This window comes from Oscillibacter hominis (assembly GCF_014334055.1).
GTDB classification, from domain to species: domain Bacteria; phylum Bacillota; class Clostridia; order Oscillospirales; family Oscillospiraceae; genus Oscillibacter; species Oscillibacter hominis.
Genome location: NZ_CP060490.1, coordinates 1,473,080 through 1,530,750, shown reverse-complemented (window position 1 = coordinate 1,530,750; position 57,671 = coordinate 1,473,080). Strand labels below are relative to the sequence as shown.

The following is a 57,671-nucleotide window of genomic DNA, read 5'->3' as shown; positions in this document are numbered from 1 at the left end:
GACCTACTCCGGGCTGATGACGCTGAGCGCCGCCGTGGCCGGCTCCGTCAACGCCGTGGCGGTCCGGGTCAACCAGATGTTGGGCGTTTCCAACTCCTACTCCTTCCTGGAGAACAACCTGGGCATCACCACGCTGGTGGACGACGACCTGAATCTGTCGGCCCTTGGCCTTGGCGGACTGACCTACGGCGTCACCACGGAGCAGATGGCCGCTGCCTTTGCCTCCTTTGCAAATGACGGCGTTTACAACAAGCCCAGGCTGTATGTGGAGGTCCGGGATTCCTCGGACGAGCTGGTCCTGGAAAATCCCCAGGAGTCCCAGGTGGCCATGAAGGAGACCACGGCCTACTTCATGAACAAGCTGCTCAAGGGCGTCATCTCCGGCGGAACCGGCGGAGGCGCCTACTTCCCCGGGATGACCATTGCCGGTAAGACCGGTACCACCTCCGACAACTACGACCGGTATTTCGTGGGCTACACGCCCTATTACAGCGCCGCCGTCTGGTGCGGCTACAAGGAGAATGAGAAGATCATCTCCAGCGTCAACCCCTCGGCGGCCCTGTGGCGCAAGGTCATGAGCAAGGTCCATGAGGGCCTTTCCAACAAGGACTTCTCCAAGCCCAGCAGCGGTCTGGTGACGGTACAGGTCTGCAGGGACAGCGGTCTTTTGGCCACGGACGCCTGTGCCCACGACATCCGGGGCGAGAGCCGGATCCAGTCGGTGGAGGTGGCAAAGGGAACCGAGCCGACGGAGACCTGCAACCTCCACACGGAAATCCAGTACTGCACGGAGGGGAAATGCATTGCCGGCGAGTACTGCCCGGAGGATACGGTGACCACCGTGTCGGTCCTGGACTACACCCGGGACAGCTTCGGCGCTTCCGTGGCGGACACCCCCTACCTGCTGGGCACGCTGGAAGCTGCCGCGGAGGCGGCCAAGACTGCCTCGGGCACCCCCTGCACCGTCCACACCACGGCTCCGGAGCCGCCGCCCCCGGAAGAGGGCGGTGAAGGCGGCGGAGATCCAAGCGGAAGCGGCGGCGAGGGGGAGGACCCCAACGGCGGAAGCAGCTCCGGCGGGAATACGGATGAACCGGGGGGCGGAGGAGACAACTGGTTTGACGAGTTCTGGGGACCCTCAGAACCCTCCGAACCCACTCAGTGACAGTCTAATTCCATTGTTATCAAAAAAGAGGAGGCTCAAGGCCTCCTCTTTTTCATCGCCTGAATCATTTTGTGACGCACGCCGGTTCAGCGCGGCAGCCGGATGCGCGTCACAAGAGACGTTTTTTATTTCCACAAATGCAGCCAGCCGGAATCCTGAAGCTGCTTGAGCAGCAGCAGCAAAAACGGGAAGAAGATCATCCCCGCAAGGCCCAGGGAGCGGTAGCCCAAATACATGGCCGCCAGGGCGGCGATAGGGGGCAGCCCGGCCTGGGAGGCCATGAGCTTTGGCTCCATAAAGCTGTGGACCAGAAGGATTACCGCGTAGAGTGCCAGCAGCCCAATGCCCCGGGGAACGGCGCCGCTTAAAAAGCAGAATATCCCCCACGGCAGCAGCACCGTGCCCACGCCCAAGATGGGCAGGGCGTCGATCACCGCCGTCAGCACGGCCATCAGCAGCGCATAGTCCACGCCCAACAGCAAAAAGCCGGCCAGCAGCTGTACGAAGGTCAGGAGGATCAGCGTGCACTCTGCCCGCAGCCAGCGGCTCAGCGTGACCAGCACGCTCTTTTTCACGCCCCGGGCCGAAGGCCGCCACCGGTCGGGCAGCTGGCGTACGATGAAGGCGCGGATTTGCGGGTAGCGGCTGGTGGTGTAGAAGACGGCCAATACGGTGGTCACCAGGAACAGGATCAGGTCAGGCAGCTTTTCCGCGCAGGCGGAGAGAAGGTCCAGCAGCTCCTGAGATAATTGGGTGGCAGCCTGCGGCGCCTGGCTTGCCACCGCATCCGGCAGGGTGCGCAGCCAGTTCTGCATCGCCTCCGGGCAGGCCGCGCAAAACCGCTCCAATTTTTGTTCCCATCCGGCCAGCACATTTGGGAGCGGCGCCATCAGGGTGGGAAGCTGCTGCAAAAAGCCATAGGCTTCTTCCGCCAGAGTGGTGAACCCCCGGATCAACAGGAAAAGCGCCAGCCCCAGCAGAAGGAGCGTCAAGCTGGCGGAGGAAAACCCCCGCTGAAAGCCAAAGCGCCGGCGCAGCCACTCCACCGCCGGCTCCAGGCAGGCGGCAATGGCCAGTGCCAGCACAAACGGCAGCATCCAGGGGATAAAATAGCGGAAGCCCAGGTAAAAGAGGGCGATCCCGGCAGACGCGCATCCGACCCACATCAAAAAAGAAATCTGACGGTTCATAAAGGCCCCCTCTCCGGTTTATAGATTTCCTGGGAAAGAAACTGTCGAAATTTGGATAAAATTTTGCTTGCCCATTGCGGACAGATGTGTTATGATGATGAACATTCAAAGACAAATGCCTATAGGAGGTGGACATCGTGAGCATCCAGATCAAGTACTACCTGGTGGCGGCGGACGCGCTGCCTGAAATTTTCATCAAGGTGGCCGAGGCCAAGCGCATGATGCAGACAGGGGAGGCGGACACGGTGGGCGCTGCTACCCGACAGGTGGGTATCAGCCGCAGCGCGTTTTACAAGTACAAGGACGCGGTGCAGCCCTTCAATGACATGAAGGCAGGGCGGATCATCACCTTTTATGCCATGCTGAAGGACAACACGGGCGTGCTGTCCAGCGTCCTGTCTATTTTTGCCAACTCGGGAGCAAATATACTGACCATCAATCAGAGCATTCCCACCAACGGATGCGCCGCCGTGACCATCTCCGCGGAGACCTCGGACATGGAGGAGACGCTGGAGGCGCTGATCGCGGAGGTCTCCTCCGCGCCCGGAGTGGTGAAATTTGAAATTCTGGCCGGATAACCGGATAAGGAGAGAGCGGAAATGATTCAGATCGCGATTATGGGATTTGGCACGGTGGGCGGCGGTGTGGCCGAGGTGCTTTCCCGCAACGGCATGCAGATTGCCCAAAAGTTAGGGGAGGAGGTGTCCCTCAAGACCATATTGGTGCGCCACTTTAAGGATGGCCCCTACCGTCCGCGGATGACCGACGACTTTGCAAGGATTGAAAATGACCCGGACCTCTCTGTGGTGGTGGAGACCATCGGCGGCGTGGACGCGGCCTATGAGTATACCCGCCGGGCCCTGGAGGCGGGAAAGCACGTGGTCACCGCCAACAAGCAGCTGGTGGCCGAACGGGGTGCGGAGCTTTTGAAACTGGCCAAAGAGAAAAATGTGAACTATCTCTTTGAGGCCAGCGTGGGCGGCGGCATTCCCATTCTGCGCCCTCTGTGCCAGTGCATGGCCGCCAACCAGATCGAGGAGGTCTACGGCATCCTCAACGGGACCACCAACTACATCCTTACCCGCATGGTCCGCACCGGCGCCTTTTTCACCGACGCGCTGCGGGAGGCCCAGGCCAAGGGCTACGCAGAGGCGGACCCCACCGCCGACATCGAGGGCATCGACGCCGGGCGGAAGACCTGCATCCTGGCGGATTTGGCCTTTGGCCAGCAGGTCCTGCCGGAGAGCGTGCCCATGGAGGGCATCTCCCGGCTTTCGCTGCGGGATGTGAAGGTGGCGGAGCGGGCCGGGTACCGGATCAAGCTCCTTGGCCGCGCCATGCGATTGCCCGACGGCAGCCGAACCGCCTATGTGGCGCCTCATCTGATTCCTGAGGACGCGCCCATCGCCACGGTGGAGGACGTGTTCAACGCCATCGTGGTCAAGGGCAACGCCACTGGCGAGGTAATGTTCTACGGCCGGGGCGCGGGCGCCCTGCCCACGGCCTCCGCCGTGGTGGCCGATGTGATCGACGCGCTGCAGCATCGGGAGAAGCGGAAGGAGATCGGCTGGTCTGACAACAGCGCCGGCTTTGTGGGGCCGGAGACGCTGCCCATGCGCTTTTACTTCCGCATCGACGGCAGCCTGACCGACGCCGCCCTGGCCTTCGGCCAGGTGGAGGTGCTGTCGGAGGACGGCGAAACCGCGTTTCTGACCGAGCCCATCCCCGGCAACGAAGCGGCCAACCGGGCAAGGAATCTGAACGTTCTGTCCAAATTCCGGGTGCTTGACACCTGAGCTGCCGGATACAACTATAATGGTATGAAACCGACCCAGCGGTGAGTACTTGTAAAGAGGGGAAAACAATGAGTTTAATTGTCCAGAAATTCGGGGGCAGTTCCGTCCGGGACACCCAACGGATTTTTCATGTTGCCGAAATCATCGCGGAGACCTACAAGGCCGGCAATGATGTGATCGTTGTGCTGTCTGCCCAGGGCGACACCACCGACGAGCTGATCGGCAAGGCCAATGAGATCAATCCTCACGCCTCCAAGCGGGAGATGGATATGCTGCTGTCCACCGGAGAGCAGATTTCCGTTGCCCTGTGCGCCATGGCCCTGGAGAAAATCGGCGTGCCGGCGGTCTCTTTGGCCGCGTGGCAGGTGGGGATTCAGAGCAACAGCGTCCACAGCGACGCACGGATCAAACGGATTGACGAAGAGCGCGTCCGGGGCGAGCTGAACCAGCGCAAGGTGGTTTTGGTGGCCGGGTTCCAGGCAGTGAACAAAAACGGCGACGTCACCACTTTAGGCCGGGGCGGCAGCGACACCAGCGCCGTGGCTCTGGCGGCGTCGTTCCAGGCAGACCTGTGCCAGATCTACACCGACGTGGATGGGATCTACACCTGTGATCCCAGGATTGTGCCCAATGCCCGGAAATTGGAGGCCATTACTTACGACGAGATGCTGGAGTTGGCGTCCCAGGGGGCCCAGGTGCTGCACAACCGCAGCGTGGAACTGGCCAAGAAGTACCATGTGAATCTGGAGGTCCTCTCCAGCTTGGAAAAGAAGCCGGGCACAAAAGTCAAGGAGGTCGTCAAAATGGAAAAAACCAATATCGCCGGTGTGGCGAAGGATACAAGCGTGGCCCGGGTGGCGCTGGTGGGCCTGCAGCACAACCCCGGCGTGGCCTTCCAGGTCTTCTCCCTTTTGGGCAAGGCCAACATCAATGTGGACGTCATCATCCAGTCCATCGGCCGGGGTGACACCAAGGACATCAGCTTCACGGTTCACAAAAAGGACCTGGAGGACGCCCAGCAGGTGCTGGAGGACAACAAGGATGTGCTGAAGTTTGACCACGTGGCGGTGGATGACAAGATCGGCAAGGTGTCCATTGTGGGAGCGGGCATGATGTCCAATGCCGGCGTGGCCGCCAAAATGTTCGAGGCGCTCTACGAGGCGGGCATCAACATCCAGATGATCAACACCTCGGAAATCCGGGTCTCCGTGCTGATCGACGAGAACGATGTGGACCGCGCCGTCCGCGCTGTCCATGCCAAGTTCTTCGACGAGCCCTGAGCGGCTGGCACACTGATCATAAAAAATGCTTCACAGCCGGTTTTATCCGGTTGTGAAGCATTTTATTTTGTAGGAAAAGCCGTGGATTTGTACTCCGATTCGGCGACAGCCGTTACTCCACTTAGCGGCGGGACATGACTTGGCCGCTGCTCCTATGAATTATATTCGTCTATTTCCGCTTGCTGGAGCTGGTCATACTCCCTGCATACATCGTCTATGGCAGCGCCTTGGCAGAGCTCGACGCACAGCTCTTTGATGGTATTCCATGTATTAAAGGAGAGATGGAAGTCCTGATTTGGGATTTGTCCGCCCTGTGCCACACAGCCAACCAATGGGTCGGCCTGCGGCAGCGTAGCGGCCACATTGCCCCGGGCAGAGGAGATTTTACCCAAATTGGAGGCAATCCCATTCAGCGTTTCGACGGTGCACAGGGATTCCACCACACTCAATGCCTCTTTCAGGTGCTCGGAATTGGGGTTTACCGCCAGACGCTGATCCGCGCCTACTACGCAGATTGCACCGTCATCCAGTACGGGCAGCGCCGTCATCTCCATTTCGAAGTGGTAACTGTCTAAAAACGCCTTGGATCGGCAGAGGGAACTGATAAAGGCGCAATTTCCATCTGCAAAGAGGCTGGACTCCTCTTCGCTGCCCGGCAGGGTGTTGAGAGCCTGATCTACATCCAGATATCCTTTATCAATCATTGTCTGCAGAAATGCAAACCCCGCCCGCATGTAGCTGCTGACAGCTGTCTCACCCGAGGAGAGGGCCGACAGGCGTTCTTTTACATCCGGGGACTGATACAAGGGCGCAAACCCGGCGCACATGGCCGGCACGCTGAGGCCATAATCCATATTGGCCCCATAGGGAAGGATCCCATTTTGCTTGAGTGACTCGCATACGGCCCAAAATTCCTCCAGGTTTGTGGGAATTTCCAAATGATACTGATGCAGCAGATCCACATTCCAGATGAGCCCGAAGCAGGAGTAAGAAAGAGGGACGGAGAACACCTTTCCCCGGTAAATGCTCTGCTGAAGCGCATCCTCCGACAGGTTGCTGACATTCGGGAGTTGGGACAGATCGTAAATATAGCCACGCTGGTCAAACTCCAGCACATCTTCCGCCGGAATGATGTATAGGTCGTCCGCCTGGCCGCTTTCCAGCCGCTTCAGCAGCAGTTCACGATAAGAAAGCCCGTCCTCGGCATAAAAGCTGGCATCGTCACTATACAAAATGATATTACTGACGTCGTTCTCCATTTTATCACAGCAATTCTGGATGGCATCCGAGGTGTTGGTCCCCTGGCAGAATAGCGTGATTACAACGTCCGGAACTTGTTTGTCTATGTAGATATCAGGTTCGCTGGGGGTTCCCGCGCAGCCGGTGCAGACCAGCAGGCCCATAAGCCCTGCGGACAGTTTACGCAGGCAGTTCATTGTTCGTGTCATTATGAATGACCTCCATCCTCATTTTTCCAAAACCGCCGGATCGTATCAAACAGGATGGAAAAATCGATGGGTTTTGCAATGTGCGCATCCATCCCGGCGGCCTTGCATCGCTGGATATCCTCGTCAAAAGTGTCGGCAGTCATGGCGATGATGGGAACTTGTCCCTTTTCTGGAAGCTCCCGGATTTCCCGGGCAGCGGTGTATCCATCGACAAGCGGCATATGGATATCCAAAAAAATCATTCCATAATATCCAGCATCATGACGCTCCACCTGCTGGACTGCCATCAGGCCATTTTCGACACTTTCCACCTCGATCCCACTGCCGCGCAGGATCTCCTCGGCGATCTCCCGGTTCAGCGCGTTGTCCTCTGCAAGAAGGACCCGCAGCCCCGTTATGTGATGTGACCGAACCGCGCTGCGCATTTCACGCCGCGGCGCATCCGGTGAGTCCGGCATGTGGCACCGTAGCATCCGGAGCAGTTCCGTACGGAAGATCGGCTTGGTGAGGAAGCCGTCGATTCCCGCCTCAATCGCTTCCTGCTCCGCCTCCTCCCAGTCATAAGCGGACAACAGGATGATAGGTGACTGGGAAGGATTGTTCATACGGATTTGCCGGGCTGCTTCAATCCCGTCCATCCCCGGCATTTTCCAGTCTATAACAACTGCATAGTATATGCGGCCGCTTAAACGAGCCTGTTCCGCGGCATCTACAGCCTCTTGCCCGCTGTACACACAGTCAACCTGCATCCCCAGCTCTTCCATCATTGTGCGCATGCCTGAGCAGATGGCCGGGTCGTCGTCCGCTACCAGAACGGTGCGGCCCTTCAGATCCGGTGCGATGTATCCCTGCTTTTCCGACAATTGGAACGGCAGAGTGACCGTGAAGCAAGAACCATGCCCCACCTCACTGTCCACCTGAATGGTGCCGCCCATCATATCCACAATATTTTTTGTGATGGCCATTCCCAGGCCAGTGCCTATAATTTTGCTGACGCGGCCGTCTTCCGCCCGCTCAAAAGGGGTAAAAATCCGGCTTAGGAACTCAGGGTTTATGCCGATCCCATTGTCCGCTACCTGGAAGACAACCTCAATCCGCCCGTCGTCCACAGGCTGCTCCTGGATATTCAATTGGATCTCCCCATCGTCCGGAGTGTACTTTACCGCGTTGGAGAGGAGATTCAACAGGATCTTTTGGAGGTGCAGCGTATCGCCTATGACGGTGTCATGCTCGAGAACAGCAGAACTGATCTGAAGGGTATGGCCTTTTTTGGTCAGCTCCGGTTTGATCAGCAGCAGTACTCCGGAGATCAGCTCCGGCAAGTTGACAGCCTCCCGCTTCAAATTGATTTTCCCGCTCTCAATACGGGACATGTCCAGGATTTGATTAATGAGTGAGAGCAGATGGTCGGAAGCCACCTTTATTTTTGCAAGACAATTCTCTACCTTGGCTGTATTTTGCAAATTGGACTGGGCAATGGCAACCATACCCACGATCCCGTTCATGGGCGTGCGCAGGTCGTGTGACACGGAGGAGAAGAAAGCGGTCTTGGCCTGATTGCTCTCCTGAGACTGCCGCAGGGCCTCGGCCAGATCGTCCCGCATATGGTGCTCGCTGGTGGTCTCATGCAGGACTGCCAGATATTGCCCTGTCTCTACCGGAATCAGATGGACTTCAATCCAGCGCTGTAAATTGTTGTCCGCGCCGACCTGGTATTCCTTTCGGATATTACCATGCAGTTCCCCGTGGAAAAACGCGTTCCAGCCCTCATCGCTGACGGGAATCCCACACCGTTCGGCCAGCAGCTCGGGATGCTCTGCCACCTGGATTGAATCCAGGTCAAAAAGGACACGGACATTGTCGGAGACCAGCTCCACCCGCTGTTTGTCCGGAGAAAACAGAAGAAAGGCAAAATCCACATTGGCGGAAATGGTCTGAAAAAGCTGTTCCCGGTATATGCGGCTTTTCTCCTGGTTCTTCATGGACTGGCGGCCCAGTACCAGTATGGTGATCAAAATCAACGCCACAAGCAAAACGATCAGCGTGATTTCAATCATCTGCATGATTGTGGAGCTCTCCTGCTGGAGCAGGCTCTGGGATACAATTGAGATGAGATACCAGCCGTATGTGTTGTCCATCGGAAGGAAGCAGAGGCGGCTTGGCTCACCGTTGAATGCTATTCCGATGGTTCCGGCTTTTCCCTCCTGCATCAGTTTCTCCAATGCCTGCTGAACGTCCGGATGGTTTCCGTGTTTCTCCAGAAGCTGATACACGTCGTCAGCATCCGTACCTGCCCCCTCGATCATCCAGCTGCCGTTGTCGCTGCGCACCATGTAAGCATGCCCGGAACTGCCGTTGAAGGTAAACAGGGCGGATTCATTGTATCGGGTAAGCGTCTTATCCGCGTAAAGAGCACCGATCTGCCGGTTATCCAGATAAATTGGGATTTGGAATGTGATTTGAAGCCGCCCGCTGCTGCCCATATAGGCGTCGGAGTAACCGTATGCTCCAGCGGACAGCGCGGTTTCTTCAAACGGGAGCTCCGAGGCATCCACGCTCGCTCCAGTGCTGTCAAACCCGCTCCCCGTCATATCCACATAAGAGAAGCGGTAAAATTGAGTAGACGCGGCAAAATCGGCCAAAACCTCCGCTGGGTTTTGAAACTCACGGCTTTTTGAATACAGCCCGGCAAAGGTCTCTAAAAGCTGTTCGTCGGTTTGCAGCTCATGGTTCAAACTGCTTTCGATCATCCGGGTGGAATTGAGCAGCGTCTCGTTTGCGCTCTGGTTCATTTTTTGGCTGATTTCATTGAGCAGGGCCGTCATAAATGCTCCGGCAACCAGCAGAAGACCCACCACTCCCGCAATAAAAATGATTGACTGTCTTTTATATTTCATCTTTTTCACCTGAACGTTTCGCAATTGCGGATTCTCTCTCTGCCCGCACTGCAGTATTTACAGGACTGGCTGTTCCCATGACCTGCAATTAAAATGACATCTTGGAGAAGAAAACGGTGTAATCCCAGTGAACCTGGATATAAACCACATATTTTTATACCAAATGCTTGCAAACAAAACATTTTTACATTGCTGTATTCCCATAGATTACCATAGATTGTGAGACAAATCCACTTTTTTTAAGAATAAGTCTCACTGCGGCGGCCTGGAAGAAAAATATACGGACTCCATATCAGCCTGATTGAAGAACAAGGCCGTACTTGAACCGGTTTGGTTTTCCCCTGTTCTCTTTTTCCCAAATGCGCATAAGGATAGGACGAGGTGATCCGAATTGAAACAGGTTTCGTTCTACCGGTTCTGCATCGGCTTTCTGGCCGCAATTTTTTTGGGCGTGATCTTTGCCTGCCTGCAGTCCAACTGGCCCTGCTGGCTGACCAACCTGTTCGCGCCTGTTTGCGGCAGCCCTTGGGAACAGAGTAAGCTGGCGTTCTGGCCTATTTTGGGCGGAATCGCCATTGCCAAAGTGTCCACGAAGGAACAGGGCGGAGGAGAGCTGCCCATGCTGGTGCTGACGCCGATTGCACTGAGCCTTGCGCTGTGGATGACCCAGTCCCGCGGCAATTATTTCCTGCTTCTTTGGGTGGCGGCCCTGGCGGCGGGATGGGCCCTGTCCGGCCGCGGCTGCAAGGGGAGGCATGTGTGGCTGCTCCTTGCAGTGGCAATGGCGGCCGCCTATGTGCTCTTCACGTTCCTGCCGCCCATGATGGGCCCGTTTTTGGACCCAAGCGATGTGGCGGCCATGGCCACAATCCCCTGCTAAAAAAGGAGGCTTCCGGTCGGAAGCCTCCTTTTTTATTCTGCGGCGCCGCCAAACCGGGCCTGGTCCCGCTGGATCTGCTTTTGATAGCGGTCCTCCTCAGAGAAGATGCAGCCGCAGTATTTCTGCATATAGAGACCCAGTTCCCGGGCCTTGGACTGGCCCTGGCGAAAGCCGGGCCGGAAATCCCGGTAGAGAAAGCGAACGCCATATCGCTCCGCCAGTTCTCCGGCCGCGGCGGCGATGCGCTCGTGCTGCTGATAGGGGGAGATGAGCAGCGTGGTGGTGAAGGCGGAAAAGCCGTGCTCCGATGCGTAACGGGCCGTTTCCTCCATGCGGCAGGTGTAGCACCAGGCACAGCGGTGGGGGATGTCCTCCGCCACATGGGCCACAAAGTCCCGCAGGCCGTACTCCTCCCGGACGATCAGGTCCATGCCGACGGAGGAGGCGTAGTCCGTCAGGGTGTCCCGCCGGGCCTTATATTCCTGCCAGGGATGGATGTTGGGGTTGTACCAAAACCCAGTGGGTTCCATGCCCTCCTGCCGCAGAGAGTCGATGCAGAAGACGGAGCACGGAGCACAGCAGCAGTGCAATAGGATGGTTTCCATATCAGTGCCTCGATTCGTGAAGAGATAATCGGTTAGTCCGGGCAGCCCATGACGGGCGAAAGCAATCGCTTCCGGCGGCGCCGCAGCAACCCAGACCCGTGGACGGGGAGTGTCCGCATACGTATATAAATTATTATAGCACGGTTCGTCCGGCTGGACAAGGCGGGGGCAGGGGGAAGAATCCTCAGTAAAGAATCCGTTAAGAAATCGCGCAGGAGGGTCCTGCAAAGCATTTCCGGCAGTTTGCCCATTGAATCTTGGGGGGAACTCCGCTAAAATAGGGTCGTAATGCGAATCCTTCGCATTTTCATCAAAGGAGGCTGTTCCTTGAAAGTTGGATTAGACGTCGGATCCACCACCATCAAATGTGTGGTTCTGGATGATTCCGACCGAATCATATATCATACATACGAGCGGCATTTTTCCCACATTCTGGAAAAGTCAGAAGCACTTTTACAGCACATTGCAAAGCAGTATCTCCATGGGCAGAGCGCGCTGTTTGCCATCTCCGGCTCCGCCGGGATGGGGCTTGCGGATTCCTGCGGAGTTTCGTTCGTGCAGGAGGTCTTCGCCACCCGCGTGGCGGCGAACCGATTGGCGCCCGGCACTGATGTGGTGATCGAGCTGGGCGGCGAGGACGCCAAAATCCTGTTTTTGACCGGTGGCATGGAAGTGCGTATGAACGGCAGCTGCGCCGGAGGCACCGGTGCCTTCATCGACCAGATGGCCACGCTGCTGAAGATGAGCGCCGAGGATATGAACCGGGCCGCCGCCCGGGCGGAGAAAACCTATACCATCGCCAGCCGCTGCGGCGTATTTGCCAAAAGCGACATTCAGCCCCTGATCAACCAGGGTGCCCGGTCGGAGGACATTGCCGCCAGCATCTACCAGGCGGTGGTGAATCAGACCATCGCCGGGCTGGCCCAGGGCCGGCCTATCCAGGGAAACGTGCTGTATTTAGGCGGCCCGCTGACCTTCAGCGAGGTGCTGCGCAAGGATTTTGACGCCACCTTAGGAGTGGAGGGAAGCTGCCCGGATAACAGCCTGCTGTATGTGGCTCTGGGCGCCGCCTTCTACGCGGACGCGGCCTATGACCTGGAGCTGCTGGCCCGGAAACTGAGCGGAGCCAATGCCACGGCCCACTATGTGAGCCAGCCGCCGCTTTTTCAAAACCAAGCTGAATACGACGAGTTTGCGGCCCGGCACGCCAGGGCCACAGTGCCTCACGCACCCTTTGACGAAACGTGCGGGCCGGTGCATATCGGCATCGATTCCGGCTCCACCACGGTGAAACTGGTGGTGATCGATGAGGAGGACCGTATCCTTTTCAGTGACTACCGCCCCAATTTGGGCAATCCCATCCCCCTGATCCGCACTGTTTTGCAGCAGATTTTTAAGGAGCACCCCAATTTACAGGTGGCCAGCGTTACCACCACCGGATACGGCGAGGAACTGGCCAAAAATGCCTTTCACGCCGATTGCGGCGTGGTGGAAACGGTGGCTCATTTTACTGCCGCCCGCCACTTTATGCCGGATGTGGACTTCATCATCGACATCGGCGGCCAGGACATGAAGTGCTTCCAGATCGAGGATGGGGCCATCAGCAACATTTTCCTCAACGAGGCCTGCTCTTCCGGCTGCGGCAGCTTTCTCCAGACCTTTGCCCAGACGCTGGGGTACGACGTGAAGGAGTTTGCAAAGCTGGGCCTTTTTGCCGACCGGCCTGTGGACTTGGGCAGCCGCTGCACCGTGTTTATGAATTCCAGCGTGAAGCAGGCGCAAAAGGACGGCGCCACGGTGGAGAACATCTCGGCGGGCCTCTCCATCAGCGTGGTGAAAAACGCGCTCTACAAGGTGATCCGGGCCTCCTCGCCCGAGGAACTGGGCCGGAATATTGTGGTCCAGGGCGGCACCTTTTATAACGAGGCCGTGCTCCGGGCCTTTGAAAAGGAGATGGGGGTGGAGGTGATCCGCCCGGACATCGCCGGACTGATGGGCGCCTTCGGCGCGGCCCTATATGGAAAGAAGCGGTCCGTGCCGGGAAAGCGGAGCACGCTGCTCTCTGCCCAGGAGCTGGAGCACTTCATCCAGGAGACCCGCTCCGTCCAGTGCGGGGGCTGCGGCAACCACTGCCAACTGACGGTAAACCTCTTTTCCGACGGGAAGAAGCTGGTCAGCGGCAACCGGTGCGACCGGCCCGTCACCGGAAAGGCGGACTCCGGGGAGTGGAACCTCTATGCGTATAAGCGGCAGCTGCTGGATCAGTACCAGCCTGTCCCCGGCTTCCGGGGCAGGATCGGGCTTCCGCTGGTGCTGAACTTCTATGAGCTGCTGCCGTTCTGGCACACGTTTTTTACAAAGCTGGGCTTTGAGGTCCACGTGAGCCCCATCTCCTCCCGGAAGCTGTACCTGGAGGGGCAGGCCACCATCCCAAGTGACACCGCCTGTTTTCCCGCCAAGCTGGCCCACGGGCACATCAAGGCACTGTCCCGGATGGGACTGGACGCCATCTTCTATCCCTGCATGACCTACAACGTGGACGAGGGGCTGGGAGACAACCACTACAACTGCCCGGTGGTGGCCTACTATCCGGAGGTGATCGCCGGCAACTGCCCGGAGCTGTCCGGCACCCAGTTCATCTATGACTATGTGGGCATCCACCGGCCCAAGGATTTCCCCGGACACATGACGGCGATTCTGGCGAAATACTTTGACGGCATCTCCCTTCAGGAGGTGCGGCGCGCGGCCGACGCCGCCTATGAGGAATATCACCGCCACATGGAGCAGGTCCGCCGGCGGGGCGGCGAGCTCATTACAAGGGCCCGGGAGGAGCGCCGTCCCATCATTGTACTGGCCGGGCGGCCTTACCACGTGGACCCGGAGGTCAACCACGGCATCGACACGCTGCTCACCCGCTACGGGGCGGCGGTGGTGACGGAGGATTCCGTCTCCTGCCTGGTGGAGAAATTCCCCACCTCGGTGCTGAATCAGTGGACCTACCACTCCAGGCTCTACGCGGCCGCCAGGTACTGCTGCACCCAGAAAGACATGAACCTGGTGCAGCTGGTGAGCTTCGGCTGCGGCGTGGACGCCATCACCACCGATGAGACCCGGGAGATTCTCCAAGCAGGCGGCAAGCTCTACACCCAGCTGAAGATTGACGAAATCACAAACTTAGGGGCTGTGAACATCCGGCTGCGGAGCTTGTTCGCAGCTCTGGACGAGCAAGAAGAAAGGGAAGGATGAGATGGATTATCCCAAGTTCACCCCGGAGATGAAGAAGACACACACCATCCTCATCCCCAACATGGCGGTGACGCAGTTCACTATTTTAAAGGCCGCGTTGGATCACGAGGGGTACAAAAGCGAAATCTTAGGCAACTGCGGCAGCGAGGTGGCCCAGTTGGGGCTGAAGTATGTGCACAACGACACCTGCTACCCGGCGTTGCTTGTGATCGGACAGTTTTTGGATGCGCTGAACTCCGGAAAGTATGACCTGGACCACACGGCGCTGCTGATCACCCAGACCGGCGGCGGCTGCCGGGCCTCCAACTATATCCACCTGCTGCGCAAGGCGCTGGACCGGGCGGGCTACGGCCAGATCCCCGTGGCCAGCCTGAACTTCTCCGGGCTGGAGAAAGACAGCGGCTTCCAGATGACGCTGCCGCTGGTCCGCCAGCTCATCGCCGCCGTGTTCTACGGCGACATGCTGGTGTCCCTGCGCTCCCAGACCGCGCCCTACGAAACGGAGAAGGGCGCGGCGGAGGCCCTGACCCAAAGGTGGCTGGAGCGCATCTGCGGCGAGATCCGCCGGGGAAGGGGCTATTCCTTCCGGGCCATGAAGCGCACCATGCCTCAGATCGCCGCCGAGTTTGCCTCCATCCCCGTGGATCGCTCCGTTCCCAAGGTCAAAGTTGGCGTGGTGGGGGAGATCTACGTGAAGTATTCCCCCCTTGGCAACAACGACCTGGAGCAGTTTTTGGCCTCGCAGGACTGTGAGGTCAACCTGCCGGGGCTGATGGGATTTTTGCAGTACTGTATCTACAACCTGTCCGAGACGGCTAAGCTTTACGGCGGGAAGTGGGTGGAACGGAACCTGTCCGGCTGGCTGCTGGGCCTCCTTGCCGGACCGGAGAAGGCCATGGCTGAAGCGCTGCGGAACAACGGCTATCACGCGCCGCTGCCCTTTGAGGAGTTGGTGAAACAGGCCGACGGCGTCGTCGGCACCGGCGATAAGATGGGCGAGGGCTGGCTGCTCACCGCGGAGATGGTGGAGCTGGTCCGCTCGGGCTATGAGAACATCGTCTGCGCCCAGCCCTTTGGGTGCCTCCCCAACCACATCTGCGGCAAAGGCATGGTCAGCAAAATCCGCGCCCTGTACCCTGAGGCCAACATCACGCCCATCGACTACGACCCCAGCGCCACACGAGTCAACCAGGAGAACCGGATCAAGCTGATGCTGGCTGTGGCCCGGGAGCGGCTTCCCCAGAAGGAGGCTGCGCAGAGCGGCAGCTCACCGGTCCCGGAGATAAGAGGGCACAAATCCAAAGTGCTGCTGACCTCCAAAGGCGCGGCCTGCATTTGAACCATCGCTCCACCGGGGCGGAATCTTCCAGAAAAAGGATGATTCCGCCCCGGTCCTTTTTTGTGAACAGGGCGTAAATAAAGTGAAAGCGGTTGACGGAGCAAACGGAACAGAGGTATAATAAAATGATTTGTTATATGAACCGGCCTACTGTGCCTATGCGCGGCCGGAAGCAGGAGGAAGCGAACATGTGGATTGCGGATAAATGGCAGGACTATGAGCTGCTGGACTGCGGCGGCGGCGAAAAGCTGGAGCGCTGGGGCAGGCAGATTCTGGTGCGGCCGGACCCGCAGGCCATTTGGGAGACGCCTCATAAAAACCCTAACTGGCGCAGGGCCAATGCCCGGTACCTGCGCTCCGCCACCGGCGGCGGACACTGGGAGAAACGAAACCTGCCGGAACAGTGGAGCGCCCGGTACGGGGAGCTGACCTTCCAAATCAAGCCTATGAATTTCAAGCACACGGGGCTCTTTCCCGAACAGGCGGTGAACTGGGACTTTGCCATGGGAAAAATCCGCTCCGCCGGCCGCCCCATCCGTGTGCTGAACCTCTTTGCCTACACCGGCGGGGCCACCGTGGCCTGCGCGGCTGCGGGCGCCTCGGTGTGCCATGTGGACGCGGCCAAGGGCATGGTTTCCTGGGCCAGGGAAAACGCCCGTGCTTCCGGGTTGGAGGGAGCCCCCATCCGGTGGATTGTGGACGACTGCGCCAAATTTGTGGAGCGGGAAATCCGCCGGGGAAAGACTTACGACGCCATCATCATGGACCCGCCCTCCTATGGCCGGGGCCCTTCGGGCGAGGTCTGGAAGCTGGAGGACAACCTCTACGAGTTTGTGAAGCTGTGCGTCGGGGCGTTGTCGGACAAGCCCCTTTTTGTGCTGATCAACTCCTACACCACCGGGCTCGCCCCTTCGGTGCTGGGGTATCTGCTCAGCCTGCTGGTGGGGCAGAAGTACGGCGGCCGCTGCGAATGGGACGAGCTGGGCCTGCCCGTCACCGAGACGGGGCTGTGGCTGCCCTGCGGCGCCACCGGCCGCTGGATGAGCGAATAGCAATTCTTTCATAGGGAAAGTGGAATAAGTTATGTCAACTATGATCCAAACGGAACAGCTTGCATATTCCTACCCGGCGGAGGAAGGGCACAGGCGCGCCGCTGCCCTCCACGGGATTGACCTGAGCATTGAAAAGGGGAGCTTTGTGGCGATCCTGGGCCACAACGGCTCCGGAAAGTCCACCCTGGCCAAGCACTTCAACGCCATTTTGCTGCCCTCCGGCGGCAGGGTGTGGGTGGCGGGGCACGACACCATGGATGAGTCCGCCCTGCTGGAGATCCGGCGCCGGGTGGGGATGGTGTTTCAAAACCCGGACAATCAGATCGTGGCCAACGTGGTGGAAGAGGACGTGGCCTTTGCACCGGAGAATATGGGCGTGCCCACGGAGGAAATCCGCCGCCGGGTGGACAGCGCCCTGAGCGCGGTGGGAATGAGTGGATTTGCCCGCCACGCGCCCCATCTGCTCTCCGGCGGTCAGAAGCAGCGCATCGCCATTGCCGGGGTCATCGCCATGGAGCCGGAGTGCATCGTGCTGGACGAGTCCACGGCCATGCTGGATCCCATCGGCCGGCAGGAGGTGCTCTCCACCGTCCACCGTCTGAACCGGGAGAAGGGAATCACCATTGTGCTCATCACCCACCACATGAACGAGGCTGCGGAGGCCGACCGGGTGGTGGTCATGTCCGACGGGAAAGTGGAGATGGACGGTGCGCCCGGGGAGGTCTTTGTCCAGGTGGAGCGGCTCCATGAGCTGGGGCTGACCGTGCCGGACACGGTAGAGCTTTTATATGAACTGAAACAGGACGGGGTGGAGGTGGCGCTGGACGCCCTCTCCGTGGAAGAATGCGCGGACGCTGTCATCCAGGCGCTGCCGGCGGGAAAGGGAAGATGACAGTGGAGCCGATACTGCAAGTGGAACACCTGGTGCACACCTACAGCGAAGGGACACCCTTTTGCCGCAGCGCGGTGCAGGACATGACCTTTTCGGTGCGCCGGGGTGAATTTTTGGGCATCATCGGGCACACCGGTTCCGGGAAGTCCACGCTGATCCAGCATTTGAACGGGCTGCTGCAGCCCACCTCCGGCCGGATTCTCCTGGACGGGAAGGATATCTGGGCGGAGCCAAAGAAAATCCGGGACGTGCGGTTCCGGGTGGGGCTGGTGTTTCAGTATCCGGAGTACCAGCTTTTTGAGGAGACGGTTTATAAGGACATTGCCTTTGGCCCCACCAACATGGGGAAAACCCCGGAGGAGGTGGACCGGTGCGTCCGGGAGGCTGCTGCCTTTGCCGGCGTCTCCGAGGAGCAGCTCACTCAGTCGCCCTTTGACCTCTCAGGCGGACAAAAGCGGCGGGTGGCCATTGCCGGGGTCATCGCAATGGACCCGGAGGTGCTGATTTTGGACGAGCCCTCCGCCGGCCTTGATCCGGAGGGGCGGGAGCGCCTGCTCTCCAATATCCGGACCTATCACGCCGCCAAGGGCAATACGGTGATCCTGGTCAGCCACAGCATGGACGAGATTGCCCGGAACGTGGACCGCATCCTGGTGCTGAAGGATGCGAAGGTCCTGATGCAGGGCACGCCAAGAGAGGTGTTCGCACGGGCGGAGGAATTGGAGTCCGCGGGGCTCAACGTACCCCAGGTGACAAAAATTGCCCGGGCCCTCCACCAGCGGGGCCTGCCCATTGACCCGGCGGTCTACACGGTGGAGGAGCTGCGCCGGGCGATTCTGGCTCTGAGGGGAGGCGGGTCTCCATGCTGAAAGACATCACCCTGGGCCAGTACTTTCCGGGAGACACCATCGCCCACCGGCTGGACCCGCGCACCAAGCTGATTTTGGTGGTGCTCTATATCGTGGGGCTGTTCTGCGCCAAAAATGTGTTGACCTATGCCATGATGATGGCCGCCCTGTTCCTGTGCGTCAAAGTGTCCAAAGTGGGCGCCAGGGCCCTTTTACGGGGCTTAAAGCCGGTGCTGCTGATCATCGCCTTCACGGCGGTGCTGAACCTGTTTTTCACCTCCGGAGACACCCTGGTGCAGTGGTGGATATTCCGCATCACAAAGCAGGGGCTTCAGATGGCGGTGTTCATGGTGCTGCGCATCACCATGCTCATCATGGGCACCTTTCTCCTGACCTACACCACCAGCCCCATCACCCTGACGGACGGGCTGGAGAGCCTGATGAACCCCCTAAAGAAGCTCCGGGTGCCGGTGCATGAGCTCTCCATGATGATGTCCATCGCCCTGCGCTTCATCCCCACCCTCATTGAGGAGACGGACAAGATCATGTCTGCCCAGAAGGCCCGGGGCGCGGACTTTGAAAGCGGCAACCTGCTCCAGCGGGCCAAGGCCATGATTCCGCTGCTGGTGCCCCTGTTCATCAGCGCCTTCCGTCGGGCGGACGAGCTGGCGGTGGCCATGGAGTGCCGCTGCTACCACGGCGGAGAGGGCCGCACCAAGCTCCATGTGCTGCACTACAAAGCGGCGGATTACCTGGTGATCATGGGAGGACTGGTTTTGACCACCGCGGTGATTATGCTGGGAAGAATGGGTTATTGAGCATGAGAAACATTGCCTTAAAGCTGATGTACAACGGCACGGCCTATCACGGCTGGCAGGTGCAGAAAAACGACGTCACCGTCTGCGGCACCCTGGAGCGGGCCATCGCCATGGTCTGCGGGGGGGAGGCCATCCACCTCACCGGCTGCGGCCGCACCGACGCAGGCGTGCATGCAGAGTGCTATGTGGCCAATTTCCGCACCAGGTCCCGCATCCCGGTGGACCGCCTGCCCTTTGCCATCAACACCCATACCCCGGAGGACATTGTGGTGAGGGAAGCCCTGGAGGTGCCGGAGGAGTTCAACGCCATCGGCTCGTGCCTGAAAAAGGAGTACACTTACCGGATCTACAACTCCCGGATCAAAAATCCGTTTTATGTGAACCGGGCTTACTTTTATCCCAAGCATCTGGACGAGGAGTTCCTGAACCGGGCGGCCCGGGCATTTGAGGGGACTCACGACTTTGCGGCGGTGCGCTCCGTGGGCACGGATGTGAAGAGCACGGTGCGGACGGTTTACTATTGTTATGTCACCCGGCAGTCGGACCTTTTGGAACTGAAGGTCTGCGCCAACGGTTTTTTGTATAATATGGTACGAGCCATCACGGGCACGGTGCTCTATGCGGCGGAGGGCAAGCTGACGCCGGAGGACATCCCGCTGATTCTGGAGCGGGGCGACCGGACGGCGGCCGGCCCCACTGTCCCGCCGGGAGGGCTGTACCTGACAAAACTTTGGTATGAGGATGAACGGCTCAATGGATGAGAAGAAAAAGACGCCAGGGCGGCTGCGCCGCTTTTTAATTTTCCTCCTGACGCTGATTGTGGTTTTGGCCGTGGTTTTGGTGGCGGCTTATCGGGACGGCACCGGCTTTGACGTGCTGCGCCGCTATTTCTCCTATGGGACCTCCGAGGGGTCCGGGGCGGTTCCCTTTACTTATGATGCCAGCACCTCCAACCGGTTTGCCCCCATGGGCAGCGGCCTGGCCATGGCGTCCGCCACCACCGCACAGGTGATGACCGCCAAGGAGAACTACACCCAGGAGGTCAAGATGACCCATCCCGCGCTGGACGTGGGCAAGGACCACATGGTGGCCTACGACATCGGCGGGACCAGCCTCTATGTGCTCAGTGCATCTGAGACGGTGCTGGAGCTGAAGGCGGAGGCGGAGGAGCCCTTCCTCAGCGCAAACCTCAACGGCTCCGACTATCTGGCGGTCACATCGGAGAAGAAGGGGTACAAGGGGAGCGTCAGCGTCTATGACCCCGGCGGCGAGCTGCTGTTTTCCTTCCACTCCTCCGACCGCTTTGTGACGGACGGCTATGTGCTGGAAAACTGCAAGACCCTGGCTGTGGTGACACTGGGCCAGAAGGACAGCACCTTCCTCAGCAATGTGGTGCTCTATCCCCTGGACTCGGAGGAGCCCTCCGGCAGCTACACTATCTCCGACGGAATGGTGCTTGCCATGGGCAGCGTCAACGGGCGGCTGGCCACAGTGTCCGATACCCAGCTGACCTTTGCCGACGAGAGCGGCGGCGTGAAGGGGACGTATTCCTATGGCGGCAGCTTTTTGAGGGAATACGACCTGGGCGGCAGCGACTTTGTGCCGCTGCTGCTGAACCGCTACAAGGCGGGAAGCGTTGGGCGGCTGGTGACGGTGTCGAACTCAGGCGAGGAGATCGCGTCGCTGGATGTGAACGACGAAGTGTTCAACCTCTCCGCCGCAGGCAGGTACGTGGCCGTGCTCTATGCCGACCGGCTTGTGATTTACACCGAAGAGCTTCAGGAGTACGCCATTTTGATGGACACCTCCAGCGCCAGGGATGTGCTGGTGCGCCCGGACGGCTCCGCGCTGCTGCTGGAGTCGGAGCGGGCCACGCTGTTCCTTCCCTGATATTCCCCGTCCTGCCGGAAAGAGGCAGGCTTTGAAAGGTAGGCAAGAATGAATCAAGCTGTTATAATAGACCTGTGTCTGCTGGCGGTGCTGCTGTGCGCCTTCTTCCTGGGTGCCCGCAGGGGGCTGTTCCGCTCCCTGGCGGGGCTGGTGGTGATTGTGGTGTCGCTGGTGTGTGCCACGCTGCTGGCCAACGTGCTGACGGAGCCGGTGATGGAGATTTTCCACCCCATGCTGGAGGAAAAGCTGGAGCAGAAGGTGGACCGTGTGATGGATGGGGAGGCGCTCGCCTCCGCCGGCGGTGTCACCATGCCGGAGAGCACAGCCGCCGACCCCGTTTGGGAACAGGCCCGGCAGCTGCTCCAGGCCCTGGGGATGGGAGACCATCAGGCGGGGTCCCTTGCGGACCGGGTCCAGGAAAAGGTGCGGGACACCGGCATGGAGATCGCCTCCGCTGTGGCGGAGAGCCTGCTGTATTCCATCGTACATGGGATTTTGTTTGTGTTGTCCTTTGTGGTGGTGCTGTTTGCGCTGCGGCTTGTGGTCGCGGCCACGGACCTGGCGCTGAAGCTGCCGGGGCTCCATTTCCTCAACAGCGCCGGCGGAGGGCTTCTGGGCATGGGAGAGGGATTTTTGCTCCTGTTTTTAGCGGTTTGGGCGCTGGAACAGTTTGGAGTAAGTTTTTCCAAGGAGTTGGTGGAGTCCACCTATCTGCTGGAGCTGTTTGTGACAAAGAGTCCTCTGGACCTGCTGTCATCTCTATAGGGCGGACTGTGGCCGTCAATGTAAATCTGGAGGTCAATTATGCAACCTACACTTTGTTCAAGATGTAAAAAAAACGTGGCCGTGGTGTTTATTTCCAAGCTGGAAGAGGGCAAGACGGTAAATGAGGGGCTGTGCCTCAAGTGCGCCAAGGAGCTGGGGCTGCCCCAGGTGGACGACATGATGAAGCGCATGGGCATCTCCGACGAGGATCTGGAGAACATCAACTCCGAGATGCTCCAGGCCTTTGGCGGCGCTGAAAACGCGGAGGACCTGCCCGATGGGGACGACGAGGAGGAAGAGGAGGGCAAGACCGCCACGTTCCCCTTCCTGAACCGTCTCTTTTCCAACGAGTCCGGCGCCTCCTCCAACTCCGCGCCCGCCGGCGGTGAAGGCGAGGAGACCGGCCGCCGGGAAAAGGAGCGCAAGGGGGATAAAAAGCGCAAGTATCTGGAGAGCTACTGCATCAGCCTGAGCCAGAAAGCACTGGACGGGAAATTGGACAACATCGTGGGCCGGGAGCAGGAGATCGAACGGGTGATCCAGATCCTGAACCGCCGCCAGAAAAACAACCCCTGCCTCATCGGTGAGCCCGGCGTAGGCAAGACCGCCATCGCCGAGGGGCTGGCCCAGCGGATTGCCGGCGGCAGCGTGCCTTTCAAGCTCCGGGGGAAGGAGGTCTATCTCCTGGACCTCACCGCCCTGGTGGCGGGCACCCAGTTCCGGGGCCAGTTTGAAAGCCGGATGAAGGGCCTGATCGACGAGGTCAAGCGGCTGGGCAATATCATCCTGGTCATCGACGAGGTGCACAACATTGTGGGGGCCGGCGACGCGGAGGGCAGCATGAACGCCGCCAATATCCTTAAGCCCGCCCTCAGCCGCGGCGAAATCCAGGTTATCGGCGCTACCACCTTCACCGAGTACCGCAAGAGCATCGAGAAGGACACCGCCCTGGAGCGGCGCTTCCAGCCGGTGACGGTAAACGAGCCCAACCTGGAGGATACGCTGAAAATCCTCAGGGGCATTGCCCACTATTATGAGTCCTACCACGGCGTGAAAATCCCGGATGGGATTTTGCGCCAGGCGGTGGTGCTCAGCGAGCGCTATATCACCGACCGCTTCCTGCCGGACAAGGCCATCGACCTCATCGACGAGGCCTGTTCGGACCTGAATTTGAAGGACCCGTCCATTTCCCGCAGGATGATGGCCCAGCGTGAAATGGACGACTACGAAAAAGAGCGGGCCATGATCGAGGAAAAAGAGGAGAAGGCCAACAGCGACTACGAGCGCCTGGCCTACCTCAAGAGCAAGGAGCTGAAGCTGAAGACTGAACTGGATGAGCTGTGCGCCAAGGGCGATCCTCAGCTCTCCATGGAGAACCTGGCCCACGTCATCGAGCTGTGGACCAAGATTCCGGCCTCCCGCATCCGGGAGGAGGAGTTCCGGCGCCTGGCGGAGCTGGAGGATCGGCTGAAGGCCCATATCGTCGGCCAGGACGAGGCCATCGCCGCCGTGGCCGCGGCGGTCCGCCGCAACCGGGTGGGCATCTCCCCCAAGCACAAGCCGGTCTCCTTTATCTTCGTAGGCTCCACCGGTGTGGGCAAGACGGAGCTGGTCAAACAGTTGGCCGACGACCTGTTCAACACCCCGGACGCCCTCATCCGGCTGGATATGTCTGAGTTCATGGAGAAGTACTCCGTCTCCCGTATCGTGGGATCGCCGCCCGGCTATGTGGGTTATGACGAGGCAGGCCAGCTGACGGAAAAAATCCGCCGCAAGCCCTATGCTGTGGTCCTTTTTGACGAGATTGAAAAGGCCCATCCCGACGTGCTGAACATCCTCTTACAGATTTTGGACGACGGCGAGATCACCGACGCCCACGGCAGGAAGGTCAACTTCGAGAACACAGTGATCGTCATGACCTCCAATGCCGGAAGCGACAAAAAGGAGGGGACCGTCGGATTTGACCGCACCCGCAACGAGCAGGGCAGGGACAGGGCGATGAAGGCGCTGGGGCAGTTCCTGCGGCCGGAATTCATCAACCGGGTGGACGAAATCGTCTACTTCAACCAGCTGACGGAGGAGAACTTCCGCGCCATTGCACGCATCATGCTGGGCGAGCTCACGGATTCCCTGAAGGAAAAGGGAATTGTTCTCAGCTGCGACGATGCGCTGGTGGATTGGCTGACCCACAAGTCCTACTCCCTGGCCTACGGCGCCAGAAACCTGCGCCGCACCATCCAGAAGGAACTGGAGGACCCCATGGCCATGGCCATTATCCAGAGTTACGAGTCTCCGGTGACGCAGATCAGGGCCACGGTGGAGAACAATGCCGTCAAGCTGTACACGCTTTAAAGGGGGAGTGCTGCGTGCTGTTCCGCAAGGATATCGAGCCCTGCTGCATCTACTGCAAAAAGGGCAGCCCCATCAGTGAAAAAGAGGTGGCATGCCTGAAAAAGGGCATCGTACCGGCAGAGGGCCGCTGCCGGGCCTTCCGGTACGACCCCCTCAAGCGGGTGCCGCCCCGCCCTGCGGCCCTGGACACCGGAAAACTGAAGCAGGAGGATTTTTCGCTGTAAGGGCGTGTCTACTGCCGCGCTCCGCTCTGGGCGCGAACTGAGAGAAAAGGGGAAATCAAGATGAAGATGGAAAAAGTCTGGGCTGTTTATTGGAGCGCCACGGGTACCACGGAGAAAGTGGTATCTACCATGGCGGAGGAGGCGTCAAAGCGCTTAAGGCTGCCGCTGGAGAAGATCGACTTCACGCTTCCGTGTATGCGGGAGAAGGTGTTTTCCTTCCAGGGGACGGACTTGGTGTTTTTCGGGACGCCCACCTATGCGGGCAGGGTGCCCAACAAGGTGCTGCCCTTTGTCCAGAGCCAGTTCGCGGGAAACGGCGCTTTGGCTGTGAGCGTGGTGCTCTTCGGCAACCGCAGCTTTGATAACTCCCTGGCGGAGCTGGCCTCGGAGCTGGAAAGCCACGGCTTCCACACAGTGGCGGCCTCCGCCTTTGTGGGCCAGCACGCCTTTTCCGACGTCCTGGCCGCCGGCCGGCCGGCGGAAGCGGATTTGCGCCAGGCGGCGGACTTCGCCTCGCAGGTCGCCGACAAGGTGAGCAGCCTCACCGCCCTTCCCGGGCCGATAGCGGTGCCCGGCGACCCGGAGGCGCCCTACTATGTGCCCAAGGGCGTGGATGGGCAGAGCGCCAAATTCCTGAAGGCCAAACCCAAGACCGATCCGGAAAAGTGCGTTTCCTGCGGGCTCTGCGCCAGCATCTGCCCCATGGGCGCCATTGATCCGGCAGACGTGTCCAGCGTGCCGGGCCTTTGCATCAAGTGCCACGCCTGCATCAAGCGCTGCCCCACCCACGCAAAGTACTTAGATGACCCGGCCTTCCTCTCCCACAAGGCTATGCTGGAGCAGACCTTCTCAGAGCCGAAGGTGAATGTGGTGATCCTTTGAACGCAGCAAGAAAGGCGCTGAACACGCTGTTCCTTCTCGCTGCGTGCAACGCTGTCTGGATTTTTCTCCTTGTGGGAGGCGGAACCCTGGGCGCGGCAGCGACCGTGCTTCTCGCGGCAGGATTCCTGATTATCAATGTGCGGCCCGCTGCCAGGACGGCGCCCACGGGGCGTATCCGCCAATTGGAGGCAGGCGCCGAATTGCTGAAGCTCTTTTTGATCACCGCCACAATCAATACGGTGTGGATGGCGCTTTTGCTGCCCTTTGCAATTCAGGATGCCGGCAGCGGTGGGCTTTTGTCCGGGATGTTTTGGACGGTCTGGATCATCAGCGCCGTCATCATGGTGCTTGCGGAGGCGGTCCTCTTCTGGAACGGCATGATCCGGGTGTACCTCACTTCCGTCCAGCTGGGGATCAGGCACCGGGTGCTGGCGGCGCTCTGCGGCTGGATACCGGGCCTGAACATCTGGTATCTCTGCAAGGTCATCCGCATCGCCGCCCGGGAGGTGGAGTTTGAAACCCAGAAGTGGGAATTGGACCAGGTCCGGGCGGAGAGTGAGGTGTGCAAAACCAAATATCCGCTGCTGCTGGTTCACGGCGTATTTTTCCGGGATTTCCGCTATTTGAGCTACTGGGGCCGCATCCCCCGCGCACTGTTGAAAAACGGCGCTGTGATTTACTACGGCCAGCAGCAGTCCGCCGCCTCTGTGGAGGAGTGCGGCGCCGAGTTGGCGGAGCGCATCCAAGAGATCGTGGAGGAGACGGGCTGCGAAAAGGTGAATATCATCGCCCACTCCAAGGGCGGCCTGGACAGCCGCGCGGCCATCAGCCACTTTGGCTGCGACCGGTATGTGGCGTCGCTGACCACCATCAATACGCCCCACCGGGGCTGCATCTTTGCCGAGTACCTGCTCAACAAGGCGCCGGAGGGATTCCGGCGGAAGGTGTCCTCGGCGTACAACGCCGCATTGAAAAAGCTTGGGGATCGGGAGCCGGACTTTCTGGCGGCCGTGACGGACCTGACCGAGACGGAGTGCCTCCGGCGCAACGAGGTGACGCCGGATATGCCCGGAGTGTTCTACCAAAGCGTGATGTCGTACTGCGAAAAGGCCGGAAGCGGGAAGTTCCCGCTGAATGTGTCCTATCCGGTGGTGAAGCATTTTGACGGGCAGAACGACGGCTTGGTCTCCGTGGATTCCGCCAGGTGGGGGGAGCGCTTTACCCTGCTGGAGCCCTCCGGGGGACGGGGAATCTCCCACGGCGATGTGATCGACTTGAACCGTGAGAACATCCAAAGTTTTGACGTACGGGAATTTTATGTGCAGCTGGCCGCTGGCCTGAAGGAGCGGGGGCTGTAAGGCAAAAAGGAGGAGAGAGCATGGAAACCAGCATTCGGATGGCTGCTGCTGAGGACGCCCGGGCGCTCCTCGCCATCTATGCCCCCTATGTGGAGCAGACGGCCATCAGCTTTGAGTACGAGGTGCCCACAGTGGCGGAGTTTGCCGGCCGGATTCAAAAGACCCTGGAGCGCTACCCCTATTTGGTGGCGGAGCGGGACGGGACGCCGGTGGGATATGCCTACGCATCCGCCTTCCACGGCCGGGCTGCCTACAGCTGGTCGGTGGAATGCTCCGTCTATGTGGAGCAGGGCTGCCGCCAGGGCGGTGTGGGACGGAGGCTCTACCAGTCCCTGGAGGGGCTGCTGGTGCGCCAGAATATCCTCAACGCCTATGCCTGCATCGCCTACCCCAACCCCGCCAGCATTGCCTTTCATGAGCGCATGGGCTATCGGACCATCGGCCACTTCACCCAGTGCGGCTATAAGCTGGGCCGCTGGTGGGACATGGTTTGGATGGAGAAGATGCTGGCCGGCCACCCGGAGCGCCCGGAACCCCTGCTGCCCATCGGAACACTGTGAGATTCAAAAAAGAAGCGGGGAGTCCCGCTTCTTTTTTATGGATTGCGGATGCCATTTCCACCGCTTTTGCATAGCTTGGAGAGAGAGGAGGAGTGATGCATGTCAATTCGTTTTTTCCTCGGCGCCAACAGCGGCGAGGGATTCCAGAGCTTATACCCGCAGATTCTGGATCTGCACGAAACCCATGATTTCCTGATTTTAAAGGGCGGCCCCGGGGCGGGCAAATCCACGTTCATGAAGCGGATCGCCCAGGCGGCCGAACAGGCCGACTCCCCGGTGGAGTACATCTACTGTTCCGGAGACCCGGATTCCCTGGATGCCGTTTTGCTGCCGGAGTGCCATACCGCCGTTGCAGATGGCACATCCCCCCACGGGAGAGCAACGGAAGGACACTTTTATACGCTGGCGTATCATATAAAGGTGAGACTCCAGCAGCAGTTCAGCCATGCAGTAAACGCTCCAAATACAGCAGCCGGGGGGGTCACGTTGGTGACGCCCCCCTTTTTACCCCAATGGATCGCCATGGAAGAGTGGGAAAGCGAAAACCAACGCTTGTTTGCCACCCTTAGAAGGTGTATCCTAACAGACAAGGGCAATCTTGCCGCAAAAGCTGCAACCGGGTGACTGATTTTTCCATGACGCCGGGACTCTGCGTATTTGGCGACAGGAGCAGACCAGATCATATTTTTGAGGAGGAAACATGCGATGGGAAGGAACTATACGCTTACTGGGATTGAGCCTGCGGATGTTTGGAACTATTTTTATCAAATTTCCCAGATTCCAAGAAATTCCGGCAACAGAGAGCCGATCACCGCATACCTGATGGACTTCTGCCAAAAACACGGGATCAAAGCGCGCCGAGACGAAGCGTACAACGTGATTGCACAGGTCCCGGCCTCTCCGGGGTATGAAGATGCGCCCTCCGTTATCCTGCATTCCCACGTGGACATGGTCTGCATAAAGGATGAGGGCGTGGAGCATGACTTTTCCAAAGACCCGATCCGCGCATATGCGGAAAATGGTATCGTCACCGCCGAAGGGACCACCCTTGGCGGGGACGACGGCATCGGGATGGCGTTTATGCTGGCCTGTATGGCTGATGCGGAGGCGGAACACCCGGCCCTGGAGTGCGTGTTTACGGCCGACGAGGAAACCGACATGGACGGCGGCAGGCGGCTGGACTATACGCAGCTGAAAAGCAGGTACTACATCAACATCGACGGCATGGGTGTCGCGGTCGGCAGTGCGGGCGAGATCGACGTCCGCCTTTTGATGCCACGCAGCCATACGCCCGTCAAAGAGCACAATCTGGTGCACAGGGTGTCTGTCAGCGGGCTCAAGGGCGGGCACAGCGGTGCGGAAGCGCTTTATGAGCGGGCCAATGCGATCACCCTGCTCAACCGCGTATTGCTGGAGCTGACCAACCACGCGGACATACAGATCCTTTCCCTCCAGGGCGGGCGGGCAGGCGGCTGTATGGCCACCGCGATCCCCACCTCAGCATCCGCGGTCATCGCCGTTCCGGAATCCCATATGAACGGCGCCCGGGATGCGGTGGCAAAATGCACGGCCGTACTGAAGAAGGAATACGCCAGACGGGACCCTGGTATTTCCATTGTGCTGGAATCCTGTGACAGCGGATTGGACGCGCTTTCCGATGAGGATGCGGATAAGGTGCTTGACCTTCTCACCCTGCTGCCGGATGGGCTGCGCTCCACCCATCAGGACTTTGCGCAGACCTTGGGCAGCACGTCCAACGTGGGCGTGCTGGAGAGCCGGGACGATGTGGTGGAATTTGCGGTGACCATCCGCAGCACCGACACCAAGCGGTTTTACCTCTATGAGCAGGTCTGCCGCCTCGCCGGGAGATTGGGGGTGGACGTGGAGCTGCTCTGTGATTTCCCCGCCTGGGAATACAGCGTCAATGACCAATGGATGGATATGATCCGCAGGCTTTACCCGGAGTACCCGCCCTTCCTCCTGGGCGGCACGGGGGAGATCGGATACTTTACCGAACACATCCCCGGGCTGAACGCGGTGTCCCTGACGCCTTCCGCCTACAACTGCCACTCCACAGGAGAATATTTGGACATTCAGGAGTGCGCTTACTTTTACAACAATCTGAAAACCCTTTTAAAGCAGATGAAGGAGCTTGAGAAATAACTGCTGTCAACAGCTGCTGGCTTCATGGAACGATCAAAGGGGAGAGGGAAACCTCTCCTCTTTTTTATTTGAATTCAAGAGACAACAAAACGCTTGACAAACGGAACTGTATCTGATAATGTTACAATATAAACTGTTTATAAAATGGTTACAGTTTTTGGGATTATATTTGTACAGGAGCAGGAACGTATGAACAGTTCATTTTGTGTTGCAGTGCATGCCCTGGTCTATCTCAACCACAAAGCGTGTATGCTCTCCAGTGAAGACCTGGCGGAAAACATCTGCACCAATCCGGCCCGGGTGCGCAAGGTGATGTCCGCGCTGAAGAAGGCGGGGCTGGTGTATACAAAAGAGGGCAGCGTGGGAGGCTATCAGTTTACAGGCGACCCGGAGCATCTTACGCTGGATCGGGTTGCGGATGCGCTCAGCGTGCGGTTTGTGGAGTCCTCGTGGCGCAGCGGTGACTCCGACATGGAGTGTCTTGTGGCCTCCGGCATGGCGGACTTGATGGATGAACTTTACCTTGACCTGGACGCGCGCTGCAAAGAGCGGCTGGCGCAGATCAGCATTGCCGATCTGGACCACCGGATTTTCAGCACCCGCCGGCAAAAGGAATCGGAAAGGAGCATGGTATGAACTTATCGCTTGGAACCAGCATACCCGCGATTACGGTGTTTTTCCAGGGGCTGCTGAGCTTTTTCTCCCCCTGCGTGCTACCTCTGGTGCCTCTTTATGTGAGCTATCTGGCGGGAGGCGCCAAAACAGTGGACGGGCAGGGGAACATCCGCTACCCCAGGGGGAAGGTGATGGTCAACACAGCGTTTTTTGTGGTGGGCGTCAGTTTTGCCTTTTTCCTGTTGGGATTCGGCTTCACCGCCCTGGGGCGCTTTTTCAGCTCCAACCAGCGGATTTTCACCACAGTCAGCGGTTTGATCATGTTCCTCTTCGGAGTTTACCAGCTTGGCGCGCTGGGTACGTCCAGCGTGCTGGAGCAGGAGCACCGGCTGCCCTTCCGGCTTGATCAATGGGCCATGAACCCGGTTGTGGCGCTGATCCTTGGGTTTACCTTCAGCTTTGCCTGGACTCCCTGCGTGGGCCCCACGCTGGGCAGCGTGCTGCTGATGGCCTCCTCTGCCTCCAGCGCCGGCATGGGGTTTTTCCTCATTGGCGTATATACCCTGGGCTTTGTGATCCCGTTTTTGGCGGTGGGGCTCTTTACCGGCGCCGTGCTGGGATTTTTCAAGCACCACCAGCAGGTGGTGCGCTACACGGTCAAAATCGGGGCGGTGCTCCTGATCCTCATGGGCATCATGACCATGACCGGCTTTATGAACGGCATCTCCGGCTACCTCTCCACCACCGGCGGAGCCCAGCAGAGCGAAAGCCAGTCCGGTTCCCAGCCGGAGCCTGGCCAGGAGGACACGGCGGCCGCGCCGGATTTCACGCTGGTGGATCAAAACGGGGACACCCACACCCTTTCGGACTATCAGGGGAAGACTGTGTTTTTGAATTTCTGGGCCACCTGGTGCGGGCCCTGCCAGCGCGAGATGCCGGAGATTCAAGCGCTCTATGAGGACTACGGCAGCAACGAAGAGGACATCGTGGTGCTGGGCGTGGCCAATCCCAAGTCCAAGGAGTACCCCTACAATCAGGATAAAACCCAGGAGGAAGTGGAGCAGTTCCTTGAGGACGGAGGCTATACCTTCCCGGTGGTGATGGACACCACGGGCCAGGTTTTTGCCGATTACGGCATTCAAGCCTTTCCCACCACCTTCCTCATCGACTCCGACGGCAATGTATTCGGGTATGTCTCCGGCCAGATGTCCCGGGAAATGATGGAGAGCGCCATCGAACAGGCTGTGAGCGGCCAGCGGGTGGAATAAGAACCTCAGCAGATGTGCGGAGCCTCCGCACATCTGCTGTTTCATATCTTGGGGAAGCGGACGCATATGCTCTGGTGGAGGCGATTTGCATGAAGGAAACCACCATCATATGGAGTGAGCAGTTCCAATCGGAAGAGGAGGGCCCCCAGCGGGAGCGCATTCAGCAGGAGGTGGAGAGTTGGCTCATGGATGAGCTGAGCAGATGAACCGCGCAGGTGGGGAGGAGGAACAGCTGCTCTGTGCGGTCTATGCCCGGCTGAGCAAGGAGGACGAGGAAAAAAGGATCGAGTCCGAAAGCATCCAAAACCAAAAATCCATCTTGGTCCGCTATGCGCTGGAGCGGGGGTGGGCGGTGTACCAGATCTACTGCGACGAGGACTATTCCGGAGCGGACAGCCTGCGGCCGGATTTCAACCGAATGCTGGAGGACGCGCGGCAGGGGCGGTTTCAGGTAATTCTCTGCAAGAGCCAGTCCCGGTTCACCCGGGACATGGAGCTGGTGGAAAAATATATCCACGGCCTCTTTCCCCTCTGGGGCATCCGGTTCATCGCGGTGGCCGACAACGCCGACACACAGGACCGGGGCAACAAAAAGGCACGCCAGATCAATGGGCTCATCAATGAGTGGTACCTGGAGGACCTGTCGGAAAACGTCCGCATGGTCCTGGATCTGAAACGGCGGGAAGGGCAGTACATCGGCGCTGTTCCGCTCTACGGCTACCGGAAGGACCCAACCGACCGGAACCGGCTCCTTGTGGACCCGCCGGCGGCCGCGGTGGTGCGTCGGATTTTCCTCTGGTCCATGGAGGGCCGGGGCAGCCAGGAGATTGCCCGGCTGCTGAACCGGGAGGGGACGCCAAGCCCGGCCTGCTATCGGTCGGGGGAGAAACTGGACGGCCTGTGGAACAAAACCACGGTGTGGCGCATCCTCCGCAATGAGATGTATACAGGCGTTATGATCCAGGGACGGCGGAAGAAAGTTAGCTATAAGTCCCGGGAACTTCTTGACGTGCCCAGGGATCGGTGGTACCGGGTGGAGGGTACTCACGAGGCCATCATCGGCCGGGAGGCGTTCGACGAGGTCCAGCGCAGCATGGGACTGCGGGCAAGATCGGACGGGACGGGGGAGGCCCATCTGCTGTCCGCCCTGGTAAAGTGCCTGGACTGCGGCAGCACCATGAGTAAGGCCGCCAACGGGCGGAAGGGCCAGAACAAAGTGTACTATCTCCGGTGCAGCCGTTATGCCGCCGGAGAGGGGCTGTGCACCCGGCATTCCATCCGGCTCCAGCCGCTCATCGAAGGAGTCTCGGAGCGAATCCGCCAGTATGTCCGGAGGTACTTCACCCTGGAGCGGCTGGAGATTCAGCCTTCCCATTGCCGGGAGGCCTTGGAGCAGGAGAGGAAGGCCCTCACCCTTCAATTGGAGCGGCGCAGCCAGGCGCTGAAAAGCCTGTATCTGGATAAGGTGTCCGGCACGCTCAGCGAGGCACAGTTTTTGGAGCTGAATGAGGCGTTCCAGAGGGAAAGAAGCCGCCTGGAGCAGCGTCTCACCCAACTGGAAGAGGAAGCGCCCTCCGGCGGCGGGGACCTGATGGAGCGGGCCCGGGGGTTGTTGAAACTGAGGTCTGTTCCCCGTGAACTGGTTGTGCGGCTGATTGAACAGATTGAAATTGGAGAGCGGGACCCGGAAAGCGGGTGCCAGGAGGTTAAGATCACTTGGAGATTCTGAGCCGGTGGCAGTTGCCCGGTCGGAAATGTCTCAAGGTTGCGCTCTCCCACGTGATCGAGGCACAGTATCCGGCGGCGGTCGACCGTTATGTCAACTTGGGGCAGTTCTACGACGTGGAGGCCGCCAAGGCCTGCCGCAGTGAGGTGGTCGCCCACAGCGACGCGTGCCACGCGGCCTACGCCCGGGCGTTCCGGCGGTTGAAGGCGGCGCACCAGGTGGAGTGCGACGCAATGGAGCAGGTTCGGCTGAACAAGGTGAAGGCGGAGCGCCGTACCAGGGGGATCATCGCCCGGGAGCTGCGCAAAAAGAAAAACGGCCGGATCGGGAAGACAACCCTGCGCTTTTTGGGGAGCGTCACCTACAAGGGGCATATCTGTTTCTTTGATACCGTGGAGGAGCTTTGCTCCAAGGTCTATGTGCTGACAGATCACTACCACCTGGCCGGCGGGATGATAGAGCGGTTCCATCAGGCGGCCGTCGCATCAGGGCATGATGTGATTGCCTGCCCCTGCCCGGAGGACACAAAGACCCTGCGCCACCTGCTGATTCCTGATTTGGGGTTGGCCTTTGTCACCTCGGACGATCAGGAGACCTACACTGGCCAGGCCTACCGGCGTATCCGGGTGGACTCCATGGCGGAAATCGCAAGCCGCAGTCAGCTGCGTTTTTCCCTCCGTATGGCCGCAATGCTGCGGGAGGAGGCGATCCAGGCGCTGCAGGAGGCTAAGAAGTTCCACGATGCCTTGGAGGCAGTCTACAACCCCTATGTGGATTTCGACGGCGTGCATGCCCTGGCAGAGCAGGAGACGGCCAGAATCCTGTCCTACCTGAAGCAGGAGTGACAAACCGCAAAGAAGAAGCCCCTGGAATGATTCCAGGGGCTTTTGCCGTTATATGAAGCTGCCTGCACAACATGGTTTTGTATACGGCGGCGACTTGGGCCGTCTTTGGCTCTGGGAAATGGCTGCCCACGCGCACTGTGATATGCGCTATTTGTCCTGCTCTGCCCGTTCCAGTGCGGCCTGGATGGCTTTTGACTTTTCCCGGCGGTTGTTCCGCTCCAAAATCGCGGCAATCTGTCCCTCCACCTGCTCGACCTCTGCGTGGAAGGCGCTGGCCGGGATCCGTAGCGCGCCATGGCCCAGGATGATGAGCTGTTCAGGCCCGTCTGAGGTGGCCACACGGACCCGGTGCTCCCGCCCGATCTCATAGGTGGCCCGCTCGATGTAGGCGTCCGCCGTCTCCGCCTCTTTGGTATACACCACGTGGATGTTGTGGTAGCGGCTGACGGAGCCGGGGTTGCCCGGCACCTTGTATGCGTCAAAGACCAAAATGACCACGCAGTTCCGGTAGCCCTGGTAGTTGCTGAGCAGGTCCATCAGCAGCTTCCGTGCGGCGTCCAAATTGTCCTGGGCCACGGCCTTCAACTCGTCCCAGGCAAAGATGATGTTGTACCCATCCACCAACAGGTATTCCGGCCGGTTGTCCGCCGGGCGGATGGAGCGCTTTTCCGGGGAGGCGGGCTGGTCCGGTTCCTTCCGGAAAGGGTCCCTGCGCTTCACAGGGCCATAGGTCCGCTCAAAAATCTCGGCCAGCTCCTTGTCCTGCTGGGCGGAGCCGGTGTAGGAGGCGGACACACCTCTGCGCTGGGGAGGCGTGTCCGCCTGCTGAGGCCGCAGTGAACTGGGCAGGTGCATCCGGGCGGGCACCTCGTCCCATTTGACCACCACCCCGGCGCCGTGGGAACAGAACACGGAGTCGGCCGGATTGTCCACATCCCGCTGGGAGTCGTAACCGATGGAGGCCACCACTTCCTCCTGGTTGTGGCAGGGCTGATAGCCCCTTAGGTCGCACAGCAACCGGCCCTGGCCCCGGGTATAGGCGGTGACCTGGGCGGCGTAGCCCTGAAGCTCGCTGACCGGCGCGGAACCGGTGAGAAGGGCGGCCTCACCCTGGGTCTGGGGCGGCTCCACTTGGCCGGACATGCGCTGAAGGTCCGACATGGCACGGCCCACATACTGGGAGGGAAGCTCCAGCTGGAAGTCGTACCAGGGCTCCAGCAAAATGCTCCGCGCCCCCATCAGTCCCTGGCGGACGGCCCGGTAGGTGGCCTGGCGGAAATCGCCGCCCTCGGTGTGTTTGACGTGGGCGCGCCCGGCGGTAAGGGTAATTTTCATGTCCGTGATGGGAGAGCCGGTCAGAACGCCCAAGTGGGTCTTCTCCTCCAGATGGGTGAGGACCAGATGCTGCCAGCTCTTGTCCAGCACATCCTCGCTGCACACGGAGGCGAACCGGAGGCCGCTGCCCGGTTCACCGGGCTCCAGGAGGAGATGGACTTCCGCATAGTGGCGCAGCGGCTCAAAATGCCCGATTCCCTCCACCGGCGCGGCGATGGTCTCCCGGTAGACGATGCTGCCCGGGCCGAACTCTACCGATAGGCCGAAGCGCTCTGATATCAGGCGCTTCAAAATCTCCAGCTGGATTTCGCCCATCAGCTGGAGGTGGATTTCCCGCAGCTGGTCGTTCCAGACGATGTGGAGCTGGGGGTCCTCCTCTTCCAATTGGACCAGCTTGGACCAGGCGCTGTGGGGATCGCACCCCTCGGGGAGCAGCAGACGGTAGGCCAGCACCGCCGAGAGCACCGGTGCCGGAGAGGGCGGCTCCATCCCAAGGCCGTCGCCGGGGTGGGTGCGGCTCAGTCCGGTCACGGCGCAGACTGTACCTGCCCCCGCCTCCTCTGTGGGGGTAAACCTGGCTCCGGAATAGATGCGGATCTGATCCACCTTCTCTGACCAAGCCTCCGGGGCCTGCCCCCCTGAGAGGAGGGTCTTGACCTTCAATCTGCCGCCGGTGATCTTCAGATAGGTCAGCCGGTTCCCCTGGGGGTCACGGGCGATCTTAAAAACCTTTGCGCCAAACTCTGCGCCGTAGTCAGGGCAGCGGGCAAACCGCTGGATTCCGTCTAAAAGCGCGTCGATGCCCTCTAATTTCAGCGCCGAGCCAAAGTAGCAGGGGAAGAGCTGGCGGCTGCGGATCAAGGAGGCCACCTCCTCCTCTTCCACATCACCACGCTCCAGGTACTGGCTCAGCGCCGCTTCCCCGCACATGGCCACGTTTTCCCAGAGGGAGTCGCCGCTTTCGGAAAAGTCCACACAGCTGTCGCTCAGCCGCCCCTTGAGGGCTTCCATCACAGCGGAGCGGTCCGTTCCGGCCAGGTCCATCTTGTTGATGAACAAAAATGTTGGGATGCAATAGCGCGTCAGAAGGCGCCAGAGGGTTTGGGTATGGCCCTGGACCGGATCGGTGCCGCTGATGACCAGAATGGCATAGTCCAGCACCTGGAGCGTACGCTCCATTTCGCTGGAAAAGTCGGCGTGGCCCGGGGTGTCCAACAGCGTCAGCTCCAACCGGTCCAAAGGGAGGATGGCCTGCTTGGAAAAGATGGTGATGCCCCGCTCCCGCTCTATATGGTCTGTATCCAAAAAGGCATTCTGATGATCCACACGGCCCAGAGCACGCAGCGCTCCGCTCCGATAGAGCAGCGCCTCCGACAGCGTGGTCTTTCCCGCGTCCACGTGGGCCAGTATGCCGACAGCTAATTTGTTCATAGAACATTCCCCGCAGTAAAAATTTAGATGCGCCCGATGAAGGCAGGGAGAAGGCGCCGTTTCTTGGAAACGGCGCCTTTTACTCAGTTCAGGAAGTCCTTCAGCTTTTTGCTGCGGCTGGGATGGCGCAGCTTGCGCAGGGCCTTCGCCTCAATCTGGCGGATGCGCTCACGGGTCACGTTGAACTCCTTGCCCACTTCTTCCAGGGTGCGGGTGCGGCCGTCCTCGATGCCGAAGCGCAGTTTGAGCACCTTTTCCTCCCGGGGCGTCAGCGTGGACAGCACATCCACCAGCTGCTCCTTCAACAGTGTGAAAGAGGCGGCCTCAGAGGGCTCCGAGGCGCCCTCGTCGGGGATGAAATCCCCCAGGTGGGAATCCTCCTCCTCGCCGATGGGGGTCTCCAGGGACACGGGCTCCTGGGCAATCTTCAGGATTTCCCGGACCTTTTCCACCGGCATGTTCATCTCGGCCGCCACCTCCATGGGGGAGGGGTCGTGGCCCAATTCCTGGAGCAGCTGCCGGGAGACGCGGATCACCTTGTTGATGGTCTCCACCATGTGTACGGGAATGCGGATGGTGCGGGCCTGGTCTGCGATGGCGCGGGTGATGGCCTGGCGAATCCACCAGGTGGCGTAGGTGGAGAACTTATAGCCCTTGGTGTAGTCAAACTTCTCCACCGCCTTGATGAGGCCAAGGTTGCCCTCCTGGATCAGGTCCAGGAACAGCATGCCGCGGCCCACGTAGCGCTTGGCAATGGAGACCACCAGACGGAGGTTGGCCTCCGCCAATTTCTGTTTGGCCTTTTCCCCGGTGCGCAGGACCTTCTTCAGCCGGGCCTCTTCCTCGGGATCAACGGCTTCTCCGGCCCTGCGGGCCTTATCCATCTCCTGGAGCTTCCGCTCGGCCTCGTTGCCGTCGGACATCTGCTGGGCCAGCTCCACCTCCTCGTCCGGGGAGAGCAGGGGCACCTTGCCGATCTCCTTGAGATACATGCGGACCGGGTCGTCAATGGAGAAGCTGTCCACCAGGGTGTTGGGGTCAACCAACTCTTCTTCCTCGATCTCGGCAATCTCCTCGATGGGAGGCTCCGCGTCGTCGGGCAGGTCGGGGAGCAGGTCCTCGTCGTTGCCCACCTCGATGTTCAAAGTCTCCAGGGAATCGTAGATGTGGTCCATCTGGTCGCTGTCCAGGTCCATGTCATCCAGGACCTCCAACAGCTCCGCGGATTCCAACTTCCCCTTCTTTCTGCCTTTGGCCAGCAAATCCCGGAGCTTTTCGCTGCTCTGGATGATGGCGGCGGCAGGCAGGGAGGCGATCAACTTATCATCCAGCGGGCCCGGGGCGGCCTTGGCCTCGGGGGCAGGGGAGTCGGCTTGATTCTTTTTTGTGTCCTCGGCCTCGGCGGCGGCCAAAATGGCGTCCGCCTGCTCGGTCAGAAGATCAGATTCTTTTTTCTTTGTCATTTATGCTTTCCTTCCCTTTTTCTCTTTGTATTTTTCCTGCGCCGCCAGAAGCGGGTCTAAACCAGCCTGGCGGGTTCGCTTGGTATATTCATCATTGACCACCCGTATGTAGTCCTGCAGTGCCTGGGCGCTGTTGGCCAAAACCTCCGGCTTTTGCAGCACTCCGGTCAGATGGCTCATCTCCTCCGCCGTAAGGCCGCTGGCCATTGCGGCGATGCTCAGTGGCCTGCCCTGGGCCCTGGCGTCTTTGAGCGCCGCATAGACCCGGCGCAGCAGCGGCGAGGAGAACCGCTCCTCCGGCAGGGGGAACTCCTCCGGCCTCAGGGCGTCGTCGAGCACCAGCAGCCTTATGATCCCCTCCTCCGCAAGGGCGGAGCGGACATTTTCATAGCGCAGTGAGCGCTGGCGGGGCTGGAGCTCCGCTGCCGGATTGAGCTCCTTTTTGAGCTGTGCCTTTTTCTCCTGGCCCAAGCGCCGTTTCAGGGCGCGCTGCACCTCCGAGCGCATGGCCTCCGGGGAAATCCGGGCAGTCTCCGCGGCGCGGACGGCGTAGACCTCCCTCTCCACCGCGTTGGAGAGAGTGGAGAGCAGGGCACTGATCTCCTCGCTGTAGGCCACCCGGGCTGTGTCGTCATTTAAATCATATTTCGCAGCGACCTGGGCCATGCGGAATTCCATGCCATTTTCGCTGCCGGACAACAGGCGCTCGAATGCATCCTTCCCCTGGAACTTGATGAAATCGTCGGCGTCCTGCTTGACATACTCCCCGTTATCCAGACGGCGTGGGAGCTGGAGCACCCGGACAGAGAACTCGGAGTTGTTCAAAATCTGAAGGGCACGCTCCGTGGCAACCTTGCCCGCCCCGTCGTTGTCGTAACAGAGGACCAGCTCCTTGGTATAGCGGGAGAGAAGGCGGGTCTGCTCCACGGTGAGGGCGGTGCCCATGGAGGCCACGGCGTTGTCAAAGCCAGCCTGATGCAGCATCACCACATCGATATTGCCCTCGCAGAGAATGATGTTGGGCCGCTTGGTTTTTTTGGCCAGATTCAGCCCGTAAAGGACCCGCCGCTTGCTGTAGACGGCGGTCTCCGAGGTGTTCATATACTTAGGCTCAGAATGGTCCAGCACCCGGCCGCCGAAGGCCACCACGTCGCCCCGCACATCGATGACCGGGAACATGAGCCGGTTGCGGAACTTGTCATAGATGCCGCCGTTTTTCCCCTGGACCGCCAGTCCGGCAGCCAAAAGCTCCGTCTTGGTGTAGCCCTTTTTCCCCATGGCGCGGGTCAGGGCGTCCCATTCGTCCAAAGAGGCCCCCAGGCCGAACCGCACCGCAGTGGCGCGGGTGATCCTGCGGCGGCTGAGATAGTCGGCCACCGCCTCCCCCTCCTTTTGCTGGAGCATTTGGTAGTAAAACCGGGCGGCCTCACGGTTCAGCTCCAGCAGCCGGGCCCGGCGGCGGCCGGCTTCCCGGTCCCCATCCTCCTCCGGCACCTCCATGCCCGCGCGCTTTGCAAGGAAACGGACGGCGTCCGGAAAGGAGAGGTTTTCCTCTTCCATGATGAAGTTGACCACCCCGCCGCCCTTTTTGCAGCCAAAGCAGTAGTAAATCTGCTTGTCCGGTGAGACGGAAAAGGAGCCGGTCTTCTCACTGTGGAACGGACACAGTCCGAACAGGTTGTTGCCTTTACGGGACAGCTGTACATAGCTCCCCACCACATCCACGATATCGCTCCTGGCGATCAGCTCGTCCAAAAAGCTCTGCGGAAAAGGCATTTTGCCGCCTCCTTTCCTTGAGTTTCGCCCAATTCAGCCTGAATTATACGGCAAAAAGTCCCGCTTGCCGAAGGATTCACATATGATATACCCCATAAAATGAAAAAATCCTCTTTTTTTCTGAAAAATTTCAAAAAAACACATGGGAGTTCCAGTTGAATGGCTGTTTACAGTAAGTTTACTTTACAGAGCAGCCCGGCGGTTGTAAAATAAAGCCGAAAAAGGGGGAGAAGCTGTGGACATGGAACTGTGGGCCGTTGAACTGACGCGGCCGCTGACCGACCAGGAGGAGACGGACCTTATGTCGCTGATGCCGCCGGAGCGGCGGGAGCGGGCGCTGCGCATCCGGGAGCGGGAGCGGCGGCGTGAGCCGCTGTGCGCCTATATGCTGCTGCGCTACGCCCTCTATGAGAAGATGGGCTGGAAGGAGCTGCCTGAGATCGGCCTGGAGTCCATGGGGAAACCTTTTTTCCCCCAGTTTCCCACCGTCCAGTTCAACCTCAGCCATACCCGGGGAGCCGTGCTGCTGGGACTCCACGACCGCCCTTTGGGCGTGGACATCGAACGGATCCGTCCGGTAAGCCAGCGGACTGTGCAGCGCCTTGCGGGCGTGGCCACGGAAAAGGCGTTCTTTGAGAGCTGGGTCCGGCGGGAAGCCAGGGCCAAGCGCTCCGGCAGCGGCGTTGGGATGCTGTTGGGCGCGGAGACAGAGCTGATGCCGGGCGAGCATTTTTACTTTGTAGAGACCTTCCCCGGCTATGTGGCGGGCGTGGCCACAAAGAGCCTGGACCCGCCCGGCAAGGTCCGGCGGCTTTCGCTGGATGACCTGGTGAAATAGAACCTGACTGCCAAAGCGGCTTTCCGCGCCGGATCCGGCAGAAAGAGAAAAGCCCCGCAGCTCACCAGCTGCGGGGCTTTTTATATGCGCAATGCTCAGGCTATGCCTTTGGTAACAGGCGCCATCAGGACTTTGCCCGTGCCGCGGTAGACATTGACCAAGCCCTCGCCGGAGGCGGCGGAGCCGATGAGCGACTTCCCGGACCGCTCCACCGTAAAGTCCAGGCTGCCGCTCCAGGCGATGGCCATGTTCCCATCCACCTTCAAAACGTCATTCTGGAGGGTGATCTCGATCAACTCCTCCTTGGGGCAGTCGGATTCGATGCAGAAAATCCCGTTTCCGTTCAGACTCAGGTTGAACAGCCCCTCTCCACCGGCCACGGCGGAGGAGAGGTTGGAGCGCATGACGGCCTTGTGCTTGAGGTTGGAGTCACAGGCCAGGAACAGGCCGTCGTCCAGCACAATGGAGCCGCCCCAATCGGCCGCGTCCATCAGGATCAAGTGCTTATATGTAGGCTCCAGCACCAAAAGCCCGTCGCCGGTGTACTCCGGCTTGATGGCGGACTCGCCGGTGACCTTTCCGCGCACGGCTTTCCCCAAAAGGTCTCCAACCCCCTTGATGCCGGTGGTGGCGCTGACGTTGCCCAGCATCCACTGCATGGCACCGGCCTGGATGGTGACATGGGCCTTGCTCAGGTCGCAGACCAGCTGGCGCTTGCGCACGTTCATGACGTTGCAGAAGTAGGCGGTGGCGGCGTTGGAGGGCATCACGCTCAGGTCCCGCTGATACTCAATGACCTGAAAGGCCCCTAACTCCGACAGGGTCTTGACGTCGTCGTTGTTCGTGAAATTGGAAATTTGATACATAACGTACTCCTTTATGATTTATAATCCGCCGGCAGCCCGGCATTTAAAACAATAGCAGCCGCTACAGCTCCACAATCGTGGGCTCGTGGCCGGTGTGGGGCAGAAATACGTCCAGGATGTCCCGGGTTTTCAGCTTCAAGGAGGACGTACAGATGCAAGGGTGGCAGGTGATGTACTCCGACTCATAGGTCTCCCGGTCGATGAGCAGGCGGACACGGTGCTCCGTGTCGTTCATCAGGCCCAGGATGGTGGCGGAGCCGGGGGTGACGTGGAGCAGTTCCCAGAGCAGTTCCTCCGGCGCAAAGGAGAGGCGGGCCGATCCGATCTGATGGGACAGGTCCTTGGTGTGGAAGGGTTTTTCCGGCGGCATGGCCAGTAGGTAGAACTCCGTCTTCTGCCGGTTGCACAAGAAAAGGTTTTTGCAGATGGGCACGCCCAGGACCCGGCTGACCTCAGCGCACTTTTCCATAGTGTCCGCAGGCTCGCTGGAGACCCGGGTGTAGGGGATGTGGAGCTGGTGCAGCAGGTCAAAGGCCGCCTGCTCCTGAGGCAGCAACTCCCCCTCTGGAGGGGTGTTTTCGAAGGCTTTTGTAACGTACATTGTTATTCCCTTTCCAACAATTTTTCTCCGGCGCGATAGATGTCCCCCGCCCCCACGGTCAGGATCAAGTCTCCGGGGCGGGCGAGCTCCTCCAGTTCGTCAGCCACCTTATCCAGCGTGGAGCAGTAAAAGGAGCCGGGGATGTTCCGGCACAGGTCGGCGGAGGAGATGCCGATGGTGTTCTTCTCCCGTGCTGCGTAAATCTCCGCCAGCACCGCCACATCCGGCAGCTTCAGCTCCTGGACAAACTCTTCAAAGAGGGCACGGGTGCGGGAGTAGGTGTGGGGCTGGAAGGCACAGATGATCCGCTGATACCCCAGGCCCTTGGCGGTGGTGAGCAGGGCGTGGAGTTCTCCGGGGTGGTGGGCGTAGTCGTCGTAGACGTCCGCCCCGTGGTAGCGGCCCTTGTATTCAAACCGGCGTCCGGCGCCGGTGAAGGCGGCCAGGCCCTCTTCCACCGCGGCGGCGGGCAGCCCCAGCACGTAGGCGGACGCAGCGGCGGCCAGGGCGTTGTAGATATTGTGCTTTCCATAGACGTGGAGCTCCACGTGGGCATAATGACGTCCCTGGACCGTCACATCAAAGGCCGGGCGGCCCTCGATCTCGCTGAGGTTTTCAGCCACACAGTCGGCGTCGGCGCCCAGGCCGAAGGTGAAGACCGGGCGGCTCAGTTCCCGGAGGGACTCCCTGACGCCCGGGTCGTCGGCGTTGGCCACCACATAGCCCGAGGGGGGGACCAGCTCCGCGAACCGCCGGAAGGAGTGTTCCACGTCCTCAAGGTCCTTGAAGAAGTCCAGGTGGTCGGCTTCCACATTTAAAATCACCGCCACGGTGGGGTAGAAGGAGAGGAAGGAGTTGCAGTATTCACAGGACTCCAGGATGATGGTGTCTCCCTTTCCCACCCGGTAGCCGGAGTGGAGCAGAGGCAGCGTGCCTCCGATCATGACCGTGGGGTCTGACTGTGCGGCCATGAAAACATGGGTGCACATGCAGGTGGTGGTGGTTTTGCCGTGGGTGCCCGCCACACACAGGGCGTTGGGATAGTGCTGCATGATGGCGCCCCAGGCCTGGGCCCGCTCATAGACCGGGATTCCCCGGGCCACTGCGCCGGAGATCTCCGGATTGTCGTCGTGAATGGCGGCGCTGCGGATTACGAAGTCGCATTCGCCCAAGTTTTCCGCGCTGTGGCCGATTGCGACGGGAATTCCAAGGGTGCGCAGATGGCGGACCGTATCGCCCTCGGCCATATCCGAGCCCTGGACCGCCAGACCCATCCCGCGAAGCACCTCCGCCAGAGGGCACATGGACACGCCGCCAATCCCGGCCAGATGGACCCGCATGCCGGGCCGCAGGTATTCGCGTACGCTTTTTGGATTATTCATCATTGCAGATAGCCCTTTCCCGATCACCGGCGGCAATTGCAAACCGCCGGGCGATTGTGTATAATTTCCTTACACTCAGTTTACCCTTTTATGAGAAAAGGAAACAATTTCAAATCGCTTTATTATAATCCATCCTCCTATTAAGTGCAACCAATAATCTCTTTGGGCAGGTGAAGAACGTGATTCCACAGGATATAGCTGAGGTATTAGACAAGCTCTCCGGTTCCGGCTATGAGGCCTGGTGCGTGGGCGGCTGTGTCCGGGATATGCTTTTGGGCGCGGACCCCCAGGACTGGGATGTGACCACCAGTGCCCTGCCCGAGCAGGTGGAGCGGATTTTTCCGGGCAGGACGATCCCTACAGGCGTCAAACACGGTACCGTCACTGTCCTCAGCGGCGTCCGCGGCATTGAGGTGACCACCTTCCGGCGGGACGGAGCGTACCTGGACGGCCGCCACCCGGAGCAGGTGACCTTCACTGCCTCGCTGCGGGAGGACCTTGCCCGGCGGGACTTTACGGTAAACGCGATGGCCATGGGAGTGGACGGCACCATTGTGGACTGCTGGGGCGGTCGGGAGGATCTGAGCCGGGGAATCCTCCGGTGCGTGGGGGAGGCGGACCGCCGGTTTGAGGAGGATGCGCTGCGGATCATGCGGGCGCTGCGCTTTGCCGCGGTCCTGGGCTTCACCATTGAACAGGAGACCTCCGACTCCCTCCGGCGCAGCCGCCAGCGGCTGCGCGCCATTGCGGCGGAGCGGATTTATGCGGAGTTCACCAAGCTCATCTGCGGAAAGCATATGGCTCCGATCCTGCGGGAATACCCCGATGTGCTGGCAGTTTTCCTGCCGGAGATCGCTCCCATGGTGGGCTTTGACCAGCGGAACCCGCACCACTGCTACGACCTGTGGGAACACACCATCCGGGCCATGGAAGCCGTCCCTCCCGAGGCGGTCCTCCGCTATACCATGCTGCTGCATGATGTGGGAAAGGTAAAAAGCTTTACAGTGGACGAGAAGGGGGTCGGGCACTTTTACGGACATCCTCAGCTCAGCCGGGAGATGGGCGACGCCATAGCGCGCCGGCTGAAGATGGACAACGAGCGCCGGGAGCTGATCCTCACCCTGGTGGAGTGGCACGACCGGGTGATTCCCCGGACGGAGAAGGGCGTTGCCCGGGCACTGCGGAAGCTGGGGGAGGAGCGCTTCCGCCTCCTGATCCAGGTGAAGCGGGCAGACAACCTGGCCCAGGCCAGCCAGGTATTCCAAAAGGAGATCGACCGGTTGGAGGAGATCTGGGCCAATCTTGCGGCCCAGAGCAGGTGCTTCTCCCTGAGGCAGTTGGCGGTCAACGGACGGGACCTGATGGAACTGGGCTACCGGGGCGAGGAGATTGGCCGGGAGTTGGAGCGCCTTTTGGACCTGGTGGTGGATGGCGCCAAGGCAAACGACCGCCGGGAACTGCTGGACATTGCCCGGCGCCGGAAGGGCGGGGCAAAAGGCAGCACTTTTTAAAAGAGGCGGGGAAAGATCGCAGTGATTCCACTTTTCAGAAAACCGCCGTTTCGCGGTGACTGGAATGTTGGTGCATCCGAGGCGGCCACTGCAATTGAGGCACAATGGAATTGAGCACGCATCCTGTCCGAAGCAATAAATGCCGGCGTCCATTCATGGACGCCGGCATTTTTCATACGATCTGGCAGAGCTCCCACAGATCGGAGATGGTATAGTCGATCCGAAGGCCTGCCGGAGGCGTCAGCCCCTCGGGGTTGAACCAGCAGCAGGGGAGCCCGGCGTTGTTGGCGCCCCGGATGTCCGTTGCGATGGAATCGCCCACCACCAGGCAGTTTTCCCGGGTAATACCGTCGATGCGGGAAAAAACGTAGTCAAAATAGGCCGGGTCCGGCTTTCCGGCTCCGGCCTCCTCCGAGATGAAGGCAGCCTTTATGTACGGCGCGATGGCGCTGCGGGAGAGGCGGCCCTTCTGCACAGAGGCCACGGCGTTGGTGACAATGTAGAGCTGATGGGCTTGGGCGAGGGTGCGGCAGACTTCCTCCGCGTGGGGCAGGAGAAAAGAGCCGTGGCTCAGGGACTCCAGCTGGACGCTGTTGCAGCCGCGGGGGTCGGCGTCGGAGCCGATGGCCTTTAAAAAGCGGGCAAACCGCTCCACCACTAAAAACTCCTTGGAGACAAGACCCTGATCAAACTGGTTCCAGAGGCCCTGGTTGATCTGGGAAAAGGCCTTGTACATCTCCTCAGTATCGGGAAAGCCGCCGTAGCGGCTGGTGGCGGAAAAGGCCAGGCGGTCGGCGCGGTTGAAGTCAAACAGCGTGTGATCCGCGTCCAATAAAAGGTAGGGGTATCTGCTCATAAAACTCCTCCATTGAATGAATCTTGGTTTCCCCGGAATCATACCACAAAATCCGGATGCAATCAATCACCCTCCTGTAGACCGGGGCATAGCATAAAGGCAGAGGGGGAGTTGAATGAAACGGACATTTGCATTGCTCGGCGGAGATACGCGGCAAACCTGCCTCGCGCGGCTGCTGACAGAGGATGGACATCAAGTGATTACATGGGGGGTGCCGGATTGTGACGCCGGTGCCCTGAAAGAGACTGCGGCGGCAGAGTGCGTGCTCTTGCCGCTGCCGCTGTCCCGGGAGAGCGGGATGCTCAACTGCACCGAGGGAACGCTTGCGCTTGCGCAGCTGTGGCGTGTACTGTCACCGTCCCAACTGATCTGCGCTGGCCAGGCCGGACCCGAAGCCATACAGGGTGCGGAGGAACAGGGACTGGAACTCAAGGATTATTTTCTTCGTGAGGAGCTCACTGTGATCAACGCGGTTGCCACCGCAGAGGGAGCGCTCCAACTGGCTATGGAGCGCCTGCCTGTTACATTGTGGGGCGCGGAGTGCCTGGTCATCGGCTACGGCCGGATCGGAAAACTCCTTGCCCGCCGGCTCCGTGCGTTAGGCGCCTCCGTCACAGTTGCGGCAAGAAGTTATGCGGCCCGCTCCTGGGCCCTGGCAGACGGTATGAAGGCCGTATCCACAGAACACCTAAGGGAAGGGCTGAACAGCCCCCGGGTGATATTCAACACCGCACCCTCTCTCATCCTGGATCGCGGCCTATTGCAGTGTTTGACGCCGAAGTGCCTGTGTATCGACCTTGCCTCCCGGCAAGGGATCGACGGCGCTGCGGCAGAGGAACTGGGGATTCCATTCCTCTGGGCCCGGGGCCTGCCGGGAAAAGCTGCGCCGGAGACGGCTGCCGCCGCGGTCCGGGATGCGGTATATCATATTCTCGAAGAACGAGGTGAGACCGTTTGAAAACGGAACGAGTTGGGTTCGCAATTTGCGGTTCCTTCTGCACCCATGACCGTATACTTAGTGAGTTGGAAAAGATAACCCGGGAGTACGCCACCGTCATCCCTATTTTGTCAGAGATCAGCGCGGTGACCAATACCCGGTTCGGTGAGGCTGAGGCCTTTGTGGAAAAGGTGGAGGCGATCACCGGCAGGAAAGCCTGGAAAGACATCCCGTCGGTGGAGCCCATCGGCCCTCAGGGGCTGCTGGATGTGCTGGTGATTGCACCGTGCACGGGAAACACCATTGCCAAACTGGCCAACGGCATCACGGATACCGCCGTCACCATGGCGGCAAAGGCACATTTGCGCAACGGCCGCCCTGTGGTCATCGCCATGGCCAGCAACGACGGGCTGTCCGGCGGCGCGAAGAACATCGGCGAGCTGCTGGTGCGGAAGAACTATTACTTTGTCCCCTTTGGGCAGGACAACGCCTTGGCAAAGCCCTGTTCGCTGATGGCAGATTTCACACTGATCTCCGCCACGGTGGAAGAGGCAATGCAGGGACGCCAGCTTCAGCCGCTCCTTTTGGGCTGAGTGCAAACATCCGCGGAGGAATCCTCCGCGGATGTTTTTTGTGGTTCACGGCAGAGATGCGAAAAGCGTGTGAAAATCTTGTGAAAAATACCACTGTTTTCCGATCAAAAAATCAGATATACTGAAAAAAATACCATTATAATAGGGAGTCACGGGAATATCGGCGGTTGGAACGGAGGGTTCTATGGCGCAGACGACTAAGCGGGCACTTGCGGAGTCGATGAAAAAGCTGTTGGCGAAAAGCCCGCTGGATAAAATCACAGTGAAGGACCTTGTGGAGGACTGCGGCGTGAACCGGCAGACCTTCTACTATCACTTTCACGATGTGTACGACCTGGTGGAGTGGATTTTCCGGGAGGAGTTTGCCAACATCGCCAGGGAGGAGATCGATTATGGCAGATGGAGCGAGGTACTTTACCGCCTCGCCGATCACCTGACCGAGAACCGGGCCCTGATCCTGAACGTGTACAACTCCATTTCCCATGGGGAAGTGACCCGATACGTCAACAGGGTTCTGCGCCCCTATGTGGCGGCCATCGTGGAGGAACAGGCCAAAGGCATTCGGGTCTCTCTGGAAAACCGGGATTTCGTGACAGATCTATACACCCAGGGGGCCGCCGGACTCATGTGCAACTGGATTGAAACCGGAATGCGCCGGTCTCAGCTGCTGCGGCTGGAGAAGTTTGAGCAGGCGGTGGACGGAAGCCTGGGGCTGGTGCTGAAAAACTTTGAGGGAAAATAGCGGTGTGCCGCTTTGGGAGGAGTCCGTCGCAAGCCTGCGATGGGTTCCTCCTTTTTCCTACGGATGTCGGAAATTTGGACATATTTTGGATTTTGCCTATATTCATTATATGGCTGGTGGGATATATCTGGACTTAGAAAAGAGAAAGGATGTGGCGGTATGAATCTCACCAATACCTTTAAAAAACTCTCCCTGAACAAGGCCTATGAGTATCTGGACAGGGATCCGGAAAACAACATTCCCAAAATGCTGGATCTGGCGGAGAAGCTGGATCAGGAGGGCGGGATTGCCCGTCAGCTGGGGCCGGTCCGCCAGGCGCTCTCCGATCCGGACAACAATTGGTTCCGCCTGGCCAAGAGCCTGTGGACGGATGTGGACAGCGAGGTGCGCAAGACGTTGTTCACCAACTTTGTGGTGAATGCCAATATGATTTCCAATCCAAAGCTGACGGAAAACCGGGAAAAATATGGGTGCAACATCCCATGGGCCATTTTGATGGACCCCACCTCCGCCTGTAACCTGCACTGCACCGGCTGCTGGGCGGCGGAGTACGGCAACCGGATGAACATGACCTTAGACGAACTGGACTCCATCATCGAGCAGGGCAAGGCCCTTGGCACCTATATGTACATCTACTCCGGCGGTGAGCCCCTGGTTCGCAAGGACGACCTCCTCGCACTGTGCGCCAAGCACTCCGACTGTCAGTTCCTGGCCTTTACCAACGGCACGCTGATCGACGAGGCATTTGCCGATGAGATGCTTCGGGTTAAGAATTTTGTGCCTGCCATCTCCGTGGAGGGGTTTGAAGAGGACACGGATTTCCGACGGGGCAAGGGGACTTTTGCAAAGCTGCGCCGCGGTATGGAGATCCTGCGCGAGAAGAAGCTGCCCTTCGGCGTTTCCTGCTGCTATACCAGCAGGAATTATGCGATGATCGGCTCGGAGGAGTATTTTGACGCCATGGTGGAGTGGGGCGCGAAATTCGCCTGGTTCTTCACCTATATGCCCGTCGGGGTGGGCGCCCCCACTGATTTGATGGCGACTGCGGAGCAGAGGGAGTTTATGTACCACCGCATCCGGGAATTCCGGAAAACCAAGCCGCTGTTCACCATGGACTTCTGGAACGATGGGGAATACGTACAGGGGTGCATTGCCGGCGGCCGCTGCTACCTCCATATCAATGCCAACGGCGACATCGAGCCCTGTGCGTTTATCCACTATTCCGACTCCAATATCCGGGAGAAGACTTTGCTTGAGGCGTATCAATCCCCCATGTTCATGGCCTATCACAACAACCAACCTTTTCATGAAAACCATCTGCGCCCTTGCCCGCTGCTGGACAACCCAGGCCGCCTGGCTCAAATGGTGGACAGCGCCGAAGCCCATTCCACAGACCTTCAGGACCCGGAGGATGTACATGACCTTGCGGAAAAATGCAGGGAGAAGGCGGAGAAGTGGGCACCTGTGGCGGACCGCCTCTGGGCATGTTCCCACGGCTGTGCCTCCTGCGGCGATTGTCAGAAAAAAGCAGAGTAATCAGATCTGCTAATGGAAGGGCGTTTGGCTGCCGTGTCAGCTGAATGCCCTTCCGGTATTTTCCATAAAAAAGAGGGCCTTTTACACAAATCTGCGCAAAAAGTGTAAAAAATTAAAAAAGAGGCTTGACTTTTGTAAAAACCTTTGGTATTCTAAGCAAGCTATCCCACACGGAACGCCGTGGACCGATCCCGCAAAGCCTTGCAGCAGCTGAAAAAAAGAGGTTGACAAGGCAGTGAGGGCTTGGTATAATAGCAATGTTCCGCCGGTGAGGCGTGCACCTTGTAAATTAAACAACGTAACGAAAAGAAAGCACCAGACGGTAAGCGTACTTGTGAGAAATCACAGTGCGCACCGATAAAGGCCTTGCAAGTAGGGGTTTAGTCAATTACCCAAACGCAGGGCAAAACAAGAAGCTATGGAAATAGCTCTGTAAGTTAAGATTAGCTCAGGCCACGGCCTGTGTTGATACGAATTTATAGAGAGTTTGATCCTGGCTCAGGACGAACGCTGGCGGCGTGCTTAACACATGCAAGTCGAACGGAGCACCCCTGAAGGAGTTTTCGGACAACTGAAGGGAATGCTTAGTGGCGGACTGGTGAGTAACGCGTGAGGAACCTGCCTTTCAGAGGGGGACAACAGTTGGAAACGACTGCTAATACCGCATGATGCATATTGACCGCATGGTCGGTATGTCAAAGATTTATCGCTGAAAGATGGCCTCGCGTCTGATTAGCTTGTTGGTGAGGTAACGGCCCACCAAGGCGACGATCAGTAGCCGGACTGAGAGGTTGACCGGCCACATTGGGACTGAGATACGGCCCAGACTCCTACGGGAGGCAGCAGTGGGGAATATTGGGCAATGGACGCAAGTCTGACCCAGCAACGCCGCGTGAAGGAAGAAGGCTTTCGGGTTGTAAACTTCTTTGACAGGGGAAGAGTAGAAGACGGTACCCTGAAAACAAGCCACGGCTAACTACGTGCCAGCAGCCGCGGTAATACGTAGGTGGCAAGCGTTGTCCGGATTTACTGGGTGTAAAGGGCGTGTAGCCGGGAAGGCAAGTCAGATGTGAAATCTGGAGGCTCAACCTCCAAACTGCATTTGAAACTGTCTTTCTTGAGTATCGGAGAGGTAATCGGAATTCCTTGTGTAGCGGTGAAATGCGTAGATATAAGGAGGAACACCAGTGGCGAAGGCGGATTACTGGACGACAACTGACGGTGAGGCGCGAAAGCGTGGGGAGCAAACAGGATTAGATACCCTGGTAGTCCACGCTGTAAACGATCAATACTAGGTGTGCGGGGACTGACCCCCTGCGTGCCGGAGTTAACACAATAAGTATTGCACCTGGGGAGTACGATCGCAAGGTTGAAACTCAAAGGAATTGACGGGGGCCCGCACAAGCGGTGGATTATGTGGTTTAATTCGAAGCAACGCGAAGAACCTTACCAGGGCTTGACATCCTACTAATGAAGCAGAGATGCATTAAGTGCCCTTCGGGGAAAGTAGAGACAGGTGGTGCATGGTTGTCGTCAGCTCGTGTCGTGAGATGTTGGGTTAAGTCCCGCAACGAGCGCAACCCCTATTGTTAGTTGCTACGCAAGAGCACTCTAGCGAGACTGCCGTTGACAAAACGGAGGAAGGTGGGGACGACGTCAAATCATCATGCCCCTTATGTCCTGGGCCACACACGTAATACAATGGCGGTAAACAGAGGGATGCAAAGCCGTGAGGTGGAGCGAACCCCTAAAAGCCGTCCCAGTTCGGATTGCAGGCTGCAACCCGCCTGCATGAAGTCGGAATCGCTAGTAATCGCGGATCAGCATGCCGCGGTGAATACGTTCCCGGGCCTTGTACACACCGCCCGTCACACCATGAGAGTCGGGAACACCCGAAGCCCGTAGCCTAACAGCAATGAGGGCGCGGTCGAAGGTGGGTTCGATAATTGGGGTGAAGTCGTAACAAGGTAGCCGTATCGGAAGGTGCGGCTGGATCACCTCCTTTCTAAGGAGACATTGCCAGGATCGAGGTTCTGGCATAACATCCTAAGGTCAGCCGGAAGGTGCGGAGGAAGTAGTTACGTTGTTTAATTTAGAGGGTGCAGCCCTCGGTGGTTATGGGCCCGTAGCTCAGCTGGCTAGAGCGTACGACTGATAATCGTAAGGTCGGTGGTTCGAGCCCACTCGGGCCCACCACAAAAAAGCAGCCGTCCCCGAGAGGGGATGGGGAATATACAGCCGGGGATATAGCTCAGCTGGGAGAGCGCCTGCCTTGCAAGCAGGAGGTCGCCGGTTCGATCCCGACTATCTCCACCATTTGAGATCAGATTGAAGCATTTAAGGGATTAAATGTTTCAATCTGGCTTCAAAAGAAGCCGGGGAATGCACCTTGAAAACTGAACAATGTATGATGAAAGACATGTAAGGCAACAGAAGAGGTCTTCTGGACAAAAGTTCGGAAGGTAATTTAATTGTGGAACAACATCTGAAAAGATGAGGGTAACAATTACAATTTCAAAAAGATTCTGAGGAAGCCTGCATAATTCAACTAAGAGAACCAATTGAAAGATTGTTCGAAATAGGTCAAGCTAAAAAGAGCGCAAGGGGAATGCCTTGGCATCAGGAGCCGACGAAGGACGTGACAAGCTGCGATAAGCTGCGGGGAGGAGCAAATATCCATTGATCCGCAGATTTCCGAATGGGGCAACCCGGCAGAGCAATACTCTGTCAGCGTGCGTTGAACAAAATAGGCGTACGCGGGGAACCGCCTGAACTGAAACATCTAAGTAGGGCGAGGAAAAGACATCAACAGAGATTCCGTAAGTAGTGGCGAGCGAACGCGGAAGAGGCCAAACCAGGGGATTTATTCCCTGGGGTTGTGGACTCACATAACGGCGCAATAGTTTAGGAGAACGGCATGGGAAGGCCGGCCACAGCGGGTGAGAGCCCCGTATCCGAAAGATGAGTTGCGTCAGTGAGGATCCAGAGTACCGCCGGACACGTGAAACCCGGTGGGAAACAGGGGGGACCACCCTCCAAGCCTAAATACTACCTGATGACCGATAGAGGAGCAGTACCGTGAGGGAAAGGTGAAAAGGACCCCGGAAGGGGAGTGAAAGAGAACCTGAAACCTTGTGCTTACAAGCAGTCAAAGCACGTTAAAGTGTGATGACGTACTTTTTGTAGAACGGTCCGGCGAGTTATAGTAACGAGCAAGCTTAAGGCATTCAGTGCCGGAGGCGCAGCGAGAGCGAGTCTGAATAGGGCGTGTGAAGTTCGTTGCCATAGACCCGAAACCGGGTGACCTATCCATGAGCAGGTTGAAGTGGGGGTAAAACCCCATGGAGGACCGAACCGACCCCCGTTGCAATGGTGGCGGATGACTTGTGGATAGCGGAGAAATTCCAATCGAACTCGGAGATAGCTGGTTCTCCCCGAAATAGCTTTAGGGTTAGCGTTATGTTAGATTACCGGAGGTAAAGCACTGAATGGTCGAGGGGTCGATAAGATTACCAACGCCTATCAAACTCTGAATGCCGGATAATTGATGCATAGCAGTCAGACAGTGTGAGATAAGTTTCATTGTCAAAAGGGAAACAGCCCAGACCCACAGCTAAGGTCCCTAATGTATGCTAAGTGGAAAACGATGTGGAGCTGCAAAAACAACCAGGATGTTGGCTTAGAAGCAGCCACTCATTAAAAGAGTGCGTAATAGCTCACTGGTCGAGTGGTTCTGCGCGGAAAATATAACGGGGCTAAGCATACAACCGAAGCTTGGGATGCGCGCAAGCGCGTGGTAGGGGAGCGTTGTGTACGGGGTGAAGTCTGAGCGGAAGCACAGGTGGACTGTACACAAGTGAGAATGCCGGAATGAGTAGCGAGAATTATGTGGGAATCATAATGGCCGAAAATCTAAGGTTTCTTGGGGAAGGTTCGTCCGCCCAAGGTAAGCCGGGGGCTAAGGCGAGGCCGAAAGGCGTAGTCGATGCACATACGGTAGAAATTCCGTAGCCACCGAACCTTAAGCATGAGGGACACTTTGAGATAGCAGAACCCGGGCGTTGGTTGCCCCGGGCGAAAGGGACCGAAATTAGAGTAGGGAAGTCTGCGATGCTTGAAGGCGAGAAAAGCTCATGTGTATGCTAAGGTGCCCGTACCGCAAACCGACACAGGTAGATGAGGAGAGAATCCTAAGGCCAACGGGAGAAGGGTTGTTAAGGAACTCGGCAAGTTGACCCCGTAACTTCGGAAGAAGGGGAGCCCCGAAAGGGGCCGCAGTGAATAGGCCCAAGCAACTGTTTACCAAAAACACAGGTCTATGCTAAATCGAAAGATGACGTATATGGGCTGACGCCTGCCCGGTGCCGGAAGGTTAAGAGGAGATGTCAGCCGCAAGGCGAAGCATTGAATCGAAGCCCCGGTAAACGGCGGCCGTAACTATAACGGTCCTAAGGTAGCGAAATTCCTTGTCAGGTAAGTTCTGACCCGCACGAAAGGCGTAATGATTTGGGCACTGTCTCAACAGCCCGCCCGGCGAAATTGTAGTACTGGTGAAGATGCCAGTTACCCGCAACTAGACGGAAAGACCCCATGGAGCTTTACTGCAGCTTAATACTGGAAATCGGTAATTCATGTACAGGATAGGTGGGAGACTTGGAAGCTGGACCGTCAGGTTCAGTGGAGTCGCCGGTGGGATACCACTCTTGGATTGCTGATTTTCTAACCTGCGGCCCTGAATCGGGTCGGGGGACACTGTTAGGCGGGCAGTTTGACTGGGGCGGTCGCCTCCAAAAGAGTAACGGAGGCGCTCAAAGGTTCGTTCAGCACGGACGGAAATCGTGCAGTGAGTGTAAACGCATAAACGAGCCTAACTGCGAGACCGACGGGTCGAGCAGTAACGAAAGTTGGAGTTAGTGATCCGGTGGTATGTGAGTGGAAATGCCATCGCTCAACGGATAAAAGCTACCCTGGGGATAACAGGCTGATCTCCCCCAAGCGTCCACAGCGACGGGGAGGTTTGGCACCTCGATGTCGGCTCGTCGCATCCTGGGGCTGAATTCGGTCCCAAGGGTTTGGCTGTTCGCCAATTAAAGCGGCACGCGAGCTGGGTTCAGAACGTCGTGAGACAGTTCGGTCCCTATCTGTTGCGGGCGTAAGAGATTTGAAGGGAGCTGTCCTTAGTACGAGAGGACCGGGATGGACGTACCTCTGGTGCACCAGTTGTCCTGCCAAGGGCATAGCTGGGTAGCTATGTACGGACGAGATAAACGCTGAAGGCATCTAAGCGTGAAACTCCCCCTAAGATGAGATCTCTCACTCTGAAAAGAGGTAAGGGCCCAGGAAGACTACCTGGTTGATAGGCCGGAAGTGGAAGTGCGGCAACGCATGCAGCTGACCGGTACTAATCGCCCGAGGGCTTGACCTACAATGAAAATGCAGGCGGCCTGAAGTGGAAGGAAACATACATTGTTCGGTTTTGAGGGTGCATGGAGCGGCCATGAACCCCGTAAATCCAAGCAAAACCCAACGGAATGGGTTTGCGATGACGACGCGGCCCGTTGGTCAAGTGGTTAAGACAGCGGCCTCTCACGCCGTTAACATCGGTTCGAATCCGGTACGGGTCACCAATTCGATGTGTATGCGCCTTTAGCTCAGTTGGTAGAGCAACTGACTCTTAATCAGTGGGTCCCGGGTTCGAGTCCCTGAAGGCGCACCAAAGATCAGCCGTTGAGGGTTGAGAATGGGAAGTGAGCGGGAGCTTGCTTCCGGTTCTAAGTCCTCAAAAAGGGCTTGACAAGAGGCAGGAAAAACTTTATAATTTGTTTGTTTTCCGGAGTGTTCCGGATGACAGTTGGTGCTGATTAGAGCGAGGGTCCACCCGTTCCCATTCCGAACACGGCAGTTAAGCTCGTTTCTGCTCACAATACTTGGCTGGAGACGGCCCGGGAAGATAGGTAGCGCCAACACGATAAGGCCGGACAGGGAAACCTGTCCGGCCTGCTTTTCTTTTCCCCTCGCGCTCCTTTGTGGATTGGGTTTGCCGCTCCCCGAGCCTGACACGCCTGCGCGTTATCATCCTTTCTTGATCCTGCATCCCCCTTGTGCTTTCAGCTTGAAATCCGATGAAAGAAAGTGCTTTGATATGGTTGATCCAAATCATCCCACGCTTCGCCCACCAATTCATCGCAGTTGGCTGCGTCTGAGAATTGGAAAAGCATACTATGCTGGAAAGCGGTATCTTCTATGGAACTCACATCAGTATCACTGGGCGGGTATACGGCAAAAAGAACTGTTGCCATGTGTTCAGTTTTCTCATGCGACACCGCTATTTCGCCAGCTGAAGGGTGAAGAGATGCAGTTACAAAAGAATAAGGTTACGAATTTGCGGTTGGCAGTGGCCCGCTTAGACGGCTTGATTCTCCACCCGGGGGAGACTTTCAGCTATTGGAGACTGATTGGAAAACCCAGCCGGAGAAAGGGGTATCTGGATGGAATGGTGCTCTTTTTGGGGCGGATCGGAAGTGATGTAGGCGGTGGCCTCTGTCAGCTGTCCAACCTGATTTTTTGGATGACACTCCATACGCCCTTGACTGTGATTGAGCGGTACCGCCATTCTCACGATGTATTTCCGGACTCCAACCGGACACAGCCCTTTGGCAGCGGTGCCACCTGTGCTTATCCCCACCGTGATCTGATGATTCGAAATGATACAGAGCAGGATGTTCAGCTTTGTCTTCGGGTCACTGAGAGCCATCTGGAAGGTGAGTGGCGCTCCGTGAAGACTCCTGCGCTCCGCTATGAGATTGTGGAACGGGACGCCAGGATGGAGCAGGGCTACTGGGGCGGATATGTACGGCACAATGCCTTGTACCGTAAAAAATTTGATCTCGCCTCTGGAGAGTTTCTTGAAGAAGAATTTCTCTTCACCAATGATGCAATTATGATGTACAGCCCGCTGCTGCCGGAGACAGATATACGAACTAAAAAATGAGGATGGTATCATAACCATCCTCATTTTTTACTGTTGTGCTTGAATCAAATCAGTGGCTGCAGTCCTCTACATACAGCTCGCGGACCGCGTTGGGATCTGCGGCGGCAGCGGGAGCTGCTGCGGGTTCCTCCTTATGGGGATTGTCCCGGTAGTCCAGGAATTTGGGAGCGACCTGGGGGAACAGGGCCAGGCTGAGGATGTCCTCCTCACTCTTGGCGATGTCCTTATACTCCGCGCGATACTTCTCCAACTCGGGCTCCAAAAGATCAGCAGGCCGGCAGGTGATCACGTCCTCGGGAGCGATGCCCGCTTTGGCACGGACCTCTTCATTGATCTCACCAGGCAGTTTGCCGTACTCGCCGCGCAGCATGGCCTTGGACTCCTTGGGGAAGGTCTTGTAGCGCTGGCCGGTGATGACATTCATGACAGCCTGGGTGCCCACGATCTGGGAAGAAGGAGTCACCAGGGGAGGATAACCGAAATCTTTGCGGACGCGGGGAATTTCAGCCAACACATCATAATACTGATCCTCTTTCCCAGCCTGCTTCAGCTGGGAGATCAGGTTGCTGAGCATGCCGCCGGGAACCTGATAAAGAAGCGTGTTGGTGTCCACATGCAGCACCTTGGGATCCAAAGAGCCTTCGGCCTGCAGGCGGGCGGCCACCTTGCGGAAGTGCTTGGCGGCTTCGCTCATTTTGCCAAGGTCCAG

At 58.7% G+C, this 57,671-nt stretch carries 44 protein-coding genes, 4 tRNA genes and 3 rRNA genes (2 of these 51 running past the window's edge); 39 read left to right on the top strand and 12 right to left on the bottom strand.

Features of this window, described 5'->3' with window-relative positions; translation table 11 throughout:
• Positions 1–1,165, top strand: partial view of a transglycosylase domain-containing protein gene (locus tag H8790_RS07690; protein WP_187331969.1) — the 3' portion only. The gene continues 1,358 nt to the left of window position 1, outside the view; the window shows 1,165 of its 2,523 coding nt (coding positions 1,359–2,523); the start codon falls outside the window, past its left edge; its stop codon occupies positions 1,163–1,165.
• 125 nt (positions 1,166–1,290) lie between these two features.
• On the opposite strand, the gene ytvI is transcribed toward H8790_RS07690, so the two are convergent.
• The gene (gene ytvI / locus H8790_RS07685; RefSeq protein WP_187331968.1) at positions 1,291–2,355 is read right to left on the bottom strand and encodes a sporulation integral membrane protein YtvI; all 1,065 of its coding nucleotides are present in this window, start codon (positions 2,353–2,355) and stop codon (positions 1,291–1,293) included.
• A 137-nt stretch (positions 2,356–2,492) separates the two neighbouring features.
• Between ytvI and H8790_RS07680 the strand changes: the two genes are divergently transcribed.
• The 3 genes from H8790_RS07680 (at position 2,493) to H8790_RS07670 (ending at position 5,431) form a co-directional block, all read left to right on the top strand.
• Positions 2,493–2,933: an ACT domain-containing protein gene (locus H8790_RS07680; RefSeq protein WP_187331967.1), complete on the top strand. Its 441-nt coding sequence runs from the start codon at positions 2,493–2,495 to the stop codon at positions 2,931–2,933.
• 21 nt (positions 2,934–2,954) lie between these two features.
• Positions 2,955–4,151: a homoserine dehydrogenase gene (locus tag H8790_RS07675; RefSeq protein ID WP_187331966.1), complete on the top strand. Its 1,197-nt coding sequence runs from the start codon at positions 2,955–2,957 to the stop codon at positions 4,149–4,151.
• Between the two features lie 68 nt (positions 4,152–4,219).
• The gene (locus H8790_RS07670; protein WP_187331965.1) at positions 4,220–5,431 is read left to right on the top strand and encodes an aspartate kinase; all 1,212 of its coding nucleotides are present in this window, start codon (positions 4,220–4,222) and stop codon (positions 5,429–5,431) included.
• Between the two features lie 152 nt (positions 5,432–5,583).
• Here H8790_RS07670 and H8790_RS07665 read toward each other — a convergent pair whose 3' ends face one another.
• Positions 5,584–6,879, bottom strand: coding sequence for an ABC transporter substrate-binding protein (locus H8790_RS07665; RefSeq protein ID WP_243208453.1), 1,296 nt, complete (start codon positions 6,877–6,879; stop codon positions 5,584–5,586).
• Complete coding sequence (locus tag H8790_RS07660; protein WP_187331964.1) at positions 6,879–9,776, bottom strand: hybrid sensor histidine kinase/response regulator; 2,898 nt, start codon at positions 9,774–9,776, stop codon at positions 6,879–6,881. The genes H8790_RS07665 and H8790_RS07660 overlap by 1 nt, the downstream gene beginning before the upstream one ends.
• 391 nt (positions 9,777–10,167) lie before the next feature.
• Here H8790_RS07660 and H8790_RS07655 point away from each other — a divergent pair, with 391 nt between their 5' ends.
• Entirely contained in the window at positions 10,168–10,656 is a 489-nt protein-coding gene (locus H8790_RS07655) for a hypothetical protein (protein ID WP_187331963.1), read from the top strand.
• A 32-nt stretch (positions 10,657–10,688) separates the two neighbouring features.
• On the opposite strand, the gene H8790_RS07650 is transcribed toward H8790_RS07655, so the two are convergent.
• Positions 10,689–11,261 (bottom strand): epoxyqueuosine reductase QueH, encoded by a 573-nt coding sequence (locus H8790_RS07650; RefSeq protein ID WP_187331962.1) that lies wholly within the window; start codon positions 11,259–11,261, stop codon positions 10,689–10,691.
• A gap of 327 nt (positions 11,262–11,588) precedes the next feature.
• Between H8790_RS07650 and H8790_RS07645 the strand changes: the two genes are divergently transcribed.
• From H8790_RS07645 to H8790_RS07550, 20 genes are all read left to right on the top strand, one after another.
• Entirely contained in the window at positions 11,589–14,507 is a 2,919-nt protein-coding gene (locus H8790_RS07645; RefSeq protein ID WP_187331961.1) for an acyl-CoA dehydratase activase, read from the top strand.
• Between the two features lies 1 nt (position 14,508).
• The gene (locus H8790_RS07640; RefSeq protein WP_187331960.1) at positions 14,509–15,846 is read left to right on the top strand and encodes a 2-hydroxyacyl-CoA dehydratase; all 1,338 of its coding nucleotides are present in this window, start codon (positions 14,509–14,511) and stop codon (positions 15,844–15,846) included.
• Positions 15,847–16,034: 188 nt separating this feature from the next.
• A complete protein-coding gene (locus H8790_RS07635; RefSeq protein ID WP_187331959.1) occupies positions 16,035–16,898 on the top strand; it encodes a class I SAM-dependent methyltransferase in 864 nt (287 codons plus the stop codon).
• 31 nt (positions 16,899–16,929) lie between these two features.
• Positions 16,930–17,790 (top strand): energy-coupling factor transporter ATPase, encoded by an 861-nt coding sequence (locus tag H8790_RS07630; RefSeq protein ID WP_187331958.1) that lies wholly within the window; start codon positions 16,930–16,932, stop codon positions 17,788–17,790.
• A 2-nt stretch (positions 17,791–17,792) separates the two neighbouring features.
• Positions 17,793–18,659, top strand: a complete 867-nt coding sequence (locus tag H8790_RS07625; protein WP_243208452.1) for an energy-coupling factor transporter ATPase — start codon at positions 17,793–17,795, stop codon at positions 18,657–18,659.
• A complete protein-coding gene (locus tag H8790_RS07620; protein ID WP_187331956.1) occupies positions 18,653–19,456 on the top strand; it encodes an energy-coupling factor transporter transmembrane component T family protein in 804 nt (267 codons plus the stop codon). Before H8790_RS07625 ends, H8790_RS07620 begins: the two co-directional genes overlap by 7 nt.
• Before the next feature lie 2 nt (positions 19,457–19,458).
• Positions 19,459–20,217 carry a tRNA pseudouridine(38-40) synthase TruA gene (truA, locus tag H8790_RS07615; protein ID WP_187331955.1) on the top strand — a complete coding sequence of 253 codons (759 nt, stop codon included), beginning with the start codon at positions 19,459–19,461 and terminating at the stop codon, positions 20,215–20,217.
• Positions 20,210–21,346, top strand: coding sequence for a DUF5711 family protein (locus tag H8790_RS07610; protein WP_187331954.1), 1,137 nt, complete (start codon positions 20,210–20,212; stop codon positions 21,344–21,346). Before truA ends, H8790_RS07610 begins: the two co-directional genes overlap by 8 nt.
• A 48-nt stretch (positions 21,347–21,394) precedes the next feature.
• On the top strand, positions 21,395–22,111 hold the full coding sequence (locus H8790_RS07605) for a CvpA family protein (RefSeq protein WP_187331953.1): 717 nt from the start codon (positions 21,395–21,397) through the stop codon (positions 22,109–22,111).
• 39 nt (positions 22,112–22,150) lie between these two features.
• Positions 22,151–24,463: an ATP-dependent Clp protease ATP-binding subunit gene (locus tag H8790_RS07600; RefSeq protein ID WP_187331952.1), complete on the top strand. Its 2,313-nt coding sequence runs from the start codon at positions 22,151–22,153 to the stop codon at positions 24,461–24,463.
• A gap of 14 nt (positions 24,464–24,477) precedes the next feature.
• Positions 24,478–24,687: a hypothetical protein gene (locus tag H8790_RS07595; RefSeq protein WP_187331951.1), complete on the top strand. Its 210-nt coding sequence runs from the start codon at positions 24,478–24,480 to the stop codon at positions 24,685–24,687.
• A gap of 60 nt (positions 24,688–24,747) precedes the next feature.
• A complete protein-coding gene (locus tag H8790_RS07590; RefSeq protein ID WP_187331950.1) occupies positions 24,748–25,569 on the top strand; it encodes an EFR1 family ferrodoxin in 822 nt (273 codons plus the stop codon).
• A complete protein-coding gene (locus H8790_RS07585; RefSeq protein WP_187331949.1) occupies positions 25,566–26,927 on the top strand; it encodes an esterase/lipase family protein in 1,362 nt (453 codons plus the stop codon). The genes H8790_RS07590 and H8790_RS07585 overlap by 4 nt, the downstream gene beginning before the upstream one ends.
• A 20-nt stretch (positions 26,928–26,947) precedes the next feature.
• On the top strand, positions 26,948–27,487 hold the full coding sequence (locus H8790_RS07580) for a GNAT family N-acetyltransferase (RefSeq protein WP_187331948.1): 540 nt from the start codon (positions 26,948–26,950) through the stop codon (positions 27,485–27,487).
• A gap of 99 nt (positions 27,488–27,586) precedes the next feature.
• Positions 27,587–28,111, top strand: a complete 525-nt coding sequence (locus H8790_RS07575) for a hypothetical protein (protein WP_187331947.1) — start codon at positions 27,587–27,589, stop codon at positions 28,109–28,111.
• Positions 28,112–28,192: 81 nt separating this feature from the next.
• Positions 28,193–29,650: a beta-Ala-His dipeptidase gene (pepD, locus tag H8790_RS07570; RefSeq protein WP_187331946.1), complete on the top strand. Its 1,458-nt coding sequence runs from the start codon at positions 28,193–28,195 to the stop codon at positions 29,648–29,650.
• A gap of 189 nt (positions 29,651–29,839) precedes the next feature.
• Positions 29,840–30,286, top strand: coding sequence for an RrF2 family transcriptional regulator (locus H8790_RS07565; RefSeq protein ID WP_187331945.1), 447 nt, complete (start codon positions 29,840–29,842; stop codon positions 30,284–30,286).
• Entirely contained in the window at positions 30,283–31,533 is a 1,251-nt protein-coding gene (locus tag H8790_RS07560) for a redoxin family protein (RefSeq protein ID WP_187331944.1), read from the top strand. Before H8790_RS07565 ends, H8790_RS07560 begins: the two co-directional genes overlap by 4 nt.
• 202 nt (positions 31,534–31,735) lie before the next feature.
• On the top strand, positions 31,736–33,262 hold the full coding sequence (locus H8790_RS07555) for a recombinase family protein (protein ID WP_187331943.1): 1,527 nt from the start codon (positions 31,736–31,738) through the stop codon (positions 33,260–33,262).
• Positions 33,250–34,104 carry a hypothetical protein gene (locus H8790_RS07550; RefSeq protein WP_187331942.1) on the top strand — a complete coding sequence of 285 codons (855 nt, stop codon included), beginning with the start codon at positions 33,250–33,252 and terminating at the stop codon, positions 34,102–34,104. Before H8790_RS07555 ends, H8790_RS07550 begins: the two co-directional genes overlap by 13 nt.
• 147 nt (positions 34,105–34,251) lie before the next feature.
• Here the strand turns inward: H8790_RS07550 and H8790_RS07545 are convergent, their stop codons facing one another.
• From H8790_RS07545 to dnaG, 3 genes are all read right to left on the bottom strand, one after another.
• Positions 34,252–36,870: a translation factor GTPase family protein gene (locus tag H8790_RS07545; RefSeq protein ID WP_187331941.1), complete on the bottom strand. Its 2,619-nt coding sequence runs from the start codon at positions 36,868–36,870 to the stop codon at positions 34,252–34,254.
• 83 nt (positions 36,871–36,953) lie between these two features.
• Positions 36,954–38,333: an RNA polymerase sigma factor RpoD gene (gene rpoD, locus H8790_RS07540; protein ID WP_187331940.1), complete on the bottom strand. Its 1,380-nt coding sequence runs from the start codon at positions 38,331–38,333 to the stop codon at positions 36,954–36,956.
• Positions 38,334–40,109: a DNA primase gene (gene dnaG, locus H8790_RS07535; protein ID WP_187331939.1), complete on the bottom strand. Its 1,776-nt coding sequence runs from the start codon at positions 40,107–40,109 to the stop codon at positions 38,334–38,336.
• Positions 40,110–40,350: 241 nt separating this feature from the next.
• On the opposite strand from dnaG, the gene H8790_RS07530 reads away from it, so the two are divergent.
• Positions 40,351–40,947 (top strand): 4'-phosphopantetheinyl transferase family protein, encoded by a 597-nt coding sequence (locus H8790_RS07530; protein ID WP_243208599.1) that lies wholly within the window; start codon positions 40,351–40,353, stop codon positions 40,945–40,947.
• Between the two features lie 95 nt (positions 40,948–41,042).
• Here the strand turns inward: H8790_RS07530 and H8790_RS07525 are convergent, their stop codons facing one another.
• The 3 genes from H8790_RS07525 to murC form a co-directional block, all read right to left on the bottom strand.
• A complete protein-coding gene (locus H8790_RS07525) occupies positions 41,043–41,813 on the bottom strand; it encodes an AIM24 family protein (protein WP_187331937.1) in 771 nt (256 codons plus the stop codon).
• Positions 41,814–41,874: 61 nt separating this feature from the next.
• Positions 41,875–42,414, bottom strand: coding sequence for a prolyl-tRNA synthetase associated domain-containing protein (locus H8790_RS07520; RefSeq protein ID WP_187331936.1), 540 nt, complete (start codon positions 42,412–42,414; stop codon positions 41,875–41,877).
• A 2-nt stretch (positions 42,415–42,416) separates the two neighbouring features.
• On the bottom strand, positions 42,417–43,799 hold the full coding sequence (gene murC, locus H8790_RS07515) for a UDP-N-acetylmuramate--L-alanine ligase (protein ID WP_187331935.1): 1,383 nt from the start codon (positions 43,797–43,799) through the stop codon (positions 42,417–42,419).
• Between the two features lie 176 nt (positions 43,800–43,975).
• On the opposite strand from murC, the gene H8790_RS07510 reads away from it, so the two are divergent.
• Positions 43,976–45,307, top strand: coding sequence for a CCA tRNA nucleotidyltransferase (locus H8790_RS07510; RefSeq protein WP_243208451.1), 1,332 nt, complete (start codon positions 43,976–43,978; stop codon positions 45,305–45,307).
• Between the two features lie 172 nt (positions 45,308–45,479).
• Here the strand turns inward: H8790_RS07510 and H8790_RS07505 are convergent, their stop codons facing one another.
• Positions 45,480–46,163 carry a YjjG family noncanonical pyrimidine nucleotidase gene (locus H8790_RS07505; protein ID WP_187331933.1) on the bottom strand — a complete coding sequence of 228 codons (684 nt, stop codon included), beginning with the start codon at positions 46,161–46,163 and terminating at the stop codon, positions 45,480–45,482.
• A gap of 115 nt (positions 46,164–46,278) precedes the next feature.
• On the opposite strand from H8790_RS07505, the gene H8790_RS07500 reads away from it, so the two are divergent.
• From H8790_RS07500 to H8790_RS07445, 12 genes are all read left to right on the top strand, one after another.
• Positions 46,279–47,121, top strand: a complete 843-nt coding sequence (locus tag H8790_RS07500; protein WP_187331932.1) for a dipicolinate synthase subunit DpsA — start codon at positions 46,279–46,281, stop codon at positions 47,119–47,121.
• The gene (locus H8790_RS07495; protein ID WP_187331931.1) at positions 47,118–47,693 is read left to right on the top strand and encodes a dipicolinate synthase subunit B; all 576 of its coding nucleotides are present in this window, start codon (positions 47,118–47,120) and stop codon (positions 47,691–47,693) included. The genes H8790_RS07500 and H8790_RS07495 overlap by 4 nt, the downstream gene beginning before the upstream one ends.
• Positions 47,694–47,877: 184 nt before the next feature.
• Complete coding sequence (locus tag H8790_RS07490) at positions 47,878–48,435, top strand: TetR/AcrR family transcriptional regulator C-terminal domain-containing protein (RefSeq protein WP_187331930.1); 558 nt, start codon at positions 47,878–47,880, stop codon at positions 48,433–48,435.
• Positions 48,436–48,594: 159 nt separating this feature from the next.
• Complete coding sequence (locus H8790_RS07485) at positions 48,595–49,971, top strand: radical SAM protein (protein ID WP_187331929.1); 1,377 nt, start codon at positions 48,595–48,597, stop codon at positions 49,969–49,971.
• Positions 49,972–50,446: 475 nt separating this feature from the next.
• Positions 50,447–51,976 (top strand): 16S ribosomal RNA (locus H8790_RS07480).
• Positions 51,977–52,090: 114 nt separating this feature from the next.
• Positions 52,091–52,167 (top strand) — tRNA-Ile (locus tag H8790_RS07475).
• A gap of 44 nt (positions 52,168–52,211) precedes the next feature.
• Positions 52,212–52,287, top strand: a tRNA-Ala gene (locus tag H8790_RS07470).
• 265 nt (positions 52,288–52,552) lie between these two features.
• Positions 52,553–55,396, top strand: a 23S ribosomal RNA gene (locus tag H8790_RS07465).
• 127 nt (positions 55,397–55,523) lie between these two features.
• Positions 55,524–55,598: transfer RNA gene (locus H8790_RS07460), tRNA-Glu, on the top strand.
• A 13-nt stretch (positions 55,599–55,611) separates the two neighbouring features.
• Positions 55,612–55,687 (top strand) — tRNA-Lys (locus H8790_RS07455).
• 134 nt (positions 55,688–55,821) lie between these two features.
• A 5S ribosomal RNA gene (rrf, locus tag H8790_RS07450) occupies positions 55,822–55,937 on the top strand.
• Together the 16S, 23S and 5S rRNA genes with 4 tRNA genes alongside form the textbook arrangement of a ribosomal RNA operon.
• 176 nt (positions 55,938–56,113) lie before the next feature.
• Positions 56,114–56,962, top strand: a complete 849-nt coding sequence (locus tag H8790_RS07445) for a VanW family protein (protein ID WP_187331928.1) — start codon at positions 56,114–56,116, stop codon at positions 56,960–56,962.
• Between the two features lie 49 nt (positions 56,963–57,011).
• On the opposite strand, the gene H8790_RS07440 is transcribed toward H8790_RS07445, so the two are convergent.
• Positions 57,012–57,671 carry the end of an oxaloacetate decarboxylase subunit alpha gene (locus tag H8790_RS07440; protein WP_187331927.1) on the bottom strand. Its footprint extends 786 nt past the window's final position, so the window shows 660 of its 1,446 coding nt (coding positions 787–1,446); its start codon lies beyond the right edge, outside the window — the gene reads right to left on this strand; its stop codon occupies positions 57,012–57,014.

Excerpts from the sequence above, each read along its gene's own strand:
- H8790_RS07505 (WP_187331933.1), bottom strand. The coding sequence starts at position 46,163 with ATGAGCAGATACCCCTACCTTTTATTGGACGCGGATCACACGCTGTTT.
- H8790_RS07445 (WP_187331928.1), top strand. The coding sequence starts at position 56,114 with ATGGTTGATCCAAATCATCCCACGCTTCGCCCACCAATTCATCGCAGT.
- H8790_RS07640 (WP_187331960.1), top strand. The coding sequence starts at position 14,509 with ATGGATTATCCCAAGTTCACCCCGGAGATGAAGAAGACACACACCATC.
- H8790_RS07675 (WP_187331966.1), top strand. The coding sequence starts at position 2,955 with ATGATTCAGATCGCGATTATGGGATTTGGCACGGTGGGCGGCGGTGTG.
- H8790_RS07525 (WP_187331937.1), bottom strand. The coding sequence starts at position 41,813 with ATGTATCAAATTTCCAATTTCACGAACAACGACGACGTCAAGACCCTG.
- H8790_RS07565 (WP_187331945.1), top strand. The coding sequence starts at position 29,840 with ATGAACAGTTCATTTTGTGTTGCAGTGCATGCCCTGGTCTATCTCAAC.
- H8790_RS07600 (WP_187331952.1), top strand. The coding sequence starts at position 22,151 with ATGCAACCTACACTTTGTTCAAGATGTAAAAAAAACGTGGCCGTGGTG.
- H8790_RS07650 (WP_187331962.1), bottom strand. The coding sequence starts at position 11,261 with ATGGAAACCATCCTATTGCACTGCTGCTGTGCTCCGTGCTCCGTCTTC.
- H8790_RS07635 (WP_187331959.1), top strand. The coding sequence starts at position 16,035 with ATGTGGATTGCGGATAAATGGCAGGACTATGAGCTGCTGGACTGCGGC.
- H8790_RS07670 (WP_187331965.1), top strand. The coding sequence starts at position 4,220 with ATGAGTTTAATTGTCCAGAAATTCGGGGGCAGTTCCGTCCGGGACACC.
- H8790_RS07665 (WP_243208453.1), bottom strand. The coding sequence starts at position 6,879 with ATGACACGAACAATGAACTGCCTGCGTAAACTGTCCGCAGGGCTTATG.
- H8790_RS07500 (WP_187331932.1), top strand. The coding sequence starts at position 46,279 with ATGAAACGGACATTTGCATTGCTCGGCGGAGATACGCGGCAAACCTGC.
- H8790_RS07575 (WP_187331947.1), top strand. The coding sequence starts at position 27,587 with ATGTCAATTCGTTTTTTCCTCGGCGCCAACAGCGGCGAGGGATTCCAG.
- H8790_RS07555 (WP_187331943.1), top strand. The coding sequence starts at position 31,736 with ATGAACCGCGCAGGTGGGGAGGAGGAACAGCTGCTCTGTGCGGTCTAT.
- H8790_RS07630 (WP_187331958.1), top strand. The coding sequence starts at position 16,930 with ATGTCAACTATGATCCAAACGGAACAGCTTGCATATTCCTACCCGGCG.
- H8790_RS07660 (WP_187331964.1), bottom strand. The coding sequence starts at position 9,776 with ATGAAATATAAAAGACAGTCAATCATTTTTATTGCGGGAGTGGTGGGT.
- H8790_RS07610 (WP_187331954.1), top strand. The coding sequence starts at position 20,210 with ATGGATGAGAAGAAAAAGACGCCAGGGCGGCTGCGCCGCTTTTTAATT.
- H8790_RS07620 (WP_187331956.1), top strand. The coding sequence starts at position 18,653 with ATGCTGAAAGACATCACCCTGGGCCAGTACTTTCCGGGAGACACCATC.
- truA (WP_187331955.1), top strand. The coding sequence starts at position 19,459 with ATGAGAAACATTGCCTTAAAGCTGATGTACAACGGCACGGCCTATCAC.
- H8790_RS07530 (WP_243208599.1), top strand. The coding sequence starts at position 40,351 with ATGGAACTGTGGGCCGTTGAACTGACGCGGCCGCTGACCGACCAGGAG.
- H8790_RS07545 (WP_187331941.1), bottom strand. The coding sequence starts at position 36,870 with ATGAACAAATTAGCTGTCGGCATACTGGCCCACGTGGACGCGGGAAAG.
- H8790_RS07520 (WP_187331936.1), bottom strand. The coding sequence starts at position 42,414 with ATGTACGTTACAAAAGCCTTCGAAAACACCCCTCCAGAGGGGGAGTTG.
- ytvI (WP_187331968.1), bottom strand. The coding sequence starts at position 2,355 with ATGAACCGTCAGATTTCTTTTTTGATGTGGGTCGGATGCGCGTCTGCC.
- H8790_RS07580 (WP_187331948.1), top strand. The coding sequence starts at position 26,948 with ATGGAAACCAGCATTCGGATGGCTGCTGCTGAGGACGCCCGGGCGCTC.
- H8790_RS07590 (WP_187331950.1), top strand. The coding sequence starts at position 24,748 with ATGAAGATGGAAAAAGTCTGGGCTGTTTATTGGAGCGCCACGGGTACC.
- dnaG (WP_187331939.1), bottom strand. The coding sequence starts at position 40,109 with ATGCCTTTTCCGCAGAGCTTTTTGGACGAGCTGATCGCCAGGAGCGAT.
- H8790_RS07605 (WP_187331953.1), top strand. The coding sequence starts at position 21,395 with ATGAATCAAGCTGTTATAATAGACCTGTGTCTGCTGGCGGTGCTGCTG.
- H8790_RS07490 (WP_187331930.1), top strand. The coding sequence starts at position 47,878 with ATGGCGCAGACGACTAAGCGGGCACTTGCGGAGTCGATGAAAAAGCTG.
- murC (WP_187331935.1), bottom strand. The coding sequence starts at position 43,799 with ATGATGAATAATCCAAAAAGCGTACGCGAATACCTGCGGCCCGGCATG.
- H8790_RS07560 (WP_187331944.1), top strand. The coding sequence starts at position 30,283 with ATGAACTTATCGCTTGGAACCAGCATACCCGCGATTACGGTGTTTTTC.
- rpoD (WP_187331940.1), bottom strand. The coding sequence starts at position 38,333 with ATGACAAAGAAAAAAGAATCTGATCTTCTGACCGAGCAGGCGGACGCC.
- pepD (WP_187331946.1), top strand. The coding sequence starts at position 28,193 with ATGGGAAGGAACTATACGCTTACTGGGATTGAGCCTGCGGATGTTTGG.
- H8790_RS07485 (WP_187331929.1), top strand. The coding sequence starts at position 48,595 with ATGAATCTCACCAATACCTTTAAAAAACTCTCCCTGAACAAGGCCTAT.